Annotated in this window: 59 protein-coding genes and 1 pseudogene (1 of these 60 running past the window's edge); 13 read left to right on the forward strand and 47 right to left on the reverse strand. The window is 33.7% G+C overall.

Annotated elements, in window-relative coordinates:
* The 4 genes from EPK97_RS19285 to EPK97_RS19300 all read right to left on the reverse strand — a co-directional run.
* A partial coding sequence (locus EPK97_RS19285) for a hypothetical protein (RefSeq protein WP_420826815.1) occupies window positions 1-458 on the reverse strand: 458 nt, incomplete at its 3' end.
* 415 nt (window positions 459-873) lie between these two features.
* Complete coding sequence (locus EPK97_RS19290; protein ID WP_170295584.1) at window positions 874-1,419, reverse strand: hypothetical protein; 546 nt, start codon at window positions 1,417-1,419, stop codon at window positions 874-876.
* Window positions 1,420-1,436: 17 nt separating this feature from the next.
* Window positions 1,437-3,284, reverse strand: coding sequence for an SLC13 family permease (locus EPK97_RS19295; protein ID WP_162038270.1), 1,848 nt, complete (start codon window positions 3,282-3,284; stop codon window positions 1,437-1,439).
* 267 nt (window positions 3,285-3,551) lie between these two features.
* Window positions 3,552-4,004, reverse strand: coding sequence for an SRPBCC family protein (locus tag EPK97_RS19300; RefSeq protein WP_162038271.1), 453 nt, complete (start codon window positions 4,002-4,004; stop codon window positions 3,552-3,554).
* A gap of 170 nt (window positions 4,005-4,174) precedes the next feature.
* Between EPK97_RS19300 and EPK97_RS22030 the strand changes: the two are divergent.
* Window positions 4,175-4,440 (forward strand): annotated as a pseudogene (locus tag EPK97_RS22030) (DUF6597 domain-containing transcriptional factor); the annotation flags it as partial.
* Window positions 4,441-4,497: 57 nt separating this feature from the next.
* The gene (locus EPK97_RS22035) at window positions 4,498-4,962 is read left to right on the forward strand and encodes a helix-turn-helix domain-containing protein (protein WP_240903895.1); all 465 of its coding nucleotides are present in this window, start codon (window positions 4,498-4,500) and stop codon (window positions 4,960-4,962) included.
* A gap of 42 nt (window positions 4,963-5,004) precedes the next feature.
* Here EPK97_RS22035 and EPK97_RS19310 read toward each other — a convergent pair whose 3' ends face one another.
* The 6 genes from EPK97_RS19310 to EPK97_RS19335 all read right to left on the reverse strand — a co-directional run bounded on the left by EPK97_RS19310 (window position 5,005) and on the right by EPK97_RS19335 (window position 10,419).
* A complete protein-coding gene (locus EPK97_RS19310) occupies window positions 5,005-5,661 on the reverse strand; it encodes a glycosyltransferase (protein WP_205690285.1) in 657 nt (218 codons plus the stop codon).
* A gap of 449 nt (window positions 5,662-6,110) precedes the next feature.
* Window positions 6,111-6,695 carry a hypothetical protein gene (locus EPK97_RS19315; RefSeq protein WP_162038272.1) on the reverse strand — a complete coding sequence of 195 codons (585 nt, stop codon included), beginning with the start codon at window positions 6,693-6,695 and terminating at the stop codon, window positions 6,111-6,113.
* Between the two features lie 185 nt (window positions 6,696-6,880).
* Window positions 6,881-8,092, reverse strand: coding sequence for an L-2-hydroxyglutarate oxidase (lhgO, locus tag EPK97_RS19320; RefSeq protein WP_162038273.1), 1,212 nt, complete (start codon window positions 8,090-8,092; stop codon window positions 6,881-6,883).
* Window positions 8,093-8,110: 18 nt separating this feature from the next.
* Window positions 8,111-9,040, reverse strand: a complete 930-nt coding sequence (gene glaH, locus EPK97_RS19325; protein WP_162038274.1) for a glutarate dioxygenase GlaH — start codon at window positions 9,038-9,040, stop codon at window positions 8,111-8,113.
* 223 nt (window positions 9,041-9,263) lie between these two features.
* The gene (locus tag EPK97_RS19330) at window positions 9,264-9,956 is read right to left on the reverse strand and encodes a class I SAM-dependent methyltransferase (RefSeq protein WP_162038275.1); all 693 of its coding nucleotides are present in this window, start codon (window positions 9,954-9,956) and stop codon (window positions 9,264-9,266) included.
* Window positions 9,957-10,098: 142 nt separating this feature from the next.
* Window positions 10,099-10,419: a DUF3870 domain-containing protein gene (locus tag EPK97_RS19335; RefSeq protein WP_162038276.1), complete on the reverse strand. Its 321-nt coding sequence runs from the start codon at window positions 10,417-10,419 to the stop codon at window positions 10,099-10,101.
* A 112-nt stretch (window positions 10,420-10,531) separates the two neighbouring features.
* Between EPK97_RS19335 and EPK97_RS19340 the strand changes: the two genes are divergently transcribed.
* Window positions 10,532-11,212 carry a class I SAM-dependent methyltransferase gene (locus EPK97_RS19340; RefSeq protein ID WP_162038277.1) on the forward strand — a complete coding sequence of 227 codons (681 nt, stop codon included), beginning with the start codon at window positions 10,532-10,534 and terminating at the stop codon, window positions 11,210-11,212.
* A gap of 113 nt (window positions 11,213-11,325) precedes the next feature.
* On the opposite strand, the gene EPK97_RS19345 is transcribed toward EPK97_RS19340, so the two are convergent.
* Window positions 11,326-12,369, reverse strand: coding sequence for a YkvI family membrane protein (locus EPK97_RS19345; protein WP_162038278.1), 1,044 nt, complete (start codon window positions 12,367-12,369; stop codon window positions 11,326-11,328).
* A 229-nt stretch (window positions 12,370-12,598) separates the two neighbouring features.
* Here EPK97_RS19345 and EPK97_RS19350 point away from each other — a divergent pair, with 229 nt between their 5' ends.
* Complete coding sequence (locus EPK97_RS19350) at window positions 12,599-12,892, forward strand: HesB/YadR/YfhF family protein (RefSeq protein ID WP_162038279.1); 294 nt, start codon at window positions 12,599-12,601, stop codon at window positions 12,890-12,892.
* Between the two features lie 21 nt (window positions 12,893-12,913).
* Window positions 12,914-13,120, forward strand: coding sequence for a hypothetical protein (locus EPK97_RS19355; protein ID WP_162038280.1), 207 nt, complete (start codon window positions 12,914-12,916; stop codon window positions 13,118-13,120).
* An 88-nt stretch (window positions 13,121-13,208) separates the two neighbouring features.
* Here EPK97_RS19355 and EPK97_RS19360 read toward each other — a convergent pair whose 3' ends face one another.
* The 9 genes from EPK97_RS19360 to EPK97_RS19400 all read right to left on the reverse strand — a co-directional run bounded on the left by EPK97_RS19360 (window position 13,209) and on the right by EPK97_RS19400 (window position 23,849).
* On the reverse strand, window positions 13,209-15,608 hold the full coding sequence (locus EPK97_RS19360; RefSeq protein ID WP_162038281.1) for a penicillin acylase family protein: 2,400 nt from the start codon (window positions 15,606-15,608) through the stop codon (window positions 13,209-13,211).
* Window positions 15,609-15,758: 150 nt separating this feature from the next.
* Window positions 15,759-17,153 carry a sensor histidine kinase gene (locus EPK97_RS19365; RefSeq protein ID WP_162038282.1) on the reverse strand — a complete coding sequence of 465 codons (1,395 nt, stop codon included), beginning with the start codon at window positions 17,151-17,153 and terminating at the stop codon, window positions 15,759-15,761.
* The gene (locus tag EPK97_RS19370; protein WP_162038283.1) at window positions 17,150-17,833 is read right to left on the reverse strand and encodes a response regulator transcription factor; all 684 of its coding nucleotides are present in this window, start codon (window positions 17,831-17,833) and stop codon (window positions 17,150-17,152) included. Before EPK97_RS19370 ends, EPK97_RS19365 begins: the two co-directional genes overlap by 4 nt.
* A gap of 103 nt (window positions 17,834-17,936) precedes the next feature.
* Entirely contained in the window at window positions 17,937-18,491 is a 555-nt protein-coding gene (locus tag EPK97_RS19375) for a hypothetical protein (protein ID WP_162038284.1), read from the reverse strand.
* 386 nt (window positions 18,492-18,877) lie between these two features.
* Window positions 18,878-20,374 (reverse strand): DHA2 family efflux MFS transporter permease subunit, encoded by a 1,497-nt coding sequence (locus EPK97_RS19380; protein WP_420826816.1) that lies wholly within the window; start codon window positions 20,372-20,374, stop codon window positions 18,878-18,880.
* A gap of 214 nt (window positions 20,375-20,588) precedes the next feature.
* Entirely contained in the window at window positions 20,589-21,557 is a 969-nt protein-coding gene (locus EPK97_RS19385; protein ID WP_162038286.1) for an alpha/beta hydrolase fold domain-containing protein, read from the reverse strand.
* 63 nt (window positions 21,558-21,620) lie between these two features.
* Complete coding sequence (locus EPK97_RS19390) at window positions 21,621-21,926, reverse strand: CD3324 family protein (protein WP_240903896.1); 306 nt, start codon at window positions 21,924-21,926, stop codon at window positions 21,621-21,623.
* A gap of 261 nt (window positions 21,927-22,187) precedes the next feature.
* The gene (locus tag EPK97_RS19395; RefSeq protein ID WP_162038332.1) at window positions 22,188-22,898 is read right to left on the reverse strand and encodes a DNA alkylation repair protein; all 711 of its coding nucleotides are present in this window, start codon (window positions 22,896-22,898) and stop codon (window positions 22,188-22,190) included.
* 81 nt (window positions 22,899-22,979) lie between these two features.
* Entirely contained in the window at window positions 22,980-23,849 is an 870-nt protein-coding gene (locus EPK97_RS19400; protein ID WP_162038287.1) for an MBL fold metallo-hydrolase, read from the reverse strand.
* Between the two features lie 192 nt (window positions 23,850-24,041).
* Here EPK97_RS19400 and rluF point away from each other — a divergent pair, with 192 nt between their 5' ends.
* Window positions 24,042-24,749: a 23S rRNA pseudouridine(2604) synthase RluF gene (rluF, locus tag EPK97_RS19405; RefSeq protein WP_162038288.1), complete on the forward strand. Its 708-nt coding sequence runs from the start codon at window positions 24,042-24,044 to the stop codon at window positions 24,747-24,749.
* Between the two features lie 95 nt (window positions 24,750-24,844).
* Here rluF and EPK97_RS19410 read toward each other — a convergent pair whose 3' ends face one another.
* Window positions 24,845-26,029 carry a DUF5692 family protein gene (locus EPK97_RS19410; protein WP_162038289.1) on the reverse strand — a complete coding sequence of 395 codons (1,185 nt, stop codon included), beginning with the start codon at window positions 26,027-26,029 and terminating at the stop codon, window positions 24,845-24,847.
* Window positions 26,030-26,335: 306 nt separating this feature from the next.
* On the opposite strand from EPK97_RS19410, the gene EPK97_RS19415 reads away from it, so the two are divergent.
* From EPK97_RS19415 to EPK97_RS19430, 4 genes are all read left to right on the forward strand, one after another.
* Window positions 26,336-26,734: a DsrE/DsrF/DrsH-like family protein gene (locus tag EPK97_RS19415; RefSeq protein ID WP_162038290.1), complete on the forward strand. Its 399-nt coding sequence runs from the start codon at window positions 26,336-26,338 to the stop codon at window positions 26,732-26,734.
* A 30-nt stretch (window positions 26,735-26,764) separates the two neighbouring features.
* The gene (locus EPK97_RS19420; RefSeq protein ID WP_162038291.1) at window positions 26,765-27,004 is read left to right on the forward strand and encodes a sulfurtransferase TusA family protein; all 240 of its coding nucleotides are present in this window, start codon (window positions 26,765-26,767) and stop codon (window positions 27,002-27,004) included.
* A 46-nt stretch (window positions 27,005-27,050) separates the two neighbouring features.
* Window positions 27,051-28,190: an NAD(P)/FAD-dependent oxidoreductase gene (locus EPK97_RS19425; RefSeq protein ID WP_162038292.1), complete on the forward strand. Its 1,140-nt coding sequence runs from the start codon at window positions 27,051-27,053 to the stop codon at window positions 28,188-28,190.
* Between the two features lie 113 nt (window positions 28,191-28,303).
* A complete protein-coding gene (locus tag EPK97_RS19430) occupies window positions 28,304-28,777 on the forward strand; it encodes a helical membrane plugin domain-containing protein (protein WP_162038293.1) in 474 nt (157 codons plus the stop codon).
* 464 nt (window positions 28,778-29,241) lie between these two features.
* Here the strand turns inward: EPK97_RS19430 and rlmH are convergent, their stop codons facing one another.
* On the reverse strand, window positions 29,242-29,721 hold the full coding sequence (gene rlmH, locus EPK97_RS19435) for a 23S rRNA (pseudouridine(1915)-N(3))-methyltransferase RlmH (RefSeq protein ID WP_162038294.1): 480 nt from the start codon (window positions 29,719-29,721) through the stop codon (window positions 29,242-29,244).
* A gap of 419 nt (window positions 29,722-30,140) precedes the next feature.
* Here rlmH and EPK97_RS19440 point away from each other — a divergent pair, with 419 nt between their 5' ends.
* Complete coding sequence (locus EPK97_RS19440; RefSeq protein WP_162038295.1) at window positions 30,141-30,365, forward strand: hypothetical protein; 225 nt, start codon at window positions 30,141-30,143, stop codon at window positions 30,363-30,365.
* Here the strand turns inward: EPK97_RS19440 and EPK97_RS19445 are convergent.
* From EPK97_RS19445 to rpsF, 15 genes are all read right to left on the reverse strand, one after another.
* Window positions 30,334-31,140: an MBL fold metallo-hydrolase gene (locus tag EPK97_RS19445; RefSeq protein ID WP_162038296.1), complete on the reverse strand. Its 807-nt coding sequence runs from the start codon at window positions 31,138-31,140 to the stop codon at window positions 30,334-30,336. The genes EPK97_RS19440 and EPK97_RS19445 overlap by 32 nt on opposite strands.
* 40 nt (window positions 31,141-31,180) lie before the next feature.
* Window positions 31,181-31,900, reverse strand: a complete 720-nt coding sequence (gene yycI, locus EPK97_RS19450; protein ID WP_162038297.1) for a two-component system regulatory protein YycI — start codon at window positions 31,898-31,900, stop codon at window positions 31,181-31,183.
* A 45-nt stretch (window positions 31,901-31,945) separates the two neighbouring features.
* Entirely contained in the window at window positions 31,946-33,229 is a 1,284-nt protein-coding gene (locus tag EPK97_RS19455; protein WP_162038298.1) for a YycH family regulatory protein, read from the reverse strand.
* A complete protein-coding gene (gene walK, locus EPK97_RS19460) occupies window positions 33,229-35,055 on the reverse strand; it encodes a cell wall metabolism sensor histidine kinase WalK (RefSeq protein WP_162038299.1) in 1,827 nt (608 codons plus the stop codon). Before walK ends, EPK97_RS19455 begins: the two co-directional genes overlap by 1 nt.
* A 3-nt stretch (window positions 35,056-35,058) precedes the next feature.
* Entirely contained in the window at window positions 35,059-35,769 is a 711-nt protein-coding gene (yycF, locus tag EPK97_RS19465; RefSeq protein WP_162038300.1) for a response regulator YycF, read from the reverse strand.
* Window positions 35,770-35,870: 101 nt separating this feature from the next.
* Complete coding sequence (locus tag EPK97_RS19470) at window positions 35,871-37,385, reverse strand: M23 family metallopeptidase (protein WP_162038301.1); 1,515 nt, start codon at window positions 37,383-37,385, stop codon at window positions 35,871-35,873.
* Between the two features lie 73 nt (window positions 37,386-37,458).
* Window positions 37,459-38,088, reverse strand: coding sequence for a hypothetical protein (locus EPK97_RS19475; protein ID WP_162038302.1), 630 nt, complete (start codon window positions 38,086-38,088; stop codon window positions 37,459-37,461).
* A 260-nt stretch (window positions 38,089-38,348) separates the two neighbouring features.
* The gene (locus tag EPK97_RS19480) at window positions 38,349-39,638 is read right to left on the reverse strand and encodes an adenylosuccinate synthase (protein ID WP_162038303.1); all 1,290 of its coding nucleotides are present in this window, start codon (window positions 39,636-39,638) and stop codon (window positions 38,349-38,351) included.
* A gap of 443 nt (window positions 39,639-40,081) precedes the next feature.
* Entirely contained in the window at window positions 40,082-41,443 is a 1,362-nt protein-coding gene (gene dnaB, locus EPK97_RS19485) for a replicative DNA helicase (RefSeq protein ID WP_162038304.1), read from the reverse strand.
* Between the two features lie 28 nt (window positions 41,444-41,471).
* Window positions 41,472-41,915, reverse strand: a complete 444-nt coding sequence (gene rplI, locus EPK97_RS19490; RefSeq protein WP_162038305.1) for a 50S ribosomal protein L9 — start codon at window positions 41,913-41,915, stop codon at window positions 41,472-41,474.
* On the reverse strand, window positions 41,912-43,870 hold the full coding sequence (locus tag EPK97_RS19495) for a DHH family phosphoesterase (RefSeq protein WP_162038306.1): 1,959 nt from the start codon (window positions 43,868-43,870) through the stop codon (window positions 41,912-41,914). The genes rplI and EPK97_RS19495 overlap by 4 nt, the downstream gene beginning before the upstream one ends.
* A 37-nt stretch (window positions 43,871-43,907) precedes the next feature.
* A complete protein-coding gene (locus EPK97_RS19500) occupies window positions 43,908-44,789 on the reverse strand; it encodes a DUF2232 domain-containing protein (RefSeq protein WP_162038307.1) in 882 nt (293 codons plus the stop codon).
* A gap of 155 nt (window positions 44,790-44,944) precedes the next feature.
* Window positions 44,945-45,262 carry a 30S ribosomal protein S18 gene (gene rpsR / locus EPK97_RS19505; protein WP_162038308.1) on the reverse strand — a complete coding sequence of 106 codons (318 nt, stop codon included), beginning with the start codon at window positions 45,260-45,262 and terminating at the stop codon, window positions 44,945-44,947.
* Window positions 45,263-45,298: 36 nt separating this feature from the next.
* On the reverse strand, window positions 45,299-45,751 hold the full coding sequence (gene ssb, locus EPK97_RS19510) for a single-stranded DNA-binding protein (RefSeq protein ID WP_162038333.1): 453 nt from the start codon (window positions 45,749-45,751) through the stop codon (window positions 45,299-45,301).
* Between the two features lie 30 nt (window positions 45,752-45,781).
* A complete protein-coding gene (gene rpsF / locus EPK97_RS19515) occupies window positions 45,782-46,069 on the reverse strand; it encodes a 30S ribosomal protein S6 (protein WP_162038309.1) in 288 nt (95 codons plus the stop codon).
* Between the two features lie 279 nt (window positions 46,070-46,348).
* On the opposite strand from rpsF, the gene EPK97_RS19520 reads away from it, so the two are divergent.
* Window positions 46,349-46,537: a YjzC family protein gene (locus EPK97_RS19520; protein ID WP_162038310.1), complete on the forward strand. Its 189-nt coding sequence runs from the start codon at window positions 46,349-46,351 to the stop codon at window positions 46,535-46,537.
* Between the two features lie 273 nt (window positions 46,538-46,810).
* Here EPK97_RS19520 and EPK97_RS19525 read toward each other — a convergent pair whose 3' ends face one another.
* Entirely contained in the window at window positions 46,811-47,008 is a 198-nt protein-coding gene (locus tag EPK97_RS19525; protein ID WP_162038311.1) for a DUF951 domain-containing protein, read from the reverse strand.
* A 29-nt stretch (window positions 47,009-47,037) separates the two neighbouring features.
* On the reverse strand, window positions 47,038-47,274 hold the full coding sequence (locus tag EPK97_RS19530; RefSeq protein ID WP_162038334.1) for a putative Se/S carrier protein: 237 nt from the start codon (window positions 47,272-47,274) through the stop codon (window positions 47,038-47,040).
* A 147-nt stretch (window positions 47,275-47,421) separates the two neighbouring features.
* On the opposite strand from EPK97_RS19530, the gene yyaC reads away from it, so the two are divergent.
* On the forward strand, window positions 47,422-48,018 hold the full coding sequence (gene yyaC, locus EPK97_RS19535) for a spore protease YyaC (protein ID WP_162038312.1): 597 nt from the start codon (window positions 47,422-47,424) through the stop codon (window positions 48,016-48,018).
* A gap of 26 nt (window positions 48,019-48,044) precedes the next feature.
* On the opposite strand, the gene EPK97_RS19540 is transcribed toward yyaC, so the two are convergent.
* The 8 genes from EPK97_RS19540 to jag form a co-directional block, all read right to left on the reverse strand.
* The gene (locus EPK97_RS19540) at window positions 48,045-49,199 is read right to left on the reverse strand and encodes an aminotransferase class V-fold PLP-dependent enzyme (RefSeq protein WP_162038313.1); all 1,155 of its coding nucleotides are present in this window, start codon (window positions 49,197-49,199) and stop codon (window positions 48,045-48,047) included.
* A 285-nt stretch (window positions 49,200-49,484) separates the two neighbouring features.
* On the reverse strand, window positions 49,485-50,318 hold the full coding sequence (locus tag EPK97_RS19545; protein ID WP_162038314.1) for a ParB/RepB/Spo0J family partition protein: 834 nt from the start codon (window positions 50,316-50,318) through the stop codon (window positions 49,485-49,487).
* Complete coding sequence (locus tag EPK97_RS19550; RefSeq protein WP_162038315.1) at window positions 50,311-51,072, reverse strand: ParA family protein; 762 nt, start codon at window positions 51,070-51,072, stop codon at window positions 50,311-50,313. The genes EPK97_RS19545 and EPK97_RS19550 overlap by 8 nt, the downstream gene beginning before the upstream one ends.
* A 564-nt stretch (window positions 51,073-51,636) precedes the next feature.
* Window positions 51,637-52,455: a nucleoid occlusion protein gene (gene noc / locus EPK97_RS19555; protein ID WP_162038316.1), complete on the reverse strand. Its 819-nt coding sequence runs from the start codon at window positions 52,453-52,455 to the stop codon at window positions 51,637-51,639.
* 494 nt (window positions 52,456-52,949) lie between these two features.
* Window positions 52,950-53,663: a 16S rRNA (guanine(527)-N(7))-methyltransferase RsmG gene (rsmG, locus tag EPK97_RS19560; protein ID WP_162038317.1), complete on the reverse strand. Its 714-nt coding sequence runs from the start codon at window positions 53,661-53,663 to the stop codon at window positions 52,950-52,952.
* Between the two features lies 1 nt (window position 53,664).
* Entirely contained in the window at window positions 53,665-55,560 is a 1,896-nt protein-coding gene (gene mnmG / locus EPK97_RS19565; protein ID WP_162038318.1) for a tRNA uridine-5-carboxymethylaminomethyl(34) synthesis enzyme MnmG, read from the reverse strand.
* Window positions 55,561-55,607: 47 nt separating this feature from the next.
* Window positions 55,608-56,981, reverse strand: a complete 1,374-nt coding sequence (gene mnmE, locus EPK97_RS19570; protein WP_162038319.1) for a tRNA uridine-5-carboxymethylaminomethyl(34) synthesis GTPase MnmE — start codon at window positions 56,979-56,981, stop codon at window positions 55,608-55,610.
* Window positions 56,982-57,198: 217 nt separating this feature from the next.
* A protein-coding gene (gene jag, locus EPK97_RS19575) for an RNA-binding cell elongation regulator Jag/EloR (RefSeq protein WP_162038320.1) crosses the window boundary here: on the reverse strand, window positions 57,199-57,671 show its 3' portion. It continues 148 nt past the right edge of the window; 473 of the gene's 621 nt are visible here — the last part of the coding sequence; its start codon lies beyond the right edge, outside the window; its stop codon occupies window positions 57,199-57,201.

Here is a 57,671-nt window from a genome sequence, read left to right on the forward strand (position 1 = left end):
GCTGCTTTTGCTTCTTCCATTACATACATATTATCCAATTCTTCCAGGATTTCTTCTACCGTTTTTCCTTCTGTTTTAATCCCTGCTGCTTTTGCTTCTTCCATTACATACATATTATCCAATTCTTCTAGGATTTCTTCTACCGTTTTTCCTTCTGTTTCTACACCCGCTGCTTTTGCTTCTTCCATTACATACATATGATCTAATTCTTCCAGGATTTCTTCTATCGTTTTACCTTCTGTTTCAATCCCTGCTGCTTTTGCTTCTTCTAAAATTAGTTCAGGATCAAAAATTTCAAATGGTGGAATATCTATATTAAATAAAAAATCATCTTCGTAAACAATTTCATTAGCACCAGCATTTGTACTCCCAAACGCACTCGTTACCCCGACTAAACCAATTCCTACTGCCAATACAATAGCTGTAACAGATTTTTTTAATGACATTATTTTAAACATATTAATCCTCCTTATTTTTCTATTTTTAAATTCTTTTTTGTTCAGTATTCTAATCAATGTGAGAATGGTTTCAGGACTTCAGTTTGATTCTTAAAACAATTATCATTTCATTTGAATCTACTGGGGGAATCTCCCAGAATGCTTTTATCAATTTCCACTCTTCCGTTGATTTTTTTTACATTTCAACACCTCCCTACAACTGTAGTCCGTAAGTATATACTACAACTGTAATCTTTTCTTGTCAATAGTAATGATTAAAAAAATGCTCTGAAAACTAAAATCAACCCTGAAAATCCTAAGATGGGATTTGAATTGCCTTCAATCGTAAAAAAACCTCCAAAACCACTTTATTTGTGATTTTAGAAGTTTTTTGGTGAGTTCTTTTTATTATTTATTTAACCAACGAATTTAAAGTTCACGTCGTTATTAATAAATGATTAAATTCATTCCAAAAAGCCAAATACATTTCTTTTTCATACTTATCTTCAAACTTTTTATCAGCACTTTTATCAAAATATTGTTTCGTTGATAATGCAAATGATACGATTTGGTTTTTGTACTCTTCCCGAGTTACTTCAACAGATAGATTCGGATAAGATTGATATCCATCTTTAGAATTTGTTGATGTAATTTTTATAAAATCACTTAACTTAACCATATTATTTGCATGTTCTACTGACCAGTGAATAGATATTGGACATCCAATCATTAATATTAAACCACAACCATGTAAAATTAACCCCTCTGATGTTTCAGGACTAGAATTAATATCTTGTCTTAAACTTCTTAATAAAGATAATGCTGATTCGCTAATTCCCCACTCTTCATCTAGATCTGGAGCTGTAATGATTGTATTATTCACTCTTAAGTTAATTTGACCATGAGAACATAAGTCAACCTCTTCATTCTTATCTTCTATCCAATGTTGATTTACAATTGAAATATGAAATAACTCACTCAATATATATTCCCTCCAATTTAAAATGGAAACAGCAGTGGTATCATGATGAGCATCACAATACCAAGAACGAGTTGCAATGGAACGCCCACTTTTACATAATCAGAAAAAGAGTATCCTCCTGCTGTCATGACTAAAGCATTTGTAGGTGAAGCAACTGGAGTGGCAAATGCCATGCTGGCAGATATAGCTACTGCCATTAAAAAAGGATAAGGACTTACACCTAAATTAATACCTGTTGTGATCGCTATAGGAGCAAATATAACTGCTGTAGCCGTATTACTTATAAATTGGCTTAATAACATCGTAATCAAATAAAAACCAATTAACAGAGGATAAGTTCCCAGCTCACCTATCGTTGATAACAATCCATCTGATATGTATTCAATGCCACCTGTTTTTTCTAATGCTGTAGCCATGGGTAACATGGCAGCTATTAATACAACTGCTTCCCAATTTACTTGTTGATATGCTTCTGAAATGGATTTAATACATCCTGTTATGATCATCAAAAAAGCAGAAATCATAACAGCTACTACAGTGGGTACTAGCTCTAATATCATCATGGAAAGCATAAAGAGCATAATGGCTGCAGCAATCGGTGCCTTCCCTTTGGCATAAGCTGTTTTTGCTTCTGTAGAAACATCTGCCCCACTAATTACGTCTAACTTTTCACTTGCTAATAACTCGATATCATCCCAATCGCCATGAATCAATAGAGCGTCACCTAGATTCAACTTAACGTCCTTTATATTAGAAACAATAAATCTTCCTTTTTTATTAATGGCTACTACGTTACAATGGTATTTTTCTCTAAAATGCAGCTCAGCAATAGTTTTATTTTGAAATTTAGAATGAGGGGGAATAAAAAACTCCAGTAGTCCGAATTTCTTAGAAACGAGTTCTTCTTGTAATATCTTATTATCTTTATTTTCATGTTCAAGATTATAGTCAGAAATAAACTGATTAACTACCTGTCCATCACCAAATAAAAGTAAACAATCATTTTCTTGCAGAATGGTGTTAGAGTTAGGGGTCAGTTGTTTTTGTCCCAATCCAATAAAACGTCCGTTTATTCTACGGTGAATTTCAACCACAGTGATTTTATATTTTTCAGAAAGTTTAATATCAGCTAAATTTTGACTCACAATATTAGAAGTGCTAGTAACACGAACATAATGAAGTTTATTCTGCAACTCATAAAAACTAATTAGTTCATTAGATGATAAAGAGGATTGTGCATTTTGTCGAGTTTGACGGTTCGGTAACAACTTGTTCCTTGTAACTAAAAGAAATAGCCCCCCAACAATTAATGCCACTAATCCTATCGGTGTAAAATCAAAAAAAGATAACGGTTCATAGTTGTATTCTAACAATACCTCACTAATGACGATATTAGGAGGTGTCCCAATTAAAGTCATCATCCCACCTAAACTGCTTGCAAACGCAAGTGGAATTAAAAATTGAGATGGGTTTGCTTTCATTTCCATACAAATACTTAAAACAACGGGCAACAAAACGGCAACAGTACCTGTATTACTTAAAAACCCACTAAAACCACCCACAACAATAATAATGATGATAAAAAGCTTCCACTGGCTTTCTCCAGCTAATCTAAGTAACTGTTTGCCAATTTGCTTGGCTAAACCTGTATTAAATATGCCCGCTCCAACAATAAATAAACTAGCGATCATAATGACAATAGAGTTAGAGAAACCTGCCAAAATTTCATTCGTGGTTAGGATGCCTGTTATAAATAATAACAATAGTGATCCTACCGCTACGATATCCGCTCTTATTTTACCACTTATAAAAAATAGGGTAGCGATGATTAATATAATAAAGGTTGAAAGCATATCTACTGACATATCTACACCCCTCTAAAATGATTCTATTCTAAACACTTAAATCAACTGAAAATGAATTAAGTAAATTATACCATTAGGTTTAAAATATAGTGTAATACTCGTCACACCACCATATCTCATTACTCATCTATAAAACATGCACTTTTGTATATATAAGAAGGAACGAGTGATCTTCATCCCGTCCCTTACACCATTACAATATTTTTCCTTAAACATTTTTATTTATTCTTGTTTGTTCCACTTCATAAGAAAAACTCTATCCCTGCTCTACCAACCAAAATCTAATACGTTCCCGGTTTCAGTCACTGTTTTTATATTACTAAGAATCATCCACCAATGCTGCTCCGCATTTTGATAAGCAGGGTGGTTAGCTGTCCACTGATCATTCACTAATGTCAATTTTGTACATTTACCAACCGACTCTAAGGTAAAAGTAACTCTTGACTCAAGTTCTTCATGATTGGCATGATAAGATGAACCTGGGTGTTCCATATAACTAAATACTTTATTAGGCTCAAATGCTAAGATCTTTCCATACACATGAACCGTTTCGTCCCCTTCCTTACCAGGTCCTACATACGCAAACGAATCTTCTTCTTTGAAAGTGGAATTTATCACACATCCAAAAAAAGTTTTGCGAGTGCCTTCCGGTGATACTAACGTATTCCATACCTGTTCTGGCTGAGCATCAATGTAAAATTCATATTTTAGATTATTCATGATCATCCTCTATCATTTTATTTGTTTAACTTTACTAAGACGATTATAATTGTTAATAAAATGAAAGTATTGTAAAAACACGACAAGTCCATTCTTATGATTAGAACTCCTAACCTATAAAAGAATAAAAAGGAGAACAAGAAATGCATTCTAATGTAACTAAAAAAAGTATGGGGGTTTTGAAGTTAAACGAGAGAGATAAAAATTATCTCCTCTCACGTTATACTCCCTCTGAAGAAACAAGTTTTTTCATAAAACACTTTTGGAGCGTTACCTGGGACTTAACCAATATAGAGCCATTTTGGCAGGATGTCATTCCGAATCCTTGCGTAAATTTAGTCATTGAAAAAAATAAAACCGGTATATTTGGTCCTGCAAAAATATGTTCTCTTATCCTGTAAAAGGAAAGGGGCGTGTTTTTGGAGTCAAGTTCAAACCGGGAGGATTTTATCCCTTTATTAAACAAACAATTTCTGAATTAACCGACCACCCTATGGACGTTCAAAATGTATTTACTATTGATTCTCAGACACTTGAGAAAGCTGTTCTGTCCCTTCATGATGAGGAAAAAATGGTTGCATACTTAGAAAATATGATTCGTGAAAAACTTCCTGAAAAAGATGAGAATGTAACATTTATAAATGAAATCATCAATGTAATTATTGAAGACCAAGAAATTACCAAAGTAGATCATGTTTGTGAACAGATCCAAATAAACAAAAGAAAGTTACAAAGAATGTTCCAACAATATGTAGGAGTCAGCCCAAAATGGGTAATTAAACTTTACCGCCTTCAAAATGCAGCTGAAATGATCGACCATAATTCAAATCATGACTGGTTAAAGTTGTCGATGGACCTTGGTTATTATGATCAATCCCACTTTATTAAAGATTTCAAAAACATCATTGGTAAAACACCGGACGAATATGCTCGCAAACATTCCAACACAATAAAATAGCGACCTCTAACTTTGAACTAGAAGCCGCACAATGATTTAGATTTACTTAAACTGATCTGGAAACTGTTTAATGATCCCTACTGAAAGAGTATCAGCCAATTTAATAATGTGATCTTCACCCTCATCGAAAGCTGCGATATCAGCTCCCCAATCCTTTTTCAACCTAGCAACCACTTCATCTCTTGTTAATTCTAAATGTACGTAAAGTAAATCCTGTAATTCTTCTTCTGACCAGTTTGGATTTGCCTTACTTAAAAAGCTGGCAATATCATCGGCATTTTTAAACCATGCCGTATTTTGTTTTTCGTATTCAACTTCATCTTCTCTTTTTGCTGCATCAATAATTTTACCAGCGATCAGAATATGATCTGTCAACAGTTTGGTTAGCTCTTTACCCGCTTCGTCCCCGTAGTAAGGTTTGATTGCATTACCGATGTCCACTTGATTTTGCAACAATCTCTCTAATGCTTTTTCTTTATCATCTAGGCCAGCAAGTTTGCTGATGATCACATTTCTTGTCCACCATGTGTGGTCGATCCAAAGTCTTCTAAGTTCAAATTTAAAATCTACAACTGCTTGACTATAACAATCCGGTTGAACATTTTCAGTTCTTTCCGCACTCGCATGTAAAGGTGCTGATAATATAGAACAAAAAATGACAATCATTATTATTTTGGAAATCATATTTACTTTGATCATTTGTATATTTCACTCCTTTTTAATGTCATGGAAATATCGTTTTCTTGTTTATTTTGGATCATTCCAGTTTTTTCATACTATATTTTTAAAAAACTAAAAACGCTTAGACAACATAACAGATGCCCAAGCGTTTTATTCATTTTTCTTATTTAAAATTCATGATTTTCAAGTCATTATCCACCTACTATAAAATCAAATACTTCTTGTAATTTAAAATAAATAAAAAGAAGAATACCCAAATTCAAAATGATTGCAAAAATGAACATTTTATTTAATTTACGTGTGTTTGATATTGAATCAACTAAAAACCTACAATCCATATAGTATTTATTGGGATTCGTTTTTATAATGTAAACATCAATTTGACTTGATAACTCACTTGATGGATCGTTCCAAAGGTTTTCACTTTGAAATGTATGTATTTGATCCTTAACAACTAGATACCCCTCCTATTTTTTCAGATTCTGTTCATACTCCAAACGCAGATGTAAGTTTAAAGTACATATAGATGAGTATTCCAAAAAAATCATAGGAATGATTGCACTTTTACCCATTTTAGGCATAGTTAATGCCGAATCTCCTAAGAACCTACAATCCATATAGTATTTTTTAGGATTATGTTCATCAATGTAAACATCAATTTGACTTGGTAAATCAATGGTTGAATGAATCCAAAGGTTTTCACTAGTAAATGTATGAGTTTGATTCGTCATTGGATTGTACCATTCTGCTTTTATTTTATAAGGTGATTGACCTGTGCTCGTGTTCCACGCTCCATAACCTTTTAGCTTAATACTATAGTTAATAAAAACTCCTTCTACATCTGCTTTAATACTTTTTCCATTGGTAAGGAAGTGGTTCATTTTCATTTTTTTTATCATTTTTAAGATCGATGGTGCAATGAAAATGACTACCCCAGCAACAATAAACATGGTGCCCGTTTTCATAAAGGATGATTGAATAGGGCCTTCTGCAAATTTAATAAATATTATTCCTAATAAAACAGACATACCCGCCATATACTTACTTAACAAAAAAACTCCCCCTAATTTAACACATCAAATTCATTATATCTTAAAACATAGAAATTAGAAGGAAGATGTTTACATATTATTATTTAATTTTACAATTTTCTACTTTATTTTTATTAAAATTATCTTTATATCACTTCTAAGCACATCAATAGATCATTTCCTTCAGAAGAAGATTAAATTTAAGACTAACTCGTAAATATCTGATGAGATTCTACTTCTGGTACTTTCTCAGCAATTTCTCTCCCGATTGGAAAACAAGCAGTGGCAGCAGGAGAAGGTGCATTACACACATGAATACTTCTTTTCCCACTAACTATATAAAAATCGTCCACCAACTTACCATTAGATTGTAATGCTTGGGCTCTAACTCCTGAAGGTGCAGGTTCCAAATCACCCTCCTGAATAGAAGGAATTAATTCTTGTAGACTTTTTACAAAAGCTTTTTTACTATAAGAGCGCCACATCTCTTTCGCCCCCTCCTGCCAATACTTTGCTGCCAGCTTCCAGAACCCTCTAAAACTCATTACTTCTGAGAAGTCTCTCAAATCGAAATCTGTTTTCCTATAACCTTCTCTTTTTAAGCTTAATACCGCATTGGGTCCCGCTTCTACCCCACCATTCATCATTCGAGTAAAATGAACGCCGAGAAATGGAAAATCTGGATTAGGTACAGGATAAATCAAATTTTTTACTAGGTAATGTTTCTCTGGTATTAATTCATAATATTCTCCACGAAAAGGAACAATTTGCAGGTCTGGTTTTAAACCTGTCATCTTTGTAAGTCGATCACTATGAAGACCCCCACAATTTACAACATAACTTGTATTAAACTCCTTCTCATTTGTAATGACTTCCACCTTTTGCTCATGTTCTAATATGTCTTTTACTTCTGTGTTTAACAACATTTCCGCACCATGATTTTTTAGCAATAAAACTAATGTTTCACATACTTGTTTATAATCAACTATTCCTGCTTGAGGCACTTTAATTGCCTGTAAACCTTCAACATAAGGTTCTTCTTCCTTTAATTGATCAGGTCCAATCATGATAATATCCAGTCCATTAGCTAATCCACGATTATATAGGTTTTTCATGATCGATAGCTCAGTTTCCTTCGTTGCCACAATCACTTTCCCACACGGATCATAGTCAATATCGTATCTTGCACAAAAGTCTTTCATTTGTTGGCTGCCTGTTTTTGCAAACCTTGCCTTTAAGCTCCCTGGTGTATAATAAATTCCTGAATGGATGACCCCACTATTATTCCCAGTTTGATGTTTTGCCCATTGATTTTCTTTTTCTATGACTCTTAATCTGGCATGAGGAAATCGCTCGCTTAAAGCATATGCAGTAGATAACCCCACAATCCCTCCGCCAATGATCGTTATATCGTCCATATACCCTCCTTAAACCATTTACACTCCTGCAAAATAACCTCTTATTCTCATTAACTCACGATGTAAATTTGGATTTTTTTCAAAGGCTGCCCTTCCATGAAGCCAAAATGTATTATTAACCATGACTAGGTCACCAACTGGAAGTGGCAAAGCAACTGTAGCTGCACTATTCTCCATAGATTCAGACAAGTCCTTTAAATAAGCAGCTTGCTCCAACGTAGCAGGGTAAACAAATTGATCAATAAAACAGACACATGGTTTTCCATTTTTCTCATAAAAAGTTTGGTTATATACCGATTGTTGTACATTTTTACTAGATGGAGCTTTGTATTCTAACCGACATGTTGCTAACGCATGTTTTGAAAACTTCTCAAGATCTTCCCAATCATCTAAATGTAATAAACGAGATTCCCCTCCTATAGCATTTTCTTCGGCAAACTTCATCATTAATAGCCAATCTGTAGGTTCATCAAAAAATGTTCCATCTGTGTGAAGAGTAAAAAGTCTATAAGCTTGTCGTAAATATGAATCACTATTGTCGGTATCTTTAACTGTAAATCGTGCATAATACTTACCTGACATATCATCAAAGTTAACTCCACCTAACAAATGCGTAAGCGCTGTTGCAAATAAAACATACTGTTCATGTTCCAGTGTCTGCAGCTGCATGCCCATTGTAAAGCCACCTGATTTACGATCATGTAAAATATTGCGAATTATTTTTGAAAAGGTTTCACCTAACACACTTTGCAAAGATTGTGCTATAACTAACCTCATATATGGAACATATTCAAGTTGCTGAACATTCACATCTTGATTTTCTGATAAAAAGGTATTTAATCGCTCATGATTCATTTCAATATGATATAAACGTTTATGATCAGAATGCTCCTTTACTTCAAAAGTATCATACTTTCCTATAAATAGTTTTAAACTTTCTTTAATCATACGCTTTCTCCTCCTTTAAAATTAAAATAGCCAACTATACCATAACGAAAAAACGAAATGGTATAACTGGCTATAGTCTACTTACGGCTTCAGTGACTTGAAGTCCGATAAACTTTTCAGTTCACTACTATTTTTATTAATATTCCAAATATTTACCGATGCTGAAAGGGGCTGCCTTCCTACAAGTAATTTAAGTTTAGTTTATTTACTTTTCAAAAAATTGTCAATCCTTTTTTTGTTGGTATTTATTTACCAGTATAAACACCCACATGAATGTAAGGGATTGCTTTAATTCACTTGATAAGCCTTTAATTAATTCTTCTTTAACCCCTTTTTTATATACACCATGTCCATCAAGTATTTCCCAACCGCTTTCTTGAGCTAGCCTACCAAATTCCCACGGCATCATTGTATTGCAAATCACATTTTCTCCATACAATCTTGAGAAGCTATGCTGCCTTGGATGTGCGGTAGGTCCTAAAATACCAATACATAACATTCCATTCGGCTTTAAAACTCTTTGAAATTCTAATAGTGTTTCTCTAGGGTTCTCTGTCCATTCGATGCAATTTATAGACATCACACCATCAAATGTATACTTTGCAAAAGGAAGTTTAACTGCATCTGCTTGAAGAAATGTGAGTTGATCATCTATACTTCGTTTGTTGGCAATCTCGATCATTTCCCGAGAAATATCCATACCAATAACTCTATAGTTTTCTCTCATTAATTTATAAGAGCCATACCCATCGCCACAGCCAATGTCTGCAATATAGCTCCCTTTTGTCATATATTTTTTTAAAAATGGAATGATCGTTTTCCGACTTCCTTCTTCCCACATATTCTGACTACTTTCATTCCAATCGTTCGCCTTTTGACCCCATATATGTTGTGCTTGCTCATGCCAATGTCCCATTCTGACCTCCAATTTTTTGTATATATTTTTTTACAGTAAATTTATAAAGTTATTGTTTTATATATGTATATGTATGTATATAGATCCTCATTATTTCGGTTAGGTTATAAAGAAATGATTTGGAATGGCGATTATCATTAGATCACTTAGATTGTTTTGTTATATATAGATATTGCTTATGAGCATCTTTCACAGCAGAAATAAGTGCAGATTGTGCCTTTCCATAATAATGTTCCTCAATTCGATGAATGATCGGTTCAGTCCCTTCCAACAAGCTGTATCCTTTTAACAACTGACCAAAAAAATGCTGTGCATGACCCGTAGCTAATGTACAGGAAGCATCTATAATCACCCAATATTTTTTATCCGCTTCTATCGTTACAGTTAACGTTTGATGCAATTCACTTGCTGCCATTCCTTGTGGCAATTTTGCATGACCTGCTAACATGACTGTTTTGTTCATTTCCAATCCTCCGAATTTATATGTTTATTTAATTATACACCCTCTTGACCTTTACGTAACGTAAACAATTACAATCTAAAAAAATAAGAGAAAATAAGAGGTGACCATTACTATGCCTAACCATACTGAAATTTATAGGAAAGATGCTGAAAAATATCATGAGTTAATATCAAAACAAAACAATCTAACAAACATCATTAAACAAATACGACCATTCAAAGGGCTAGATATTGTTGATCTTGGAGCAGGTACAGGAAGACTGACTTCTGTACTTGTAGAGGAAGCAAAATCAATCATAGCACTTGACGCTTCGGAAGAAATGTTGAAGATAACAAAGGAGAAGTTAGAGAAAACAGGATTCACCAATTGGAAAACACAAGTTTCTGACCTTCGTAAATTGTCACTTCAAGATCAGAGCGCTGATCTCATCGTAGCAGGGTGGAGTATTTGTTATTTAGGAAGTTCAAACAATCCATATTGGGAGCAAGACATTTATAAAGTGATAAAAGAAATGAAACGAGCATTGAGAAGAAATGGAACCATCATCATTTTTGAAACGCTTGGAACGGGTGTAAAAACCCCATCACCTCCAGATTTTTTAAAGAAATATTATGCTGCCTTAGTTAATCAGTATTGTTTTTCTCATCAATCGATTAGACTAGATTATACTTTTGATGATATGCAACAAGCGGAGGAACTTACACGTTTTTTCTTTGGCAGTGATTTATCTAATAGAGTAGTTAAGGAAAATCTCGTTCATTTACCTGAATGTGTTGGGATTTGGTGGTTATAATTTCCCTTCCTCATATAATTTCATGGTGGTTTGGCATTGATACGGTTTAATATTTTTAATAATATGAAATTAAATAAATAGATGCTTACAGCAGACCATCCTTTGTATCTTTCTCACATTCTTAAAGATTGAGAATCTCTTCTCTTTCTCATCGCAATTCGTAAAGGGAATACCAAAATAGATAACAATAACAACAAGTTAATAAATCCAGCTAATGGATATAAAACAGAAACTAGAGTTGAAAACCCAAAGGCTGTTAAGGGAATCATAAATAATAGTATCAGCACAACGAACACCCAAATCGACACTCTAAACTTTTCTTGTAATCTGGCTGTTAACCCATATATTCCTGATGCAGCCGTTGTATAAATAGCTGTCAGAAGAAAAAGTGACATGAAAATGGTCATCATACTAGGGAGGTAATCTAAAATAGCGTACAAAGGAATTTCATATGTGTTGAGATCTACAGGTATCTTTAAAAGGGATTGATTATAAATAAAACAAATGAATCCTAACACCACTCCACTTCCAATACTAGCAATCGTAGCCTCACCTTTGGCTTTCATTTTATTTCCGATAACAGCTAGGACTGCAATGATAGGAAGAATATTAAATGCGGTAAAGGTAAATGCGGACAGCCACTTTTGTTGCAACCCAACGGAATCAATGAACGGTTCATTTAATCGCAGAATAAACAAGGATAATGTAACGATTAATCCAAGGATTAACACAGGAAATATGTAGAAATTAACAATCATTAAACCCTTGAATCCCCACACAAATTGCAGCGCTAGCAGTATTGCAAAAAGGAAAATCCCAACCCAATACGGAACATGAAAACTTTCTAAAACTGCCCCTCCACCTGACGTCATAACCACCGTTGTAGCAAACAAGTAAAATACAATGATCACATCATAAAAAGAGGAGAGCTTTTTCCCAATAAGCTTATGTAAAACAGGTAGAAAGTTCTCTGTTTTTTCTTCAAAACTGATATTCAATACGACATAACAACTGATTGAAAAAATAAATATAAACAAGAGAATCGATAACTCACTTTGTTTACCAAAAAATTGCCACACCTCTTGTCCGGAGGAAAATCCCGCCCCCATCATAACTCCAATAATTAAAGACATCCATTTAAGACCTGATTTCCACATGAAGTTATCCCCTATCTAAAAGATTTAATTTTAACATGTATTCGTTTATGAAACTTCACTCTCTATCTAGATATTAATCCGACTTTACCTTAAATTATTCTATTATCATATAAGATTTCCTTTATATGTTTATGAATAGATTACCAAGCAAAAAGGTTTTAATTGCATTGCATTTGCAACTATTGTTTGCCATAATTAAATTACTATTTAATAGAAAGGGAGATGCAAGATGAACCTGACAGTCACCCCTATAGCTGCAAATCATTTCAAAGATGAGTTTCAATTACAACATGGAGATTATGTGCAATTTTTTGTTAAGTATGGTGGACACAGTGTGATTCAGACTAGCTTTTCTCTTGGTATTTCCCACGATAAACCTGAAAAAATAGGAGCTTCAGTGGAAATAGACAATGTGACCTATTATGTAGAAGAAAGCGACTTATGGTATTTTGAAGACCATCAGTTGCAGGTAGATTTTAATAAACAAAACGAAGAGATTGAATATTACTATGATAAAGAATGAAAACCTTAAGGAGTACACAGCATGACAAATGAAACATCAGATAATCAATTAAAAGATCAACCAAAAAAGAAAGTAAGTTTACAAGAAGCAATTAAACAAAAGCTACAAAATTCCAAACAAGCCCATTCCCAAAACAATGCTGTAAAAAACAGAGGAAATCAAACCCAAAAACTAACAAGTCAACAAACTAAAAAAATAAATAATCAGCGCAAGCGAATGGGTGTATAAGTACCTAGATAACCCCTGCCTCATCACATTGAAGCAGGGGCTGTTCTTTTTCCTTTTTATCATTGATATTTTAGCCGTAAGTTCTTAATTATTCTGGTTTAAGTAAAAGTAAATCAGCATGCTTTCGATATTTAACTGGATCGGTACTAGTCACATGGTACCCTCCTTCTGCCCAATCATCCATCTGATCATGGTAATTTTCACTCATCACATGTCCACTTTGCCCTGGTCCAACTACACTATAACTTTCTGACATGTTTGCCAAATCCATAACTGTTCGCCATGAAGCCCCATGATTTACTTCACCCGTCTCACTTTTCCAGCTAGCTGCTCCTACAGTAATATCACTACCACTAACAGGTAAAGCAGACGAATTAAATAAAAGGTTCAAAGGCTTTATTGCAGCTAGAGGATGGCTAAATAAGATTTGATGATAATCTCCCCATGTCCACTTGTTCATATCCTTACCTTGTAATTCAACAGCTCTATCCACAGACCGTTTTAAAGCTGTTGAAACAACATCTTCTAACCCTCCAGCATCAGTTATCCATGGACCTGGCTTTCCTGTATATGCTTTTCGTATAAGTTCATCAACAACTTGTGATTTTCCTTTAAACAGTTTGAGCATTTCGTCATCTATTTTTTCTTCAAAAAGTACATTTTTTATTTCTTCCATCCAAAAATGGAAAACTAGCGGTTCAGCTAAATCTTTTTCATCTTCAAAATTCCAACCTATCATTTTTTCCATAACTTGTTGATCAATGGAACGTAACTCTTTATTTTTTAAAAGAGAGACAAAAATCGGAACAAATTCTTCAGCGTAGAGGTTTTTAATATCTAATTGAAGCCTCTTCATTTCTTCAATAGAAAATTGATCTTTATTAAGTAATACATCTCGAATTCGCTGTTGTCTATATGGTTGAGCCCAAATATTTGATAGGTGATACGGATAATCATCGGTAACAATCTTATTGTTCGCTGTAGAGATAAATCCCTCTTCTGGATTTACAATCGTAGGGAGTTCCTCCCACGGAATATATCCCTCCCATTCGTACTCCCCTGTCCAACCAGGCACAGGAACAAGACTTTCACCATTTTTTCGAATTGGAATTAAACCATTGGCTCGATAGGCGATGTCCCCATCTTTTGAAGCAAAAACAAAGTTAGACGCAGGCGCATAAAAATAAGTCAAAGCCTCTTTAAATTCTCCCCAATCTTTAGCCCTTCCAAATTTTAATACAACATCAAGTTCCGGGGAAGGCTCTAACGCGGTCCATTTTAATGCGAGTGCCGTGTCTGATTGTTCATCATGAGCAAATTCTGAAATAATGGGTCCATGGCGGGTTTCAATAACTTGATAATCAATCATATCCTTTCCTTTTACAGAGATGGGCTCTTCAATGATTTCCGCTTGTTCCCATTTTCCCTTATACTCAAATTCATACTCATTATCTGGGTTCCGTCTTTCAATATATAAATCCTGTACATCTGGCCCAACATTCGTAATACCCCAAGCGATATGTTGGTTTCTACCCAATATTACACCGGGTGCTCCTGGCACAATCACTCCACTCACTTCAAAATCTGGAGAAGTTAAATGAGTTTCTAACCAAATAGACGGTGTAGCAAGCCCTAAATGTGGATCGTTAGCGAGATAAGGAAAGCCAGATTCCGTCTTTTGTCCGGATAAAACCCAGTTATTACTTCCATTTAGTTCATTGGGACTTGGAACAGAGGCAAAACGATCCTTGATATCAAGAGGTTGATCACGCAGTGCTTGTATAACAGTTGCACCACCTTCTGGGTACGATGGAAATAGATCTAAGGTATGTTCATCAGAAAAGTTTTGTGCAAGATAGTAACGAAAGGCTTGAGCTTCCCAATAGCCACCTAAATCATAAGCCATGTATTTACCTACTAATATGGAATCAAATACGGTCCATTTTTCTGGCTTGTACCCCATAAGTTGAAATTCGATTGGTAGATCTCCATTTTCCATAGCTTCTTCAATATAAACATTCACACCTTTAGCGTAATTCACTAGTATTTGTTGTGTCTCTTCAGATAAAATCTCCCACGTCTCTTTTGATACGCGATGTAATCCGATCGCTCGAAAAAATTTGTCTTTTTCAATTGTTTTTTCCCCAATCACTTCACTAAGATGACCCGATGCCTGACGACGGATCATATCCATCTGAAATATACGCTCCTGTGCTGTCACATAACCTTGAGCAAAAAATAAGTCATTGAGGTTGTTTGCTTCAATATGTGGAACACCCCATTCATCACGGTATACAGATACTTCTTCTTGTAATCCACTTACTGCGATTTCACCATTTGTTTGGGGTTTGTTTCCTAGTAAATAAAAATATGCTGCAGCTATGAGTACAAAGAATAGTACAATAAAGAAACTCACACTAAAAAAAACAATACGACGCCGTTTAGTTTCAAAAAGAAAGCGTTTTCTCTTATCTATGGTTGATTCCATTATAAAATCCCCCTATCTTGCATCTTTTATTACCATACTATTCTAAGTCTTTTAGAAAAAAACCTGCTTTTTTTCTACTTAAAATCTTAAAACTCAAAAAAGAAAGCATCTATTGACCAAATAAATGCTTTCTACTATGACATTATCATATTAACTAATATATATGGCAGGAAATGACACTATTACGCTAGTTCCTTCACCCTTCTTGCTTTCGATTTCAATCGTACCTTCATATTTTTCTACTAAGTTTTTTGCAATCGAGAGACCAAGTCCAGTTCCTCCTTGTTCTCTACTTCTTGATTTATCTACACGATAAAAACGGTTAAATAGATAAGGGAGATGTTCATCAGCAATTCCAATGCCTTTATCTTCAACAGTAATAGAAATTTGCTCAAAATTCTTTGTTACTCCTAAACTAACTTCCTCACTTTTTGAGTATTTTAATGCATTGTCTACAAGGATGCGAAAAATTTGCTCAAATCGATCACCATCAATTAAAATGGCAACGTCTTTTTCACCTTCACGAATTGAAAAGAGAACTTCAGGATACACAGGTTTAAAATCTTCAATTAATTGTATTAATTTTTGGTATGGGTTAATAATTTCCTTTGGTAAAGTTTTCTCTTCTACCTCTGACCTAGTAAGTTCTAGCAGTGTAAGAACAAGCTGTTTCATTCGATTTAATTCATGTGTAGAGGTTCTTAATGATTCTTCTAAAATTTCTGGATTATCTTTACCCCATCTATTAAGCAAATTTAGATGACCTTCAAGAATGGTTACAGGTGTTCGAAGTTCATGTGATGCATCTTCAATAAATTGCTTTTGTTGGTTAAATGAACCTTCTAACTCATTCATCATCTCATTAAACATTTCTGAAAGATGACCAATCTCGTCATTTCTGTTGTACAGTGGCATTCTTTCTTTAAGACTTTTTTGCCGAATTCGTTTCATTGTATGAATCATCTCTCTCATCGGCAATAATAGCTGTCTTGAAAGAAAAAAACTAACCAGACCGCTTAACATCGCTGCAGCTACTCCTCCCCATAATAACAGGGGATGCATTGGTTTAATCATTTGATTAATCAATAACTTCATATTACGAGATACTTCAATAGATCCAGAAAAATGATTAGCCGTAAAAGGAAAGCGGTATGTGTATATCATATACTCATTCTCCTTTTCTCTATGAAAAGAGGGCTCAGTTACATACAGAGTATCCGGAAAATCAACCTTGTATTCAGAAGAGGTTTCGTATTTAATTTGACCACTCGAGTCAACAAAACGAATACGCTCTCCTTCTATAACTAATTTCTCTAACCATTCATTTACCTGTAATTCATTAATGGATGGTAAAGCACTTAACATCTCGGCTTTACTGATTATTTCTTCTTGTTGCTGTTCTTTAAATCCAGACATCATGACTTCAAATAAAATTCGATAAAATAACAGAAAAAAAACGAACATGAAAACAAATGACATTAAAAATATTTTTATCTTAAATGGAAGAGAAGACTGTTTTTTTTTAATCCACTTTATGATCTTCATTGTCTCATCACATAACCAATCCCTCTCACCGTTTCAATATATCTAGATGGGGAATCAGAATCTAACTTATTTCTCAAATAACGAACATACACATCCACTACATTGGTTTCCACGGAGGATTCAAAACCCCAAACGATATCAAGTAACATTTCTCTCGTTAATACCCGATTGATATTTTTCATAAATACCGTTAATAACTCATATTCTCTTTTTGTTAACTGAATAGTATCATCTTCTTGTTTTACAATACATGCATCTTGATCTACAAGTAAATCTTTATAGGATAACTGATTGCTTTTTTTAATAAAATCCATTCGATTCATGCGTCTGAATAATGATCGAATACGAGCAAGCAATTCTCCAATTTCAAACGGTTTTGCCAAATAATCATCTGCACCACTGTCCAGTCCATAAATACGATCAAATACACTATCGCGAGCTGTAAGCATAATGATGGGTGTATCAATTTTATTGGCACGAAGCCTTCGACAAATCTCTGTTCCATTAAGGCTTGGAAGCATTAAATCCAGCAATATTAATTCCCATTTCTCTTCTATTGCAAGGGATAACCCTTCTCTTCCATCAGAAGCAATTTTTGTATCGAACCCTTCATGACGGAGTTCTAATTCAATAAATCTGGCTAGGCTTTTTTCATCCTCAATAATTAAGATACGAATCATTATGACCCTCCTCTCAGAAAATGTAGTAAAAAAGAGGACCTAACCAATGGTTTGATTTTCACAAGTATAATCCTAATCACATATAGGGTCAATTTTCAGTGCCTTAGTGAAATTGCCCTCCTTTTGAATCAATAAAGTGATATATAAAGGCTATAAAAAAGAGAATTCCTAACCATAGGTGGTACTTTCCAATCAAGGGATTGGTTTTTGCCTTATTATTAAAATAATACCCTAATACAACAAGTAAGATCATAATAATAAAAGCGATTACTCCGCTCCAAAAACCAATCATTTGTTCAGGTAAATATACTGTAAAATAAATACTGTGAGCTGTACCCGCTGCTGCAACGAGCCAACCAAATAATACATGCCTCGTTTTAAAGAAAAGCCATATTTTTCGAATTGCTGTTGTAATCACATTTCTATTTTTTCTTACACCCATCCAAAGTTTATCCCAAACTAATAATAAAATTGCAGCAATCGTAAATATCACTGTTATTTTTGTTAAAAACCCATCTACATATTTCATTTGTTCTACAAAAGAGATAGGGACGAACAAATTTATGAAACTAATTGCAAGAAGAAGAAAACTGACCACTAGAACTATCATTAAAAAACCTTTAAGCGCAATCATCCTACGAGAAGCCGTTTTTTTCATTATCACTCTCTCCTTTATTTTTTTATTCTTTCATAATAAAGAAGAAGAGTGAAAATAGAGTTAGAATTAAATGAGAGTTTAATGAGAAGATAATACAATTCTTTATTGTTATTTCAAACTAAATCTATAACATACATATTCGTTGGATTTTACAAAGCCTAGTTTTTCAGCTCATGTTCTTGATTCCCCCAAACAATCCCACAATAACATTTTTCCTTCATTTCGTATATCTGTAATACATTTAAGCGCTAATTGATGGCATACAAAAAGAACCCATTTTAATAGATGAATTTCCATGGATTCTAATTTAAAGATTGACTAATTTGTTTGTATAAAAAACATGAAGAAAAGGATTAGTGATTTGAATTAAGTTATATTTTATACTGCTACTCAATAACTGTATTGCATTTTATTGGCATTTCATTTTCTTCTGATGGTAATTTTGTTTTTTTAATAAATAAACCTAAAGCAAATGCAGAGATCGCAAAAAATACGCCTACTAAAAATGAAATATGAAAACCATAAACTTGAGCTTCAATCAATTCAACTGGATTAGCAGGATCTAAAGATGATTCCATATAATCTGTTGCGCCTGAAGTCATAATGCTTATAAACAAAGCAGTACCGATAGCCCCTGATACTTGTTGCATTGTGTTCATGATTGCTGTTCCATGTGCATATAAGTTTTTTGGTAGCTGGTTTAAACCTGTAGTCTGTGCTGGCATCATGATCATTGCAATGGAGATCATCATTAGAACATGTAAAAATATAACATATCCACTCGTCCATGTGGATTCAATTTGTGAAAATAAATATAAAGATACGATAAACAAGACTAATCCTGGTATGACCAATACTTTTGGACCAAATTTATCAAAAAGAACCCCTGAAATTGGTGCCAAAATACCATTAATAATTCCACCTGGCATCAAAATTAAGCCTGCTGTAAGAGCCGAAACGCCTAAAACATTAATTAAAAATAAAGGTAACATGATGATCGTTGAAAATAAACTCATCAATATGATTATCATTAAAACGATGACGAGTGAGAACATCGGATACCTAAATGCTTGTAAGTTCAACATAGGCTCTTTCATGTGTAATTGCTTCCAAACAAAAAGAATTAAAGCAATGACTCCTACAGTTATACTCCAATATACAAGTGGGTCGGTCCATGAACCTTCACCAACGCTGCTAAATCCATACACAATCCCACCAAATCCAATTGTAGAAAGTATAATGGATACAATATCCACTTTAGGTCTCGTTAACTTAGATACATTTTTCAAATATGCACTTGCAAATAAAATGGAAAATACAGCCAAAGGAATAACAAGATAAAATAACCATCTCCAATTCAAAGCATCAATAATTAAACCGGAAAGTGCGGGGCCTATCGCAGGAGCTGACATAATAACAAGTCCAATCATCCCCATTGCTGCTCCACGGTTATCTGGCGGAAATATGATTAATATTGTATTCATTAAAACAGGCATCATGAGTCCCGTACCTAACGCTTGAATGACTCGACCAACTAGTAAAATTTCAAAAAAAGGTGAAATGGAGCAAACGATCGTTCCAATTAAAAATAATGTCATAGCTCCAAAAAACATTTGCCTTGTTGTAAACCATTGCTGCAGCAAGGCAGTTACAGGTACTAGGATTCCAACTACTAACATATATGCAGTCGCTAACCATTGAACGGTGGACGCACTAATCTTAAATTCAATCATTAGATCAGGAAAAGCAATATTCAGTAACGTTTCATTTAAGATCATTACAAATGCCCCTATAAGCAAGGCTACAAGGACAGGGGCTCTCTTTAAATTACTTAAATCTAATTCTTTTTCATTCGAAGCTATAGTTTCACTTACGTTGTTCAAAATGATACCTCCTACTTTTTTATGAGTCATTTAAGACAGTAACTATTTTACTTCTATTCTTTATAAACCCAAAGACACTTTAGTGTTGATTTTCCAATACAAAAGTGTAACCCAAGAATTGAAAAAAGAGACTCCTCAAAAGTCTGGTCAACTTATGAGAAGCCTACATTCATATTCTCTATGTTAGAAAAATCTCAGCACTCCGCCACCTGCATTATTCTTTAATGTTTAATGCACGTAATAATGCATTTAAATTATTCTCATTTTCGCGTTTCGCATGATACGCTTCTGGCACTGATAAGCCTTGATGGTGATAACCAGGGTATAAATGCAATTCGACTGGCACGCCGTCATACATTAATTGTTTTGCAAAATCGAGCGTTTCATCGGCAAATAATTCAATCGAACCTACACATAAATATGTGCTAGGTAAGCCTTTAAAAGTCTTGGCTCTTGCGGGGGAATAATATTCTGAAATGCCTTCAGTTCCAGGTTCTTGTTTAAGAACAGACTTCCACCCAAAATAATTGATAGCCTGATTGAAAAAGTATTCACCATTAAATGGATGAGCCTCTTTGATAGCCGTACGATCATCTAACATCGGTACGGATAATCTCAGATGGTGAATATTAAATTCCTGACGATCACGAATAAATAGTACCAGTCCGCCTGCTAATGCAGATCCAGCACTTACACCAGCAACAGCGACTTTCCCAGTATCAATATTTAATTCTTTAGCGTGGTCGATACACCATTTAATTCCTGAATAACAATCATGCAATTGAGCTGGTTGGGAAAATTCAGGGGCTAAACGATAGTCTACAGAAACACCGATAAAATGATAGTGATGTGCTAAAAATGCATGTGTTTCATTATCTAATTCTGGCCCACCAACTATCATACCGCCGCCATGCATTGAATAAATGAATGGATTCAGTTGCTCAGCTTGATTTTGAGGTTTTGTAATAACCAACCTTACTTTAGAATCATCAAATAGATTATCAATCCAAACTTCTTCTATTTCTACATCATAACGTTCTCTCACATCAGAAGAGAAAAATGCTTTCAATTGTTCCCGTACTTCTAGATAATTTTCTGACGTTAAACCCATACTGCCCATTTCATCTATAATACCTCGTATTTCTGGATCAATTAAATGTTTACTTCGTTTAACTTCTCCCATAATACACCTCCAAATTTAATATGATTTTTTGTTAAAGCAGATTCATTTAAGACTGTAATTATTTTACTTCCATTCTTTAAAAACCCATAGACACTTTAGTGTTGTTTTTACAATACGAAAAAAAAAGCTGGATTTACGCATCCAGCTCTTACATCGATCAGACAACCCAATGATGGTTGCTCCTTTTTTAAATTCTTCACGAATCGTCTGATTTCTTTGTTTTAAAAATTGTCTATTACCTGAATTTTCTCCCCATTTTTTATGGTTTCCTTCAGGCTTTGGAATATATACAATCTGCCCCTGAGCATATTTTTGCATTTCTATAATTAATTCTTTTGGAAAAACCTCATTCGCATTCACATATTTCATTCTACTCGCACTCCTTAAAAATAATTTCTTAGTATTAAGGAATCAACGATTAGAGTCGTTTTACTAAAAATAATTTATGAGAATGACAACTTACAAATGCTCTGAGAAACTTGATTAAAGTGCCTACTGTTTTTCATATAGCTAAGTTTGAATTTCAAACCTGTGCTAGGAAATCATACAATTTCAACTATAACACCTCCTCTTTTTATTTAGCTCAGCATACATTTGATTTATATCAGTTAGAGGAATATGTAATAGTTTTTAACAAATGCACGTTTTTCGTTTCTTACCAATCGCTTCTCTGCTCTCTATTTTTTCAATATATTCTTTCGCAAGTGGTACTTTACAAGATGTTTTACCCATATTGACTTTCACTTTCCCAATGTCTTCTGCAATACGTTTTGCTTCTTCAGTCAGAGATGGATAATAAGCTCCTACAGAAATAACAAACCCATTCATTACATAACGAACCCGATTTCTTTCCCCATGAATAGAATGCTCTACTTTTTCTAGAAGTTTCTTTACTTCCTCCCCATCAATATGATCATCTGGGGTAATGGATAAGTAATTTGAATAAACACTCCAACCCGCGGTAGCTATCATTTCTTTCTCTGAAGACATCCACTCTCTAGCTAATTCTAGTGCATAAGGAGATTCAGCTGCTACCTGTGCAACCGTATATTCACTTAACATATACCAACTAGCTTGTTCAACCCAATGCTGCAACTGTTCTTTTGTCATTTGTTTCGGGTCTACGGATAAACCAGCCAAGTACATGGCATCACTATTTCCCGATTCATACAATTTCAAAGCCAAGTCTTGATCCTTCTTTACTTTTTTCACTAGATGTTTTTTTAGATCACCAACCTTCACTCCATATAAAGGCTCGATCGCTCCATGATTCTTGAAGATTTTTTTCGTTTGCTCATTTCCAAGCTCTTCAAGTTTGGTCATTACTTCTTCAAAAGAAATCAATTTAACCCCTCCCTCACTATTTCATGCATTACCTATTCTATTATTCTGCTCAAAAACCCTACAATTCATAGCTATATTTCACTGTTGCAGTTGATATCCATTCACAAAGAACTCCATCGTTTCGAGCTCTTCCTCACTCAGTGCCCGCTCCACTTGTTTTGTATAAGCATCCTGTATACTGTTTTTATCACCTTTGTAAAGATCAGTATATTTGGCTAATGATCTTAATAGGCTGACTTCCTGACTGAACTCTTTTTTCGAGATCGCTGTCCCATGTGAGTATACATAGGTTTCCGCTTCAAATGTTTCCAATACTTCCAACAACGCTAATGTTCTTTTTATAGTATAATTTGTTTCCTTTGAAAAGATATCCGGATAAATACAGTCTCCTAAAAACAAAACCTTTTCTTCTTTTATAAAAACTACCACAGAATCTGCTGCGTGATCTCCACCAACATGTTGTAATACACAGGTCACTCCACTAAGATCAATTTCAAGCTTATTTTCAAATGTCATTGTAGGTAAAGTAATCGTAATATCTCTATGATTAACGAACTCTTTTTTTATGGCGTTTGCACAAAATTCGATTTCTGTCCCTTCTTTTACTCGCTCATCTATTGCCTCATCTGACCATGAAAGGAGGGTTAACTTCTCCATCTCCTCTTTTGTTTCTTTATATGAAATAGAAATGGCGTTTGTTAAAGAAGAAAGTCCAAATATATGATCCCAATGCCAGTGAGTTAATGCTACAATATTCGGTTTAGAAACTTGTTTTTTAGAAAGCTCATCCAAAAAATATTGAGCATGTTCTTCTGAGTTCCCAGCATCAATCATCAGTGTCTTATTATCACCAACCACCATGCCTAATATTGGACGATCCGTTTCTGACACAGGGGTCATATAGTAAAATCTTTTACCGATTTTTTTTATCTTTTGTACGGTTTTCATCGAATTCCACTCCTAAATATAATCATCAGTATATATAATACTTACCTTCAAGCTATTACCTCTATTTATTCAACAATTTTACCATTTGGACACTATTAATTAAAGACATTAGATTTTGATACGACCTTGAAAATAAGGTGTTATTTGGGTATTCTTAAAGCTATAACTTTCTAAATTAAGGATGTAGTTAACATGCGTATAAATAAATTTATTAGTGAGACAGGAAAAGCCTCTAGACGTGGAGCAGATAAATTAATTCATGAAGGAAGAGTCACTATAAATGGGAAAACAGCAGAGATAGGCAGTCAAGTTGAACCTGGTGATGAAGTAAAGGTAAGTGGAGAAATCATTCGAGTGGCAAGAAATAATGTTTATATCGCTTTAAACAAACCAGCAGGTATTACAAGTACAACAGAAAAGAATGTAAAAGGAAATATTATTGATCTAGTCAATCATCCGTTAAGAATCTTTAATATCGGGCGACTTGATAAAGACTCAGATGGTTTGATCCTTCTTACAAACGATGGAGATATTGTAAATGAGATATTGCGTGTAGAAAATAAACATGAAAAAGAATATGTAGTTTCCGTAGACAAACCAATCACTCCTGAATTTCTGAAAAAGATGTCAGAGGGAGTAAAAATTTTAGGTACAAAAACTCTTCCTTGTGAAATTAAACAACTAACAAAATTCGATTTTCAAATTATTTTAACACAAGGCTTAAATCGCCAAATACGCCGCATGTGCGAAGCGTTAGGATATGAAGTATACAGACTACAACGAACTCGAATTATGAACATTCATTTAGGTAATCTACCCTTCGGCCAATGGAGAGATTTATCAAAAAAAGAAAAAAATCGATTATTTCAAGATCTAAACTATCAGCCTAAGGAATGGTGAGGTGATTCATCAGAACTTTTTAAGAAAAATAGTACCGCTCCCTGTTTTGAGCGGTACTTTTCACATCCCATATAACCAAAATGTTAAATCATAATTTAAACAAGAGTAAGTTTACCTTGTTTTTTCGATCTTATTACACGTTTTACATAAATATAAGCATATGCAGCATTTGCTATTAAACTAATTGCTGCTACTGAAAGCATTAAGAAGTCGTTTCGTGGGACTAGTAATTCTGCAGACTCTGTAAATCTCGGAAAAGTAAAATAATACATGAACCAAGCTGCTAATGTAAATGCGCGAGCTTGTAGCCAAGTCCCTTTTTTTATAAACATTGCGGGTATTGTACATGCAAGCAACACCATAAATTGGGCAGATGCTGAGCCAGGGAAATTTAAATAAACAAAAACCCAGTTCCAAATATCATAAGCAATAATCCACAGAAGGGGCATTTTTGTCCAAAGCATATCCCTCTCTTTAGAGTCTTCAATATATATGTCCTTAAAACCATAAAACAAAGTAGCAATCGACAATACACCCGCTATTCCATTTAAAATATTAGGTAAATATCCCATTGTAAAATCCTGTGTAACAGCCTCTCCAATGTTTAGTGCTAAAAATAAAGCAGCTACAAGTTTTGCTGATGTTAAACCACCTAGTTTAGTATATCTCATCAATATAAACCAAACACTAGCACCTACAACTGAATATACTTTTACCCACTTAAACCAATACGTAACACCGTAACTTGTCCAAATTGGCAATAACGCAATGGGTAAAATGAAATAGAAAATAATTCCTGCCCATTTCGATTTACGGAACAGTTCATTCAATCCCATTAAAACGACTAAAATCATAACCCAATGAAAAATCGATAATGGGCTATTATGTTCTTTGGCAACGCCTTCATAAAAACCATTCTTATATAATAGATCACCTTCTTCATTAACCGTAAATGGAATATTGTCAAAGTCAGTAATCAATGCACCACTATCACTAGTAATACTTAGTAGGTTTTCATTAAGCTGCCAAGTTTTTTCTTCCTCAATATTATTTCCACCATATTGTTTGATGACAGTTACTTTACCTTCGTCTTTGAAATCAAACCGATAAAAAAATGCTCCTTCTCCAGATTCTCCATCAACAATCATTTGCCACGTTCCAAATTCAAAATCTTTTGTTAATACATTTGCTGATACCATATTGGAGAATGGAAAACTAAACAACAAAAAAAAGAGTAGTACAACAACTACACTTACCTTCAAACGTTCTGGTTTATACATGATGCAGCCCTCCCTATATTTTATTAGGACAATATATGATATCTTGTTCAGCTTTTTAGTTGAACAGATATATCCAAAAAGTATGATTAAGGGAATTTATATAAAGATGACTAACTGAAATCATGTTTGTATACATATATTTTACTACATTAGTAATACGTATAGATGAATCGAGTTTGTCAAATTGAAGAATTTCGAATATTAAAAGTATATCCATCAAATTGTAACAATTATAATACATATACCCCTATGGGTAATATATAATAAACTTGTAAATGAAATATTCAATTTAAGGAGGAAATAAAAATGACACAACAACCATCCATAGGAATTATCTTGTTGAGTGAAGATCTTGAAAAACTTCATGCAGGTGCATTAGTTGGCTCAGTGGCTTCTATGTCAGACATGAAAGTGAACTTTTTCGTTACGATGAATGCCCTTAAAGCTTTCCATAAGGATCATTTCAGTAAGAAAGAGTTTAAAACAGGAACTGTTGGAAAGGAAATGCTTTTGAAGGAACTCCCTTTATTCGACCATCTATTACAAGAAGGAAAAGATCTAGGAGAATTAAACATTTATGGATGTGCAATGGCCATGGATGTTATGGGATGGGAAAAGAAAGATATGATCGATGTATTCGATGATATTATCGGTGCTACTGCTTTTCTAGGCATGACACAAAATTCGCAAGTCATTACGATGTAAATTAAAATTTATTTTTAGGAGAGGTTTATCATGGGAGAGGTAGAAGTCACCAAATCCGTTGATGCTCGCGGTTCCTATTGTCCGGGTCCATTAATGGAGCTAATAAAAACGATCAAAACTAGTAATGTTGGAGATATCATTGAAGTTATTTCATCTGACAAAGGCTCGGCTGTGGATATACCTGAATGGGTAAATAAAATGGGGCATGAGGTTATTAATACAGATCAGTTTGGTGAAGAATACAAAATTATTGTAAAAAAAATGAGATAGCTCAGGTATTTTTTAAAAATTTTCAATGGAAAGAGAGAGATTCTCCATGAAGAAAAATATCGTCATTATCGGTGGTGGAACTGGAGGCATGATGGTTGCTAATAAATTAGCACGTCAGCTGCAAGAAGAAATTAATCACGATGAAGTTGAAATTAATCTCATTTCCAACACAGATCAACATATTTATCAGCCTGGTTATTTGTTTGTAGCATTTAACGAAAAGGCACCGGATCATTTTATCCGCAAACAGCAGTCTATTGTTCATAGAAATGTACGAATTGAATACGATGAAATTGAAAAAATTGTACTAGAAAAAAATATTATAATCTCAGCAAAAAAGGAGTATCCATACGATATTCTATTGATTGCTACTGGTTCTCATTTAGATTTTCAAAGTGTTCCGGGTTTGCAGGAAGGGGCCTACAATTTTTACACCTTTGAAGGTGCGATGGAATTAAGAGATGCATTAGTAGAATTGAAACAGGGGAAAATTTTAATAACAGTTGATGTTCCACACAAATGTCCTGCAGCTCCGCTAGAATTGGCGCTAATGCTCGATGATTACTATCGAAAGCGGGGGCTGCGTGAAAATGTACAAATTAAGTACACATACCCCATCGGCAGAATTCATTCGTTACAGCCTGTTTCAGAGTGGGCGCAACCTGAGTTTGAAAAACGGAACATTGAATTGGAAACATTTTTTAATTTAGAAGAAGTAGACCCAAAACGCAAGGTTGCAATGACAATGGATGGTCAGGAGCACGACTATGATATGCTGATCTCAATTCCAGCGCATAAAGGTGCCAAAGTTATTCTGGATTCAGGGATTGGAGACGAAATAGGATTCATTCCTACCGACCGCCACACATTAAAAATGATTGGTTCAGACAATGTTTATGTCATTGGTGATGCAACCAACCTGCCGATTAGTAAAGCAGGTTCTACAGCTCATTATCAAGGTGAAAAATTAACACTGAATATTGTAAATCGCATCAAAGGACGCCCGGAAACTGCATTTTATAACGGTAAAGTAGCTTGTTTTTTAGAAAATAGTCTCGAAGATGCTAGTATGATTACCTTTGATTATGAAACACCACCTAAACCAGCAGCAACTTCTGATTTACTTCATTGGTTTAAGACGGTGTATGGTGAATTATACTGGTTGAATGTTCGAGGAATTTTATAAAGAAGGTGTTCAATATGACAATAAATAACACACAAGAACACTTATTGACCAATAATTCTAGTGAAAAATTGAAAAACTTTATCGATGCTACCTCACAAGCCGTAACTGGAGAGATGGTGAGCAACCTTGCTGAGAAAGCTGTCAAGGCTTCAGAGATTGCAGATGGCATCATCCAACCTGAAACAATTGAATTGTTAACCATTCTTCCTGAAGTCAGTAAAAGCTTACAAACAACACTTCTTGAATTGAAGAAGATTGAAGAAAGTGGAACATTGCAAACGTTGGTACAGCTGGCCGAATTCATTGGCAGTACAAAACAATCGATAACAGGTACGATGATTTCAGATATGGTCGAAAAGGCGATTAAAGGGATTGAAATAGCGGATACGCTTGTTCAGAAAGGGTCAATAGATATCGCAGAGGGAGCCGTTAGTGCTTTTGATAAAGCGAAGCTTAATCGTCTAGGAAAAGAACCGTTAACGACGATGAAACTCACCCTCTCGCTATTTGATCGAGATGTAAGAGAAGGCTTAAGTCTTATTCTTGATTTTTTGAAGTTTCTTCCAAAAGAGTTAGGTGAAAAATGATGAAAAATAAATGATAAGTAACTATTGAGATAGGATTTAGAATGATTCAAACCATTTTTATCTTAATAATGTTGCACCCCAGCAGATCAGACGGAAGGAAATCATTTAATGATTCGGTAATTTTTTCATTCTGGGGCGCAACTAATATCTTAGCTTAAAGGAGATTTGAACGGACTACAGATAGCACAAAACCTTCCGGTACATCAAATCCTGGGATGTTTCGATTAGTACTTTAGCCTTACCACCTACCTGAGATAGTGATGGTACTTCCATAGTATTAAATCCGAACATCATACAAAAATCTCCTTCTAGTTTACTTGTAAAATTGTCCTTTAAAGAAGTAAATATATGTGTCATATTCAGCCATTTAGAGTGAAATAAAAAAGCCAACAAGATAAGAGTGTCTTATTAGCTTTCGATATAGTATTCATATTGATGTAGTTTACGTATAACTAAAGCCTTCATCACTTATGATAAGGTTCCCCCCTATTAATCTTAAATGCCCGATATACCTGCTCAACCAAAATCAAACGCATTAACTGATGCGGATAGGTCATTTTACCAAAGGAAAGCTTCTGATCCGCTCTATTTAATACTTCGTCAGATAACCCCAATGAACCCCCAATCACAAAGGTAAGTTGACTTCGACCATAAGTAGTTAGTTTTTCAATGTTTTCAGCTAATTGCTCTGAGGACCACAATTGTCCGTTAATCGCTAAGGCAAAAACATAGTGATCTGGTTTGATTTGTGTTAGAATACGCTTTCCCTCTTTCTCTTTGACTTGTATAGCATCCGCTTCACTTAATTGTTCTGGTGCTTTTTCATCTGACACTTCAATGATTTTCACCTTTGCATAGGACTGTAACCGTTTCATGTATTCAGAAATGCCTTGTACAAAATATTTTTCTTTCAATTTTCCTACGGTAACAAATTGTATTTGCATGTTCTAATTTCAACCTTTCTTTCGTATGTATAAAGTATGGACAAGCCTATTATCTTGCAAGTGGAACGATTAAGAGCAGTCACGATATTTTTATTTTCTAACAATATAAATTTTATTTACTTGCAGGAAAATGTGGTATCAATGGAGTAATTAAAATATCAAAGCAATAATTGACTTGGAACGTTTGTTCGTGTATCTTTATAGTTACAACTCATTATTTATCGGTGTTTAAATTTTTAAATTATGATTAGGAATAAATTCCAAATATTGAGTCTAAAATAAGTATAACGAACATATTAGATGTTTTCATTTTACCTACTTGATACAATAGTATACCTAAAACCTATAATCTCATGTAAGAATGGTAATGGATCGATACTTTGATAAAAAACGATCCAAAAAAGAGAGGAGTTTGTTTTATGAGTAAAACGCTTTCCCCCTTAGATGAAGTAGATATGATTGCTAAACTGGCTGATTTAAAAGAAGAGCATTATAAAAATACATTACTGATTAACTCCATTATGGAGCTGCTTTTAGAAAAAAACATCTTATCTTATGATGAAGTGCTTTTAAAAATGAAACAATTAGACACAGATGTACCTCACGAGAAAACTAACTTATACTCAAATCATCCCATTCGGTAGCTCTATCAAAATATGTATCTTTTAATTTGATTTTATGCTCCTTTAAGCTTATCTCATTTTCATTTAATACGTTTTCCACAGTTAGCCTAGCTAAATCCATTAAATTATGGTCTCTGCTTAAGTGAGCTAAATAAACTCGTTTTGTTTTCATAGAAATGATTTCACATAATGCCTCTCCTGCGGCTTCGTTGGAGAGGTGTCCTAAATCCCCTAGGATCCTTCTTTTTATATTCCAAGGATATCTTCCCATTCTTAACATCTCAATATCATGGTTTGATTCAATAATAATGACATCAGAATCTACTACTTTATCTTTCACATTCTGACTCATATATCCGATATCTGTAACTAGGCTTAATTTTTGCTCATCTTCACTAAAGCAATAACCTACAGGTTCTGCTGCATCATGTGATATAGAGTATGAATCTACCTTTAAGGAGCCAAAGTCAATCTGATTTTGTGTTTGTATCACTTTTCTAAAGTCATCCTCTATTTTTCCAACAGATTTATTTAACGCATCCCAAGTTTTCTGATTTGCATAGATAGGAAGTTTATATTTTCTAGATAAAGCACCTAATCCTTTGATATGATCAGAATGCTCATGTGTAACTAATATTCCTTCTAAATCAGCGCAAGATGTGCCTCTTTCCTGCATCAAACTTTCTATTTTTTTACCACTTAATCCAGCATCAATAAGTAGCTGAGTTTCATTCGATTGTACAACCATCGCATTACCTGTTGAACCACTTGCTAGTACACTAAATTTAATCCCCATATTTGTAATTTTGCTCCTTCAATTGCTATCATTATGATTGTTATTGTGATTGAACAACCTCAACTTTTCCTGTAAAAGCATGTACATAATAAATATCCCCACTACCCATGGCAATTCTCCATTTCGGAAATAATACCTGCGGGTTAATTTCAAAACCTTGATATCCTAGCTGAATATCCTCTATAACTTCTCCCCGTTTCAGATAGTTCTCTACCAAAAGATTAATAATTAAAGGGGCTGCTAATACTTCCTGCTCTTCTTGAATCTTATCTGGTGTGACAATTGCAGCTTTCTGATTATAGTGGGTTAGCTGGTCTTCCGTCCCGTATAAAGTTAATTGTACATCAAATAACGGCAAGTTTTCATATAATTGATTAAAAACTTTGTGATTCTCATCACTTAATATTTCATCAACCTGATATTGATCAAAGTTTATAATTTCCTGGGAAATCTCTTTGGAAGTTTCTTTAATATTGAACTGATTCATTTCAATCGGCTGGGTTAGTTTCACCTCATCAAGTTCATATTTATCTTCAAAATCGATTGTGATTTGTTTTAAGCTTAATGTATCTACAGGTATTTCCTCTTCAAACACAATTCCTTTCTCTTCTAAAAGTTTCCTTGTTTCCTGAACAATTTCGTTTCCTCCAAAGAATGGGTTTAACAAGTTAATATTATTGATCCATAATTGATATCCTAACAATAGATTTAACAATAAAAATGTAAAAATTAAGATAGATTTAGCTCGTCCCCATTCCATGTCTAATCACTCCTTACAATCAAAACTTTAGTCTCCATCATGATTTCATTGTATAAGAAAACCAAATGTTCCATCTGATAATTCATAGGCCCAGTATGGAATTAAATCAATATATTCCTCTTTAACAATAGGATAATATGCTGGAAAAATATTAATGATGTTAAAATCTTGTTCGTATTTACGAATTAGTTGCTCCAACACCTCTCCACCTAGTAATTGATACGCAGATTTTTGTACGTTAACGTTGCTCAAATTGATTAATGAACGTTCATAATCAGTGACTACCCCTTTTTGCATCGTTATATCTACGTAACCTAGTTTGAGTCTCTCAGAAGGAAGTATAGGTAGAGCTTGAACATTGGGTGCTGGTTTTACATATTGTTGAAACTTGAAAAATTGTTCTTCATTTTCATCAGAAATTGTACTAATTAAATGGGTTCTACTCCAACCTCCATGTTGATTTACAAATTTTATAGAGGTTAATAAGTCATCCATCAAATCAGATGAGCTTTCTACTGGTGTTTCAGGATCATAATAACTCATCCAATTTTGATTTTCATTCAGCTCTAGACCTATCGCTCCATCCGATATGATTTCTCGTCCTTCACTATCAACTACTGTTCGACTCATATTTGGATCTACAAATAGACTTGCAACTAACTGATCTTTTTGAAAATGGCTGTAACCTACAGTTAATCTAACCATTTGCAACGGTTCATCAGGTAGATAATATATTCCGTTATTCGTGTGATAAGTTGGCTGGAACTCACCGTAACCAACATATTCCTGAATGTCCTCAACTTTCAGGTCTACCTTAGTTGCTTCATAAACTTTTAGTGTAGAGTCATCAAAAAATAAAGTTCTTATTTCTTGATTTTCAGTCACATAAATCCATATTTTATTTACGCTAACATTCCGATTAATACTCTCAGAGTTAACCTGCATCGTATTTTCCAACCATTGCACAGGAATACCATCCATAAATTCTAATTCAAGCCCCTGATATTCTCTCATTTTCACTTTTTCAACTGGTGAAATGGTAACAGGTCTGAAGCTTTCAAAAGTTCTTTGCGTTATTTTTTCATAAATATCGTTATAAAACTTGAAGTTTGGATATACCATCGTGTGTTTGTCATCACCAAAATGTAATACCATGTGTTTAGGGAAAATCATATTCACTACATTTTCCTGTGAACCATTTAATCTTGTATCGATATACTCATCTTGATTCACTGGGTTAAAATCAGGCTTACTATATACTAATAAATAACTTTGAAACAAACTGAAAAAAACCAATAAAGTAAGTATGAGCGATTTTATTTTTTCCATCATTGCTGCTCACCTTCCAGATGAAAAGTCGGTATAATAAAAGTCACTTTTGTTCCTTTATGAAGCTCAGATTCTAACGTGATTTCTCCACCATGTGCGTTAATAATTTCTTTTGCAATAGAAAGACCTAACCCAGTCCCGCCCATATTACGTGATCTGGCTTTGTCCACCCTATAAAACCGTTCAAAAATACGATGAATATCTTTCTTAGGTATTCCTAGTCCATTATCCTGGACAGAAATCTCAATCCAATCCTGCCCTTTTCTTCTACAGTTAATTTCAATTTCCCCTTCATCAGCTGTATATTTAATGGCATTTGATATTAAATTGTCTAATACCTGATCTAATTTATCTGGATCGATCATGATGGTATGTATAGATTGATCCATTGAAAGAATTAATTTTATATTACGCTGTTTTAATTGAAAGGAAAATCGATCAACAACATCCTCCAACATTTGTTTGATTTCTGTTTCTTTTTTCATCACAACCATTTGATTTGAGTCATATCTAGATAGATGAAGCAAATCACTTACAAGTCTTATCATACGGTCTGCTTCATTACGGGTCACACCTACAAAACGTTTTGCGAGATTAGCCTCATTCAAAGCCCCGTCCTCTAAAGCCTCTAAATAACTTTTTATCGTTGTAAGAGGTGTTCTCAATTCATGAGAAACATTGGCTACAAACTCTCTTCTAGATTGATTGAGTTTTTCTTGCTCAGTGACATCCTGTAAAACAATAATGGTTCCTGTTACCCCTCTTCCTCTACGCTGAATAGGAGTAAAAGTAACCTTAACTTGCAAAGACTCTGCTTCATCTTGACGTGGCAATTCTATCAGGACAGAATTTTGTTCTCCTAAAACGTAACGTCCAATTTCTTCTTTAGAAGTACCTAGAATCTCTGCTATTTCTCTCCCTATGACATCCTCTTCATGAATATCCAACATTTGTTCTGCACGTAAATTAATGACAATCACTTTACCCTTATCATCTGTGGCAATGACACCATCACTCATATTTAACAATATCGATGCAATTTTATTTTTTTCCTCTTCATTTGAGTAAAGAGCATCTTTTAGACGTTGTACCATATGATTAAAAGCGTAACCTAGTTGTCCAATTTCATCACTGCTTCGAATAACAACCTCTTGATTATACTTTCCTTCTGCTAATGCTTTGGCTTTTTTAGTGATCATTTTAATAGGGTGTGTAATCGTGTTGGATAATACAATACTTAACATGATCGTAAGTACAAGGGCAATAATTGTTCCTGCTATAAAAATTTGTTTAATATTATTAATCGTTTTGAATAACTCCTCAGTTGAGGCCACGATGTAAATCGCACCAATAACTTTATTATCATCATTTTTAACAGGTTTAGCGATTGCTTTTTTTCGAATGTTACTACTATCTTTTACATCCCATAATGGCACTTGGATCCCATTTATGGAACGAATGATTTCGGCAGGCTGAGTAATTTTTTGACCTACTTTATCCGGTTGGTTTGAAGAGCTCATTACGATGGCATCCGCACTAATAACTTGGATCTGTGATCCACTAAGTGTGCTCAGATTTTCAACGAAAGAATGAAGGTCTTCTTCATTTAACCCTGTGTCATCATTACTTGGTTCTAAATAATTTTGAACAAAATTAGATAACAATTCAACCTGATTATTTAATGAATCAGTGAAATTATTGATGAATGAATTTTCCATCGTACGAATAAAATAAATTCCAATTAATTGCATCGCAATTAAAATGAGCAATACATAAATAATAATTAATTTAACTTGTATCGTTTGAAAGAAACGTGTTCCTTTCATTCATCAGGAACCTCCTGTTTGGGGATTGAGCATTATATAGCCTAAACCTCTTCTAGTAATAATATACTCTGGTTTACTGGGGTCATCTTCTATTTTCTCTCTTAGTCTACGTATGGTGACGTCTACTGTTCGAACTTCTCCTAAATAATCATATCCCCACACCGCTTGCAATAAATGTTCTCTTGTCATCACTTTCCCTTTATTTTTTGCCAAATAATGAATCAGCTCAAATTCTCGATGTGTTAAATCCAAAGCGGTAGTACCCTTATATACAACATACATCTCTGTATCTATAAACAGATCATTAATTTTCAACCCTAGATTTTGATTGTTTTCTTGATCCAAAACTTTAGATTGTCTACGTAAATGTGCCTTTACCCTAGCTAAAATCTCCCTTGTGCTAAAAGGTTTAGTTACATAATCATCTGCTCCCATTTCTAATCCAAGTACTTTGTCTAACTCCGTATCCTTAGCTGTAAGCATGATGATGGGTGTGTTCAGTTTCATTCTAATTTCCCGACATACATCCATGCCATCTTTTTCAGGCAGCATCAAATCTAACAATACAAGATCCGGTTTTTCTTCATATGCCATTTTGACTGCTGTATTTCCATCAAATGCACACACAACCTGGTATCCTTCTTTTTCTAAATTGAATTTTAAAATATCTGCAATAGGCTGTTCATCATCTACAACTAATATTTTCCCAAACATACTTACACCTGCCTTTTATCTAAATGTCCATTTCATTAAAAAAAAGATAGTGCGAAAACATATATGCTCCTCACTATCTATCATTATATTTTATATTGTTATTAATTTAAATACACTAACGGGTTCTGCTGAGCTCCATTTTTTATAATTTCAAAATGTAAGTGAGGTCCTGTAGAGTTTCCAGTGCTTCCCATCACACCAATTTGTTCTCCTCTTTCAACGTTCATCCCTGCGGACACATGTATTGAGCTTAGATGTCCGTAAAGTGTTCTATATCCATTATTGTGGTCAATCACAATGGCATTCCCGTAAGAACCATTCCATCCTGCAGAAACGACTGTACCTGTATCTGCTGCTAGAATCTTTTTATTTCCTGATACCATGTCTAATGCGGCATGCAAACTACCCCATCTATATCCATAGTAACTAGTGATAGAAGGACTAACTAGCGGCCATCTAAAGTTTCCAGTACCTGCACCAGGAACAATTTTACTTCCTTGTTTAACAACTTCCGTAACTGGTTCAATTAATGTAGTATCTTTTATTATCTCTCTACTAATTTCTCTACCATCTAATTTATTAACTTTAAAAACGATTTCTTTTTTACCCATTTGTCCTTTAGTAATCACTTCGCTTCTCCCTTTTTTTAATGTGGGATCAACTTTAATATCTCTTGCGAATTGTATGTCTTGTTCCTCAACAACTTCCTCAATTGTTTCCACAGAAAGTGTTGGTTTTAATACCGTTACATCCAGCTCATCACCGATATTTAATATACTATCTTCACTTAGGCTGTTATTTTCATAAATCACGTAGGAAGGTATATCCAACTTCGTAGCGATACAAGATATACAATCTCCTTCAACTACAGTGTATTTCACCTTCACAACATTACCGGTTTGCAATGAAGTCAGCACATCTTCTGGATTTTTAATGTCTCCTGGTTGGGTATCAACCGCATTAAGTTCAACCTCTTCAACAAAGTTAACTTCTTTTAAAGTAGATTCTTCCATTTGCTCATCTGATTCTTTTGTAGATAAAACAGCAACCTCATTTTCCACTTTTTCTACTGACTCTTCTGTAGTATATTTACTTTTAATCTGTTCTAAAATTTGTCCTGCTGTTTCTTCATCCTTAACAACTGCGATGAATTCACCATCTACTAATAACTCAACACCTACAACATGAGACTCTAATCTTCTTGAAACTTGCGCAAGTGCTTTTTTGTCATTACTTACTAGCTTATATCCTGTTTCGCTATCAAAACGAATTTGATCTGAGTTTAATTGCACTTCAAAATCCGGGTTTTGATTATTTAGTGTTTCCTGTCTGTCAGCTATTAAATCATTTATAGCCTGCTGATCCGATACAGTTCCAACTTTTTCTTCCCCGAAATAGACATGGTAGATTTGATTTGTATTTTTATGTATATAAAAATATATAGATGCTATACTAATAGATATAAAAAGTGCCGCTATAACGATTGCTATGAGCCAGAAATGCAAATTACTAACTTCATTTTTTGCGATGGATACAACATCTTGAATTTTATGATTCGACTTTCTGGCTAATCCTGGGCGTGTCTTTCTCTCTTTTTGCCCCAATTTTAACTTCATACATTAAGTCCCCTCATATCATTTTCTTTCTACTTTAACATAGCTTACCTCCCTTTATCAACTTATTGCTAGTTTAATATTTTTCCAATATTGTGAGCAATTGTTCATATTCTACTTCATCTAAATGTTCTTTCATAATCGATTCTATTGAGATTAATTCATTTAAGGTTATTCCTTCTTCCATCATCGTAGATAATTCCTGAAGCTGCCCCTGAGGTAAATTGGATATAATCAATGAAAAAATAATCATTTTATCCTCATCAGAAAGTAGATCTTTGGTCTGTGTAAATGCTTCGGCTGTAAATAAAACTTCATCTGAGACCATATCTTCAGTACCTGCAGAATTTTCTTGTTGATTCCATACCTCAACTGCATCGACATCATTCTCTTGAGTATCGGTAAAATCATCATCAAGTACTTCATTTTGTACTGTTTCTGGTTCTGTGTTTTGCTTTTCATGATCATTAATAAATTCCTCTAACGAGGAGTTTGATTCTTTTTCGGTATTAGGTAAATTGTCTTGATTCACAAAATAAGATAACACATCTGATATTTGTATCTTTGGTAATGTATTTTCTATCTCCAATTGACCCATTAATCGGTCAACATATAAATTGACCATGTACAATGTAATAAATAAAGTGAGAGTGCTTACTAAAATCGTTTGAAATAATGTTTTACTTAACCATCCTATGAATTTCATTTTCATCCTCCTGCCAAAACTACGATTTTGCAACTATACTTCACAGTATTGACTAGAAAGATGGGATTTCATTCCTGTATTTCTTAAAAACCTTCTTATTTTTTATTCTATCTTTTTGACAAATCCATTAAGAGTGATTTCTATAAAACATTGAGGAATACATGCATTAATATAAATGTACTAAGGATATGTTTTAAAAAAACAAAAAAACCCGGCTTATTATGCCGAGTTTCTTATCAAAACCTTTTTTTAATTATACTTTATGATACATAAATAGATTTAATTTGATTCGTTTGTTCACGATTTGGTCCAACTGAGAAGATCGCAATTGGAATACCTGTTAAAGTTTCTATTCTAGCAAGGTAATCTCTAGCTTGTTTTGGCAGATCATCCAATTTTTTTGCACCAGTTATATCTTCATCCCAGCCTGGAAGTTCTTCATATACAGCAACACAATCCGCTAACATGTTTAAATTGGCTGGATAATGTTTTATAATTTCACCTTTATACTTGTATCCCGTACATATTTTTAATGTTTCTAAACCTGTTAATACATCGATGGAGTTAAGAGATAAGCCCGTAATTCCACTTACCCTTTTTGCATGGCGAACAACAACACTGTCAAACCACCCTACTCTTCGAGCTCTACCAGTTGTAGTTCCATACTCTTTTCCAGTTTCACGAATAAAATCTCCAATTTCATTGTTTAACTCGGTTGGAAATGGTCCGTCCCCAACTCTAGTTGTATAAGCTTTTGCTACCCCAATGACTTGATTAATTTTAGTAGGTCCAACCCCTGAACCAATACATACTCCACCAGCACTTGGATTTGAGGAGGTTACAAATGGATAAGTACCTTGGTCAATATCTAACATGACCCCTTGTGCCCCTTCAAATAGTACTTTTTTACTCTCATCGATCAAATCATTTAATACAACCGAAGTATCTGTAACATAAGAACGGATTGTATCTGCATACCCTTTATATTGAGTTAAAATCGTTTCAACGTCCAAAGGCTGCTCTCCAAATACACTCTCAATGACTTGATTTTTCTCAGCTACCATTCTTCTTAGTTTTTCTTCAAATAACTGTTCGTCCATTAAATCAGAAATACGAATCCCGTTTCGTGCTGCTTTATCCATATAACATGGACCTATTCCTTTACCCGTTGTACCAATTTTATTATCACCTTTACGTTTCTCTTCCAGTTTATCCAAAAGGATGTGATAAGGCATAATGACATGGGCACGATCACTAATTTTTAAATTATTTGTCTTAAATCCATTTTCGTGTATATAGTTAATTTCTTCAATTAAAGCTTCAGGATGAATCACCATTCCATTTCCAATAACACATACTTTATCATCATAAAAAATGCCTGAAGGTATTAGGTGAAGTTTGTATTTTTCACCATTAATAATAATAGTATGTCCAGCATTATTCCCACCTTGATACCTGGAAACAACCTCTGCACTTTCAGCTAAATAGTCTGTAATTTTACCTTTTCCTTCATCTCCCCATTGCGTTCCAACAACAACTACAGTAGACATGAATAATTACCTCCCAGTAGATGATATACCTATATATTGAATTACTCATATAAAGGTCGTTCAAAAAATCCCCTTTTGATCACGAAGTGGATCAAGGGAGGGATTTCGACATCGAATATTGCACTCACATTTGAAGTCCGGTGCTCATGTAACCAATCACTACACTTGCTTTGCCCCAAAAAGTGAAGAAAGCTTTGGAGTATAGTCCTAATACTTTTCGGGGACCCCGAATACATTGGCTGCTACATATTCGCACAATCTTCTTGGTGCTGAAAATTGAATTTTTTGAACACTCATTAGAGTAAAACTTGCTATGGTTTTTATATTTCCTTTAATCAGCATCCTAAGTTTAGCAATCTAGGCTATTAAAGTCAATAAAAAACGAACAATTCTATTGATAAAAATAAAATTGTTCGGAAATATATCAAAACTCTATAATCACATTACTGGGCTATTGCATCTGGTACTTCATGTGATCGATCTAAATTAACAAATTTATTATAATTTTTCATGAATACAAGCTCTACAGTACCAACAGGTCCGTTACGTTGTTTAGCAATGATAATTTCAATAATATTTTTCTTTTCTGATTCTTTGTCATAATAATCATCTCTATATAAAAAGGCAACGATATCCGCATCCTGCTCAATAGACCCAGATTCACGTAAATCCGACATCATCGGTCTTTTATCCTGTCTTTGTTCAACTCCACGACTTAACTGTGATAATGCGATGACAGGAACTTCTAATTCTCTAGCTAATGCTTTTAAATTTCTGGATATCTCTGAAACCTCTTGTTGTCTGTTGTCTCCATTACCTCTTCCATGAATCAATTGTAAATAATCAATGAGAATAATACCTAATCCATGTTCTTGTTTTAATTTACGGCATTTGGAGCGTATTTCAGAAACCGTTATACCAGGAGAATCATCAATAAAAATGTTTGCTTCAGAAAGAGCGCCAATCGCCATCGTCATTTTCTCCCAATCATCTTCTTCAAGTGCACCTGTCCTTAGTCGACCAGCATCTACATTGGATTCAGCACAAATAATACGTTGAACTAATTGACTTGCTGACATCTCAAGACTAAATATGGCTACTGTTTCTTTTGCCCTTACTCCGACATTCTGTGCAATGTTTAAAGCAAATGCTGTTTTTCCCACAGAAGGTCTTGCCGCTACGATAATCAAATCATTCGGTTTAAACCCAGTTGTCATTTTATCTAGATCTGTAAATCCAGAGGGTACCCCTGAAATACCTCCCTTATGATTATATAAAAATTCAACTTGTTCAAAAACGTCCATCAACACATCTTTGATAGCTACGAATCCATTATTTTGTCTCCGATTGGAGATTTCTAATATTTTCTGCTCTGCTTCACCTAATAAATTACTGATATCTTCAGAACTTGTATATCCATTACTAACGATTTGTGTTGCAGTTCTAATTAACTTCCTTAGAATCGACTTTTCTTCAATTATTTTAGCATAATAATCAATATTCGCTGAGGTTGGTACAGCATTTGCAAGTTCTGATAAATAACTTACTCCACCCACACCATCTAGCCACTGCTTATCTTGTAATCTAGCAGTAACGGTAACTAAATCTATGGGTTCTTGATCCTCTCCTAAAGAAATAATGATTTCAAAAATTCGTTGATGAGAGGTTTTATAAAAATCATCTTCTTTAATGATTTCTAAAGCAGTAATTAATGCTTCACTATCTAATAAAATCGCTCCTAATACTGCCTGCTCTGCTTCAATATTTTGCGGAGGTATACGATCAAAAAATGTCTCACCACTCATCTTGAACTTCCCCTTTGATCTATTTCGATTATTCTTCTGTCACTTGTACTTTAGCGACTGCTGTTACTTCTGGATGTATTTTAATCGACACTTTTGTTACACCTAACGTACGAATAGGAGAATCTAATTCAATCTTTCGTTTATCAACAACTATTTTCTGTTTTTTTAATTCTTCTGCTATTTGTTTATTTGTAATAGAGCCAAATAAACGCCCACCTTCACCTGCTTTTGTTTTCATCTCTATCGTAGTAGACTCAATTTTTTTAGCAAGAAGCTCTGCATCCAGTTTTAGTTGATCTTTCTTTTTTTGCTCTGATTTTTTCTTTTGCTCAAGCTGTTTTACGTTAGAGCCTGTAGCTAAACTTACTAACCCTCTTGGAATTAAAAAGTTTCTAGCATAACCTTCAGATACGTTTTTAACTTCACCCTTTTTGCCTTGTCCTTTGACATCTTGTAAAAAGATTACTTTCATTTTAATAACCCCTCTTCCTTAATTATATCAGACAACACTAGCTCCAACCGTTCAGAGACTTCTTCAACGCTGCCTTCAACCTGTGCTCCTGCATTGGAAAAATGGCCTCCACCACCCATTCGTTCCATTAAGATCTGAACATTCACTTCTCCTAATGATCTGGCACTTAAGCCAACTTTTCCATCAGGTCGTTCACTGATGACTAAAGAAGCCATTACGTCTGTCATATTTAACAATGTATCAGCTACCTTTGCAATGATCAACTGTGAATTTTTGTGATTTGGTTTTGCAACCGCTATAGCAATATGATCATAAACAATTTTAGCATTTTTTATAATCTCAATTTGTTGTAAGTAGTCCAGCAAATCTTCTTTTAACATTCTTTGTACAGTAGAGGAATTTGCTCCATTTCTACGTAAGAATGATGCTGCTTCAAACGTTCTGGCTCCGGTTCGTAGTGAAAAACTTTTTGTGTCTACAACGATCCCTGCAAGCATAGCTGTTGCCTCTAATTTATCAAGTGATATTTTATCGTGAAAATATTGTAAAATTTCAGTGACTAACTCACAAGTCGATGAAGCATAATGTTCGATATACACAAGTGTTGCATCGTTAATAAATTCTTCACTTCTTCTATGGTGATCTACAACAAAAATTCGCTGTGAAATTTGAAGTAGTTTTGGTTCTGGAACCATTGAAGCTTTATGCGTGTCTACTACACAGACTAAAGTATGTTTATCTATTAATTGTAACGCTTGTTCTGGTGAAATGAAGCTATCTTTTAATATTTCATGATCTTCAATTTCGTCCATCAAAGATTGTATGGACGCATTCACATCCTCCAAAACGATATATCCTTTTTTATCACTAAGACGAGCTGCTTTTAATAATCCGATGGCAGCTCCAATGGAATCCAAGTCTGGATATATATGTCCCATAATCATCACATTATCACTTTCTCTAATTAACTCTCTAAGGGCATGTGAAATTACCCTAGCTCTGACTCTAGTCCCTTTTTCAACTGCATTGGATCTACCACCATAAAATGTAAGGTTCTCCCCTGCTTTGACGGCGGCTTGATCACCACCCCTACCAAGTGAAATATCTAAACTCGTTTGCATAATAGATCCGAGCTCGATTACATTTTCTACACCAGAGGATATACCTATGCTCAATGTTAAAGGTATTTTAAGATCTGCGGTTATGTCACGAACGGTGTCCAATATCTCAAATCGAGATCCCTCTAATGATTGTAATACCTTTTGATTCATGATCATTAAAAACTTATCTGATGAAATCCTACGCATATAAAAACCAAATTGATTGGACCATTCCGTAAGTTCACTAATAATTTGAGCTAAAACCAAACTTCGAGTTTTATCATCCATACCTTGAGTTGCTTCGTCCACATTATCCATCATGATAATACCCATAACCAGTTTTTCTTCTTCATGTTTCACTGTCAGGTTTTTAAAATCTGAGATGTTTGTAAAGTAAATTAATCTCTCATCATCTTTTTTCAAAATTTGATAATGCTGTTCGTTGATTAATATATCCACCTCATTATTTTCTTGTTCTTCTTCCAATGTAGGAAAAAACTCTAACAAAGATTCTCCAATAACAGTTTCCTTACCTAACATTTGAGCAATATATGGATTGTGCCATTCAATCTTTTTTTCCTCATCGTATAAAATCATTCCTATAGGCAATTCATGAATGACTTCATTTCCAGCTTTTTTGACTCGATGTGAAAGAGTCATGACATAGTCATGAAGATCTTTATGGAACGTTTTGTCTGCTCTAATGGATAATAACAACAAAATAGTTCCTATCGCTAAAGCAACGACAGCTATCATCCATTCATAAATGAACAGAACAATAATGAGAGTAAAAAATAAAATATAACTAAATATAGTATGAAGGTTTTGCCATCGATTCATAAGAAACTTCGGCATATCAGTATCGCTCCTTATGTTTTTTTCAAACTTATTATCACGAGGTAAATCCTTTACGAATATCAAAAGCAATATCTAACATTCCTAGAAAACTAAATACTAACGGCAAAAATGGAAATAGAACGATTCCTATAATTCGAATAAACCTCCATTTTTTTATATCTGCAATATAAAATAAAAATGAAATCGCTTGGATAGAGAAAATGAATGTTAACAATGGAATTAAGTTAACCGTAATTAACATAATATATGAACCTTCTTCAGGATTCATAAATAGTTGTAAAAGCAATGCTCCTAAATAATACCACAATAATGATTTAGGTAATTTCCAATCCTTTATCGGTTTCATCTTAGGGATCTGTATGTCCATTTTTTGAAGTATCATACGACTTAACCAATGGGAAACAACAACGATGAATAGGGAGCTCATAATGAGATAAAATGGCAACATGTTTTTCAGCATCGTCAGTGTTTGTTCCGTAGTAATTTGGTTTAATTCTGGATATTGACTCATAGCTTCATTTACTAGTTCTTCCATTGCTCTAGAGAGATTAAGATCCAATAAAGAACCAACAAATAAAGCTGAAACAAATAATACCAACAACGTAATTATACCTATGAGAAGCGTTACACCTGCAGATTCCTTTTTATACAAATCACCCATTATAATAGATGGTATCAAGGTAAACAACGATAATATCACGATTCCAATTGATAAAGTTGGAAAAATAAAACTACAAATAAGAATACTAATAATATATTGAATCATAAGCGTTTTTCGATTTAAGGTAACAGCTAAAATAATGGCTGGAACTAACATAATACTAAATGTAATAATACTAAGTGGTGTAAATAATGATAACAAGATTAATATGTAAGCTGTACTCCACAGAAAAGATTTCCAGCTATATTTTAACAATATATTCACCTCATGCATATATGTTCTTTCTAGTCTGATGCAAGCAAAAGCACAGTTTATCATATGGATTATCTTATTATATCATAAATATGGTATTTGCTTGCCTAAGAAAAAAAAGACAGCAAGGTTTTCCCTCAATGTCTTTTTTATTATTACTATTCCGTTGTATATGGTAACAATGCAATTTGACGAGCACGTTTAATCGCAATTGTTAGTTCACGTTGATACTTTGCAGAAGTACCAGTTACTCTACGAGGTAAAATTTTACCTCTTTCACTGATAAATTTCTTTAATGTATCTATATCTTTATAATCAATATGTTTGATTTTATTTACTGTGAAATAACAAACTTTACGGCGCTTGCCTCTTCCACCTCTACGACCACCACCGCCAAATTTACGCTCTCTGCGTTCTGGACGATCAGGACGTTCGGATCGTTGTTCATTACGTTCTTCAGTTTTATTTTCGCTCATTTGAGTTTTCATCTCCTTCCAAGGTATGTTTTAAAATTAAAATGGTAAGTCATCATCTGATATGTCGATGGGTTTACTATCATCTGAAAAAGGATCTTGATTCATTGGTTTTCTTGAAGGTTCAACTGGCATTCCAGGATCTTGATTATGCTGATCATCGCGTTGTGTGTTTGCGGATTCCAAGAATCTAACATTATCTGCAACAATTTCAGTGACATAAACACGTCTTCCTTCATTGTTCTCATAATTTCGAACCTGAATTCTTCCTTCAACTGCTGTTAACCGACCTTTACGCAAATAATTTGCACAAGTTTCAGCTAACTTCCTCCAAGTTACAATATTGATAAAGTCTGCTTCTCTTTGACCTTGCCCATTTGTAAAAGGACGATCCACTGCTAAAGTAAATTGAGTTACTGCAACACCTGATGGTGTGTAGCGAAGTTCAGGATCCTTTGTTAATCTACCTATTAGAATAGAACGATTCATCAGCTCAACCCCCTCTCAGATTTCAAACACATCTTACGCAACATCATTAACGACCAAATGACGGACAATTTCATCCGAAATTCTCATCACGCGATCAAGTTCATCAACAACTGCTGATTCAGTTGAAAAATTAACAAGAACATAGACCCCGTCACGGAATTTATCGATCTCATACGCCAGACGACGTTTTCCCATCACATCATGTTTCGTGATTTCTCCGCCACCATTATTAATGATACCTTGGAACTTTTCTACTGTTGCATCTACCGCTTCCTGTTCAATATCAGGACGGATAATATACATTAATTCATATTTGCGCATGTTTATTTCACCTCCTCTTGGACTAACGGCCCCTTTAATAGGAGCAAGGAGCGAGACTAGCTTATTTACTCGCACTTAGATTAATATATCAAAAATTTGTTTTTAATACAACATATTTAATTCCTTTTTCTGAATTTTTTCCTTCTTTAACTAAATAATACTGTTTTAGAAAATTGAATCGATAATATGTTAGGTTTAATTTGGATAAATCAGTCATTTATATAATTATAAATGTTGGGGAAATTTATAATTGATCTTCAAAAAAATGGAGGGATTACAATGGGAGAAAAAACAGAATTTGAACCTGGTGATAAGGTCCCTAACAATGGAAAATACATTGAGATAGGTGAAAAGTCCTTTCATATGGGAATCACAGATCCAAAAGTTGTAAATTTGAAAAAGGGAGATCATTTCCCGCAAAATGAAAATCACAATCGTAAGTGGAGCCGTGCACCAAAAAATGAATAATTTCTCACTAAAAAACCGATCGTTATTTCATCGGTTTTTTAGTTCACTTATGAATGCTGTAAATATCCTACAATATACCCTACAATGACACCAAATGTATAAGCGATAATGTGTACAGTATGAAATTTTTGTTTACCTTTATTTTTCTCATTGTCAGTGTTCATTAGTCAAATCTCCCTCAAAAATCTGAACTTTACTTTAACTTATTCAGCTTTACACTTTTGAGTGAGGAATTTCATATCATGATAAATGAGGTTTTTTAAATTTGAATCTTCACTCTTCTTTTGACCTTATTACTTTTTTCATTCTTTTTACAAACTTACTTCTTGGCATAAGAACACTATGTTGGCATCCTAAACATTTTATTCTAATGTCCATCCCCATTCTTATGATTTCCATTTCATTTGTTCCACATGGATGTTGTTTTTTCATTTGTACTACGTCACCCATCTGAAATTGATTATTCTCCATCTAATTTCACACCCTCTCACAATTGCGAACTAAATCATTTTTACATATTGATGATTTTTCTTTTCAAATATACCCTTTATATCAACTTTTTCTGAAAGAATGATATTTTTGACCTTTTGTAAATCTTCTTTATGAAACTCTATTGATAGAGCACAACCAGCAGTAATTTCTTTTGGTGTTGGGCAAGTATCAATATCTACTTCTGCATATTCTAAAAGCATCTCCGCTCGTAAAGCTTGTTGTGTTGAATCAAATGCAATTAACATTTCCATTTCATAATAACCCCATTTTTTTGTTAAAAGGTAGTATAAATCATAGATTAGATTCGTATACTAGTAAAGTAATTCTTCTTTCATCAATGATTCCCCAGAAATTACATAGATAAATATATTTAATATTATAGGAGGACTATTATGAAATTAAGCTCTAAAAACTCAAAATCATCCCCAAAATCTTATAAAGTATCATATAAAGATCCAACTCATAAAAAACAACTGACAAATGGTGTATATCAATTATTATCTACTGAAGTTGCAGATCGTAAAATCATTGCATTATGTATTGGGTCCGATCGTTCTACTGGAGATTCCTTAGGTCCTCTTGTAGGATATCATCTTAGTCAATTTAAAAACTGTACTTTCGATATTTTTGGCACTTTAGAAGAGCCTGTACATGCTGTAAATTTAAATGATAAGTTGTCTGAAATCAACAACAAGTATCATAATCCTTTTATTATCGCAGTTGATGCCTGTCTTGGAAAACTCGCAAGTGTTGGTCATATCCAGATAGGAAGTGGTCCTTTAAAGCCTGGTGCTGGTGTAAACAAAAGTTTACCATCTGTCGGAAATATACATGTTACTGGTATTGTTAATGTCAGCGGTTTTATGGAATATTTCGTTTTACAAAACACTCGTTTAAACTTAGTTGTTGAAATGTCTAAAATTATTGCTGATTCAATACAGTATTCCACTCAATATTTAAAACAACAATCTTATAATCACACAATTTAAGCAGTTCTCTATATTTTTTTCTTATTTCAGTGTTTTTTTTGGGCTATTTCTTTCACTGCTTCTAATATATAATCAATTTCTTCTTCCGTTGTAAAATATCCGACACTAGCTCTCACAGCACCGAAATCAAGGGTTCCTACTGTTTCATGTGCTAATGGTGTACAATGAAACCCAGATCGTACTGCAATATTATAGCTTCGATCTAAACTAAAAGCGACATTGGATGCATCGAGACCTTCTATATTAAATGAAGTAATTCCTGTTTTATTATCCCCTAACCTTGGTCCTAATATTTTCACTTTTTGGATTTTTAATAATCCTTCCATTAGTCTTTGTGTAAGCTTCCATTCTTTCGTATGAATCTTCTCTACACTCTCATTTAATACAAAACTCACACCTTCCTTTAATCCTGCTATTCCAGGTGTATTCTGCGTTCCTGATTCATAACGATCTGGTCTCACAGTGGGTTGTTCTATTTTTTCAGATTGACTTCCAGTCCCACCATGGATTAATGGTTCTATTTCAATTTGAGGGTTAATATATATCCCACCTGTACCTTGTGGTCCCAATAAACCTTTGTGACCTGGAAAAGCCAATATGTCTATCCCCATTTTCTCGACATCTATTGGAATGAGTCCAGCAGTTTGTGCTGCATCTACTAGTGTGATCACACCTTTTTCCTTTGCTATGTTATTTATTTGTTCGATTGGCAAAATACTTCCTAGAAGGTTTGAACTATGATTACAAATCATTAGTTTTGTATTTTTTTGAATTGCATTTTCTACATCCTTTAGTTCAATTTGCCCTAGGATGTTTGTTTTTAAATATGTGATATCAATATTTAATATCTTTTTTAAATATTCCAACGGCCTTCTTACAGAGTTATGTTCTACGCTCGTACAAATGACATGATCATTTTCATTTAACAATCCTTTAATCGCCAAATTTAAGGCTTCCGTTGTGTTTAGACAAAATGAAATGTGATTTGGATCATTAATTCCGAACAATTTAGCCAAATGTTTCCTAGTTTGAAATAAGATTCTACTTGCCTGTACCGCCATTTGATGACTACCTCTACCAGGATTTGCCGCAAAATTTACAACTGCTTCATTCATTGCCTCAACGACTGTTGCTGGTTTAGGCCAAGATGATGCTGCATTATCAAAGTATCGCAATCGCATCATATCTCTCCTTTTTAATCCATTTTTAACTATCATAATACAATTTTATATATAATTCACTCTAATGCGTAACCAGTCCTTGATTTTTTTAGATTTTTCTAAATATATAGGGTGTGATATTTATACTTTCCTACCCTATAAAGAAAACTCATTAAAAATATTTATAAATTCACAATATGTAAAAAAACATACCATAAATCAATCATTTTAGACCGTTCATTCCTCAGGGTCTTTTATCGAATTGAAATGGTATGTTTCATTATATTCACTTATATGTTCGATAGCCTACAATAAATCTAACAACCTTTGTAAATCATCTTTCGAATAATAAGAAAGTTCAATAATTCCTTTATCATTTTGATTATTTTTGATTTTAACTGTTGTTTTATATTTGTCTCTAAGTTCATCTTCAAGTTGTGTAATAAATGGATTGTTGGTTTTAATTTTTTTCTTCTTACTTTTTGTTTCTTGTGTGTTTTGTATCGCTTTTTCTAATTCTCTGACACTCCACTCATTTTTAATTGTTAAATTAGTCATCTCTTTTTTTAAATTATTATCTTTTAATCCAACTATCGCTCTTGCATGTCCCATGGATAATGTTCCACGTGAAACATACTGTTTTATTTCATTAGGCAACTGAAGTAACCGCATAAAATTTGCAATATGAGATCTTGATTTTCCAACTTTAACAGATAACTCCTCTTGTGTAATATCAAATTTCTCTATTAACGATTGATAAGCAACTGCAACTTCCATCGGATTTAAATCCTCACGTTGTAAGTTTTCTATCAAAGCAATTTCCGTGACCTGTTGATCTGTAAAAGAGCGTACTACAGCAGGTACCGTTTTTAACCCACACTTTTTTGAAGCCCGCCATCTTCTTTCACCTGCTATAATCTCATATCCTCTTAATACTTGTCTTACTATTATTGGCTGAATTACTCCATGTTCCTTAATAGATAATGCTAGTTCATCAATTTTATCCTCTAAAAAATTTTTACGAGGTTGATACGGATTAGGACGTAAATTTGATAAACCTATCTCAATCACTTTATCATCTTCTTGTAATTCTAGCGCTGGAATTAAAGCATCTAGACCTCTACCTAAACGCTTAGTCAATTGAAATCACTTCCTTAGCAAGTTCCAAATATACTTCTGCTCCCTTTGATTTTGCATCATAAGTAATGATAGGTTTCCCATGACTTGGTGCTTCACTCAATCTAACATTTCTAGGAATAATAGTCTGATATACCTTCTCTTGAAAGTACTTTTTCACTTCTTCAATTACTTGAATACCAAGATTAGTTCTAGCATCTAACATTGTTAATAAGACTCCTTCAATCTGTAAATTAGTATTCAAATGTTTTTGTACCAAGCGTACTGTGTTTAATAGCTGACTCAAACCTTCTAATGCGTAGTACTCACATTGAATGGGTATAATTACTGAATCTGCAGCGGTTAATGAATTAACCGTTAAAATACCAAGTGAAGGTGGGCAATCAATTAATACATAATCATAAAGATGCTTCACAAGCTGTATAGATTTTTTTAATCTGATTTCTCTAGAAATAGTCGGTACTAGTTCTATTTCTGCACCAGCTAATTGGATTGTTGCGGGTAAGATATCTAAATTATCTATTTCAGAGTTGCAAATTGCATCTTTTGGATGAACATCATTAATAATGACATCATAAATACAGTGAACTACATCGGCTTTATTGATTCCAACACCACTTGTTGTATTTCCTTGGGGATCGATATCTACTAATAATACCTTTTTACCTAAGGTGGCTAAAGAGGCTCCTAAATTAATAGAGGTTGTTGTTTTTCCAACCCCACCTTTTTGATTTGTAATTGCAATTATTTTAGACAATACTCTTTCACCTCATAAAAAAATTTAAAACTTTCAAAAGAATAATACATTATAACTTACAAGAAACTTTAAGGTAATCCATTCAAAGAAAATATGGTTGCATTATTAAGTAAAGTAATGCACATTCTCATCCCCTTAATCAAAAGCTCGTTACATACGAATTACAATGAGTAATTAGTGTGATTACTTAAATAAATTTCTAAGTTGATATTCTTAGAAAAAATATGCAATCTATTACATTGTAACAATTACTAACTTTTGAGGAAATGGACTGATGAGATAAATATAGCAGTTAAATAAATACTAGATTAGTTATATTATATATTAGATTTGATCTTATAAAAACATATAATTTTGAATAATTCATGCAAATGAGTATATATTTGGATTTATACCATAATTCATAGGATAAGTCCTTTCTAACTATAAAATAACTCAATAAAAAATTATTAAAGGTAAAAATAAAACCTCCACCCTTATTATGACATGGAAGCTTTATCGTTATTTTTGTGATCTAAAAGTAACTGGATATTTATGTTTTCAATTTATTTTCATATTATAAATTTACTCTTTTTTAGGAATTTTAAAAGATATTTCATAATAATCATCGTAATCTTTTTCATCTTTTGTTATCTTTAAGCCTGAATCAACAACCATATCAAATGATTGACGTATTGTATTTACTGCCAAACGAATGTCCTTTGAAAAAGAGACTCTTTTAGATTTTTTTGATTTAGAGATTTCCTTATAAAGATTAACCCTAGCTTCTGTTTGTTTTACATTTAAATCTTTTTTAATCACTTCATCTAAAAGCTTAATTTGCAGCTCTTCGCTGTCTAATGAGAGCAAAGCTCTTGCATGTCTCTCAGTAATAGTTCTAGTTAACAAAGCAGATTTTACAGGTTCAGATAAGTTTAGTAAACGGAGTTTATTAGCTATCGTAGATTGGCTTTTCCCGATTCTTTGAGCTAAACTTTCTTGTGTTAGCTGGTGTATTTCTATTAATTTCTGATAAGCAATAGCTTCCTCTATAGAAGTGAGCCCTTCACGTTGTAAGTTTTCAATTAACGCAATTGAAGCAGCTTGAGAATCATTATATTCTTTTATAATTGCTGGAATAGTTTCTAAACTCAATTTTTTTACTGCTCTAAATCTTCTCTCACCTGCAATAATTTCAAATTTACTATCCCTCACTCGTACAACTATAGGTTGAATAACACCATGTGTTTTTATCGTTTGACACAATTCATCTATTTTGTCTTCATCAAAAACTTCCCTTGGTTGATATGGACTTGGAACAATCTCTTCTACTGGAATTGCTTTCACCTCAGCACCACTATTTCGATCTGAAAATCCAAGTAACTTTGTAAACTGATCTTTCATTATTTAATGACCACCTATCTCTCCTACTAGCTGTGACTATACTTTTTGTTTAAATCATACCGGTGAATGGAGTTAACTGAAAAAATTAAAATGTTAGGGTTTAACTATTCGCTCAACAAAAATAATCTTATGAAATTCATTCCTTAAGACGATTGGTTATTAAAAAGTACAGGTTTAATTGCATATTGTTTAAGCTATTACTATTAATGAAACTATATATGTAAGAAAATATTTATTAATATTAATTCTCCATTCATTTCTATATTCCTGCAACTTTAACAAATCTATCACATTCAAATTCAAAAATAAATCAAATACGGACTAGATTTCTTTTCGCTTTTATCAAGACTATCATAAAATAGTAGTAGATTCTTCAATGAAGAATCTTAAACGTGATTTTATGTTTCACGTGGAACATTAAAACCCCTAATCCCCAGAATCAAACAATTAATCATCACCTTTTCCAAATCAAGTAAACCTTTAATAGATTGTATTTAAACCAGTGGATTTTTGATTGGTGTACCTGGATTTCTGGGGTATTTTTTTGGAGTTGATCCTATTTTGTGAATAAATATAAAGTTTCGATCAGAATGGTCTGGTAATTGGAAATTGACTACCTTTGATAAAGATCCCTTTAGTTGTTTTAAACTATTACGTGCTTCATTTATCTCTTCAGATGTATTAGGACCTTTCATGGCTACAAATTGCCCTCCTTCTTTCACAAAAGGAAGACAATATTCGTTTAAGACGTTTAACTTAGCTACAGCTCTAGCGGTTACCAAATCAAAATGATCTCTGAGATTTTGATTTCTTCCAAGTTCTTCAGCTCTACCATGAATACATTCCACATCAGCAAGTTGTAATTCTGCAGTGAGATGATTCAGAAAACGAATTCTTTTCTTTAAAGAATCTACAATGGATATCTTTAAATGAGGAAACATAATTTTTAAGGGGATGCTCGGAAAACCAGCACCAGACCCAATATCAGCTATAGTTTTGAGTTGTGATATAGGTACATAAAAAGCTAAAGAAATGGAATCATAAAAATGTTTTATGAAAACCTGTTCTTTATCCGTAATAGCAGTTAAATTCATACGATCATTCCAGTCCACCAATATAAGAAAATATTTTTCAAATAAATCCCACTGTTCAGAAGAAATGCTCATATTATTATTTTTTAATAATAAAGAAAATTGTTTAAAGTTCATATTATCCTCTTCTCGCTGCCACAACTTTATTGTAATGCTCTAAATAAACTAATAATATAGAAATATCAGCAGGTGTTACTCCAGATATTCTTGAAGCTTGCCCAATTGAGATGGGTCTTATATCAGAAAGCTTTTGCCTTGCTTCTATAGCTATCCCTTGAACATCATCATAATCGATATCAGAAGGTATTTTTTTCTTCTCCATTTTTCTTAAACGCTTAACCTGGACAAGTTGTTTTTCTATATATCCAGAATATTTAATTTGAATTTCTACCTGTTCTTTTTCTTCTTCGGACAATTCAATTTCTGAAGGTGAAAATAATTCAATATGATGATATAAAATTTCTGGTCTACGCAATAATGATGCTGCATCCACTGAATTATTTAAAATAGTGGAATTTACTTCTTCCAACTTTTGTTGCACTTCTGGATTAGGTCTAATTTTTGTCGATTTTAGTCGAATAAGCTCGTTTTCTATTTTTTTACTTTTTTCCATAAATTTAACATATCTGCTCTCTGGTATTAACCCAATTTCGTAACCAGTAGGAGTTAAACGTAAATCAGCATTATCATGCCTTAACAATAAACGATATTCTGCACGTGAAGTTAACAATCGATAGGGTTCATTTGTTCCTTTCGTCACTAAATCATCAATTAGAACCCCTATATATCCTTGAGAACGCTGAATAATAACAGGTTCTTCTCCCTTCACTTTTCTGGCTGCATTAATACCGGCCATGATCCCCTGCCCAGCTGCTTCTTCATATCCAGAAGTTCCATTAATTTGACCAGCAGTATATAAATTCGAAATTCTTTTTGTTTCCAACGTAGGCCACAGCTGTGTTGGAACTACTGCATCATACTCAATTGCATATCCAGTTCGCATCATCTGAACATTTTCCAAACCAGGAATGGATTGTAATATTTTTAACTGAACATCCTCAGGCATACTAGTTGATAATCCCTGTACGTAATACTCAGTGGTGTACCTTCCTTCAGGCTCCAAAAATATTTGATGTTTTGGTTTATCGCTAAAACGCACAATTTTATCTTCTATAGATGGACAATATCTCGGACCAGTACCTTCAATCACTCCAGAATACATAGGGGCACGAGATAAATTGTTATTAATGGTTTCATGTGTTTCTCTCGATGTATAGGTTAACCAACAAGGTAATTGTTCTTTGTCAATACCTTTAGTTGTTTCAAATGAAAAATGTTTAGGATTTTTATCCCCTGGCTGTTCTTCTGTTTTAGAAAAATCAATCGTATCTTTATGAACTCTAGGCGGAGTTCCTGTTTTAAATCGAACTAAATCAAAACCTAATGATTTTAAACAATCAGAAAGCTTAATAGAAGGCTGTTGGTTATTTGGACCACTTTCATATATAACCTCACCCATGATGACTTTACCACGTAAATAAGTACCTGTAGTAAGAACGACTGTTTCACTTCTAAATTCGGCTCCTGTTTTCGTAACAACACCGACGCAAACTCCATTTTCAACAATTAATTCTTCTACCATTCCTTGTTGCAAAGTTAAGTTATCCTGTTTTTCTATCGTTTCTTTTAAAGCATTCTGATAAAAAAACTTGTCTGCTTGTGCTCGCAATGCATGAACAGCAGGTCCCTTTCCAGTGTTTAACATCCTTAACTGGATATAAGTTTTGTCAATATTTCTACCCATCTCTCCACCTAAAGCATCAATTTCTCTAACAACATGGCCCTTTGCTGGTCCTCCAATAGAAGGATTACATGGCATAAAAGCGACCATATCCAAATTAATCGTGATTAATAATGTTTGACATCCCATTCTTGCAGCAGCTAATGCAGCCTCACATCCAGCGTGACCAGCTCCAATGACAATAACATCATACTCACCAGCTTGATACCCCATTTATTTTAGCCCTCCTTTACCTATTTTTTTCATTTATTAATTGATACTTATTTACCCAGGCAAAATTGGGAAAAGATTTGATCGATTAACGATTCACTAACTGCATCACCAATCACTTCACCTAAGTCTTCCCAAGCATTTCTAATATCAATTTGAAGCATGTCAATTGGAATATCATGTGTCCCTTTTAATGCTTCTTCTAATGATCTCTTTGCTTTATTTAAAAGATGAATGTGTCTTACATTACTCACATACGAAGAATCTGTAGACTCTATTTTTCCATTGAAAAACATGTTTGCAATAACTTTCTCTAGTTCGGATTGACCTTGGTCATTTTTAATTGACATTTTTACAATCTGTTCTTCAGTAAATTGATTCGTCAACTGGTTTAGTTCTATTTTATTAGGTAAGTCTGTTTTATTTAAAACGACAATAACCTGCTTATTTTTAAGTTCGTGAAATAACTTAATTTCATCATCATGTATTGGCTCATTTTGATTGATTACAAATAAAACTAATTCCGCATCTTTAAGCGATTCTTTTGATCTCTCAACCCCAATTTTTTCAACAACATCACTAGTTTCTCGCAAACCTGCTGTATCTAATAATTTTAATGGAACTCCACCTACAGTAACATATTCTTCAATCACATCTCTTGTCGTTCCAGGAATATCGGTAACAATGGCTTTGTTTTCCCTCGCTAATAAATTTAATAAAGATGACTTGCCAACATTGGGTCTGCCAATAATAGCTGTTACAATTCCTTCTCTTAAAATTTTCCCCTGATTTGCATTCTTTAATAATTCATCAATGATTAAAATAGCTTGGCTGCATTTATCTGCAATATACTTATAAGTAAGTTCCTCAACATCATGTTCAGGATAATCAATATTTACTTCAATATGAGCCATCAATTCAATAAGTAATTTTCTTAAATTCACAATTTTATCTGATAATGAACCCTCTACTTGTTTCATGGCAACAGAATAAGCTCGATCCGACTTAGAACGTATAAGATCGATAACTGCTTCAGCTTGTGTTAAATCAATTCTACCGTTTAAAAAAGCCCTTTTAGTAAACTCTCCAGGTTCTGCTAAACGAGCGCCATTTAGCAACAATAATTCCAATGTTTTTTTAACTGCTATTAATCCACCATGACAACTAATTTCAACTACATTTTCTTTTGTAAAAGATCTTGGGGCTAACATCACAGTTAACAAGACCTCATCTACTTTCAGCCCTGTATCTGATTCTTTTATGTACCCATATTGCACAGTATGGGTTTTCATATCAGAAGCTTTCTGTTTTGCATAAAAAATGGTATCAGCAATGGAAACGGCTTCAGGACCACTAATACGAATCATTGCAATACCACCTTCACCAAGCGGTGTTGAAATGGCGGCAATTGTATCGGAAATCATGAACACACCTCTTTATCCCGTAATATTACCTTTTATCAATTTATCATTCACAAATTCACTTTCAAATTATAAAAAAAGATTCCTTTTACTTTCAATTAAAGCTATTTTTAAAATTCTTAAACAAGCTCCAAATGGTAAAAAAGCAATGGCTCATTCAATAAATAATAAGCCATTGCAGAAAATGAATAACCATATTTTAAATCATAAGATAATAATTTCACTTTAATGAAACAACCACGTACCTATTAGGTTCTTTTCCTTCACTTTTAGTATTTATTTTAGGATGGTCCTGCAAATACGTATGGATAATCTTACGATCCTGTGGCGACATTGGTTCAAGAGAAACATCTCTTTTATATCTAATCACTCGGTCAGCAATTTTACCAGCCAATTGCTCAAGTGTCTTCTTCCTTTTTTCGCGAAAATTTTCTGCATCTAGTAAAACTCTATGGTATGAATTAGCATATCGATTTGCAACAATATTAACTAAATACTGTAGTGAATCCAATGTTTGTCCTCTTCTACCAATTAAAATACCGACTTCTGATCCAGTAAGATTAATAAATTTTTCATTATCTTGCCTTTGCCCAATTTCAACGCTGACATCTAACTTCATCTTGTCCACAATATCTTTTAAAAATTCAAAGGCTTCATCAACAACATCAGAAATATACTCTAAATCAACCTTTG

It is taken from the genome of Chengkuizengella sediminis (assembly GCF_010078385.1).
Lineage (GTDB): Bacteria > Bacillota > Bacilli > Paenibacillales > KCTC-33759 > Chengkuizengella > Chengkuizengella sediminis.

Excerpts from the sequence above, each read along its gene's own strand:
- rpsR (WP_162038308.1), bottom strand. The coding sequence starts at position 45,262 with ATGAGCGAAAATAAAACTGAAGAACGTAATGAACAACGATCCGAACGT.
- EPK97_RS19335 (WP_162038276.1), bottom strand. The coding sequence starts at position 10,419 with ATGAACAAAACAGTCATGTTAGCAGGTCATGCAAAATTGCCACAAGGA.
- EPK97_RS19360 (WP_162038281.1), bottom strand. The coding sequence starts at position 15,608 with ATGGAATCAACCATAGATAAGAGAAAACGCTTTCTTTTTGAAACTAAA.
- EPK97_RS19295 (WP_162038270.1), bottom strand. The coding sequence starts at position 3,284 with ATGTCAGTAGATATGCTTTCAACCTTTATTATATTAATCATCGCTACC.
- yyaC (WP_162038312.1), top strand. The coding sequence starts at position 47,422 with ATGAAATTAAGCTCTAAAAACTCAAAATCATCCCCAAAATCTTATAAA.
- EPK97_RS19480 (WP_162038303.1), bottom strand. The coding sequence starts at position 39,638 with ATGTCTACTGTAGTTGTTGTTGGAACGCAATGGGGAGATGAAGGAAAA.
- EPK97_RS19430 (WP_162038293.1), top strand. The coding sequence starts at position 28,304 with ATGGTGAGCAACCTTGCTGAGAAAGCTGTCAAGGCTTCAGAGATTGCA.
- lhgO (WP_162038273.1), bottom strand. The coding sequence starts at position 8,092 with ATGGACGATATAACGATCATTGGCGGAGGGATTGTGGGGTTATCTACT.
- EPK97_RS19370 (WP_162038283.1), bottom strand. The coding sequence starts at position 17,833 with ATGATTCGTATCTTAATTATTGAGGATGAAAAAAGCCTAGCCAGATTT.
- EPK97_RS19345 (WP_162038278.1), bottom strand. The coding sequence starts at position 12,369 with ATGTGGAAATCAGGTCTTAAATGGATGTCTTTAATTATTGGAGTTATG.
- EPK97_RS19410 (WP_162038289.1), bottom strand. The coding sequence starts at position 26,029 with ATGTATAAACCAGAACGTTTGAAGGTAAGTGTAGTTGTTGTACTACTC.
- rplI (WP_162038305.1), bottom strand. The coding sequence starts at position 41,915 with ATGAAAGTAATCTTTTTACAAGATGTCAAAGGACAAGGCAAAAAGGGT.
- rpsF (WP_162038309.1), bottom strand. The coding sequence starts at position 46,069 with ATGCGCAAATATGAATTAATGTATATTATCCGTCCTGATATTGAACAG.
- EPK97_RS19540 (WP_162038313.1), bottom strand. The coding sequence starts at position 49,199 with ATGCGATTGCGATACTTTGATAATGCAGCATCATCTTGGCCTAAACCA.
- glaH (WP_162038274.1), bottom strand. The coding sequence starts at position 9,040 with ATGATTAAAGAAAGTTTAAAACTATTTATAGGAAAGTATGATACTTTT.
- walK (WP_162038299.1), bottom strand. The coding sequence starts at position 35,055 with ATGAAAGGAACACGTTTCTTTCAAACGATACAAGTTAAATTAATTATT.
- EPK97_RS19420 (WP_162038291.1), top strand. The coding sequence starts at position 26,765 with ATGGGAGAGGTAGAAGTCACCAAATCCGTTGATGCTCGCGGTTCCTAT.
- yycI (WP_162038297.1), bottom strand. The coding sequence starts at position 31,900 with ATGGAATGGGGACGAGCTAAATCTATCTTAATTTTTACATTTTTATTG.
- mnmG (WP_162038318.1), bottom strand. The coding sequence starts at position 55,560 with ATGGGGTATCAAGCTGGTGAGTATGATGTTATTGTCATTGGAGCTGGT.
- EPK97_RS19475 (WP_162038302.1), bottom strand. The coding sequence starts at position 38,088 with ATGAAATTCATAGGATGGTTAAGTAAAACATTATTTCAAACGATTTTA.
- EPK97_RS19310 (WP_205690285.1), bottom strand. The coding sequence starts at position 5,661 with ATGATCAAAGTAAATATGATTTCCAAAATAATAATGATTGTCATTTTT.
- EPK97_RS19425 (WP_162038292.1), top strand. The coding sequence starts at position 27,051 with ATGAAGAAAAATATCGTCATTATCGGTGGTGGAACTGGAGGCATGATG.
- EPK97_RS19300 (WP_162038271.1), bottom strand. The coding sequence starts at position 4,004 with ATGAATAATCTAAAATATGAATTTTACATTGATGCTCAGCCAGAACAG.
- EPK97_RS19525 (WP_162038311.1), bottom strand. The coding sequence starts at position 47,008 with ATGGAGAATAATCAATTTCAGATGGGTGACGTAGTACAAATGAAAAAA.
- EPK97_RS19390 (WP_240903896.1), bottom strand. The coding sequence starts at position 21,926 with ATGAAATATGTGAATGCGAATGAGGTTTTTCCAAAAGAATTAATTATA.
- EPK97_RS19375 (WP_162038284.1), bottom strand. The coding sequence starts at position 18,491 with ATGAAAAAAACGGCTTCTCGTAGGATGATTGCGCTTAAAGGTTTTTTA.
- yycF (WP_162038300.1), bottom strand. The coding sequence starts at position 35,769 with ATGTTTGGGAAAATATTAGTTGTAGATGATGAACAGCCTATTGCAGAT.
- EPK97_RS19440 (WP_162038295.1), top strand. The coding sequence starts at position 30,141 with ATGAGTAAAACGCTTTCCCCCTTAGATGAAGTAGATATGATTGCTAAA.
- EPK97_RS19400 (WP_162038287.1), bottom strand. The coding sequence starts at position 23,849 with ATGAAAACCGTACAAAAGATAAAAAAAATCGGTAAAAGATTTTACTAT.
- EPK97_RS19495 (WP_162038306.1), bottom strand. The coding sequence starts at position 43,870 with ATGCCGAAGTTTCTTATGAATCGATGGCAAAACCTTCATACTATATTT.
- rlmH (WP_162038294.1), bottom strand. The coding sequence starts at position 29,721 with ATGCAAATACAATTTGTTACCGTAGGAAAATTGAAAGAAAAATATTTT.
- rsmG (WP_162038317.1), bottom strand. The coding sequence starts at position 53,663 with ATGAACTTTAAACAATTTTCTTTATTATTAAAAAATAATAATATGAGC.
- EPK97_RS19355 (WP_162038280.1), top strand. The coding sequence starts at position 12,914 with ATGACAAATGAAACATCAGATAATCAATTAAAAGATCAACCAAAAAAG.
- dnaB (WP_162038304.1), bottom strand. The coding sequence starts at position 41,443 with ATGAGTGGTGAGACATTTTTTGATCGTATACCTCCGCAAAATATTGAA.
- EPK97_RS19350 (WP_162038279.1), top strand. The coding sequence starts at position 12,599 with ATGAACCTGACAGTCACCCCTATAGCTGCAAATCATTTCAAAGATGAG.
- EPK97_RS19445 (WP_162038296.1), bottom strand. The coding sequence starts at position 31,140 with ATGGGGATTAAATTTAGTGTACTAGCAAGTGGTTCAACAGGTAATGCG.
- EPK97_RS19340 (WP_162038277.1), top strand. The coding sequence starts at position 10,532 with ATGCCTAACCATACTGAAATTTATAGGAAAGATGCTGAAAAATATCAT.
- EPK97_RS19520 (WP_162038310.1), top strand. The coding sequence starts at position 46,349 with ATGGGAGAAAAAACAGAATTTGAACCTGGTGATAAGGTCCCTAACAAT.
- EPK97_RS19530 (WP_162038334.1), bottom strand. The coding sequence starts at position 47,274 with ATGTTAATTGCATTTGATTCAACACAACAAGCTTTACGAGCGGAGATG.
- EPK97_RS19330 (WP_162038275.1), bottom strand. The coding sequence starts at position 9,956 with ATGGGACATTGGCATGAGCAAGCACAACATATATGGGGTCAAAAGGCG.
- EPK97_RS19455 (WP_162038298.1), bottom strand. The coding sequence starts at position 33,229 with ATGGAAAAAATAAAATCGCTCATACTTACTTTATTGGTTTTTTTCAGT.
- EPK97_RS22035 (WP_240903895.1), top strand. The coding sequence starts at position 4,498 with ATGGACGTTCAAAATGTATTTACTATTGATTCTCAGACACTTGAGAAA.
- mnmE (WP_162038319.1), bottom strand. The coding sequence starts at position 56,981 with ATGATTTCCGATACAATTGCCGCCATTTCAACACCGCTTGGTGAAGGT.
- EPK97_RS19385 (WP_162038286.1), bottom strand. The coding sequence starts at position 21,557 with ATGGGAGAAGTTAAACGAAGTAAACATTTAATTGATCCAGAAATACGA.
- rluF (WP_162038288.1), top strand. The coding sequence starts at position 24,042 with ATGCGTATAAATAAATTTATTAGTGAGACAGGAAAAGCCTCTAGACGT.
- EPK97_RS19415 (WP_162038290.1), top strand. The coding sequence starts at position 26,336 with ATGACACAACAACCATCCATAGGAATTATCTTGTTGAGTGAAGATCTT.
- noc (WP_162038316.1), bottom strand. The coding sequence starts at position 52,455 with ATGAAAGATCAGTTTACAAAGTTACTTGGATTTTCAGATCGAAATAGT.
- EPK97_RS19470 (WP_162038301.1), bottom strand. The coding sequence starts at position 37,385 with ATGAAGTTAAAATTGGGGCAAAAAGAGAGAAAGACACGCCCAGGATTA.
- EPK97_RS19365 (WP_162038282.1), bottom strand. The coding sequence starts at position 17,153 with ATGAAGATCATAAAGTGGATTAAAAAAAAACAGTCTTCTCTTCCATTT.